Source organism: Mycobacterium hippophais (assembly GCF_027529605.1).
In the GTDB taxonomy this organism is placed as follows: Bacteria; Actinomycetota; Actinomycetes; order Mycobacteriales; family Mycobacteriaceae; genus Mycobacterium; species Mycobacterium arseniciresistens.
Genome location: NZ_JAPZPY010000001.1, coordinates 1,072,844 through 1,129,171, shown reverse-complemented (window position 1 = coordinate 1,129,171; position 56,328 = coordinate 1,072,844). Strand labels below are relative to the sequence as shown.

Sequence of the window (56,328 nt, the reverse complement as noted above, 5' to 3'; positions counted from 1 at the left end):
CAACGCCCACAGCAGCACCCCGACGAGGTAGCCGGCCAGCACCACGATCACGTCGATGATCGCCGCCAGGACACGCACCGGCAGTTGCGCGAGTTGCACGTCGAGGACGACCGCATCCCCGGTCACCACCGGCTCGGGCTGGGAGACCATGTCGCCACGCTACTAGGCTTGCCCGGGTGGATGTCGACGCGTTCGTGCTGGCCCACCGGCGCACGTGGGACCGGCTCGATGAGCTGATCAAGCGCCGCCGCAAGCTCACCGGAGCCGAGATCGACGAGCTGGTCGACCTGTATCAGCGGGTGTCGACACACCTGTCGATGGTGCGCAGCGCGTCGGCCGACTCCATGCTGGTGGGCCGGCTGTCGGGGCTGGTGGCCCGGGCCCGGTCGGCGGTCACCGCGGCCCACGCACCGCTGTGGTCGGAGTTCGTCCGGTTCTGGACCGTGTCGTTCCCGGTGGTGGCCTACCGGTCGTGGCGGTGGTGGCTGGGTTCGGCGGTGGCGTTCTTCGCCGTCGCGGCGGTGATCGCGCTGTGGGTGGCGGGCAACCCGGAGGTGCAGGCCACGATCGGCACGCCGGACGAGATCGCCAAGCTCGTCAACGAGGAGTTCGCGGCCTACTACAGCGAGAACCCGGCGGGGTCGTTCGCGCTGCGGGTGTGGGTGAACAACGCGTGGGTGGCCGCCCAGTGCATCGTCTTCGCGATCCTGCTCGGCCTGCCGATCCCGTACATCCTGTTCCAGAACGCGGCCAATCTCGGCGTCTCGGCGGGGCTGATGTTCGACGCGGGGAAGGGCGACGTGTTCCTGGGTCTGCTGGCGCCGCACGGCCTGCTGGAGCTCACGGCGGTGTTCCTCGCGGCGGCGGCCGGGATGCGGCTGGGCTGGACCGTGGTGTCGCCGGGCGACCGGCCCCGCGGGCAGGTGCTCGCCGAGCAGGGCCGGGCGGTGATGTCGGTGGCCATCGGACTGGTCGCGGTGCTGCTGGTGTCGGGTCTGATCGAGGCGCTCGTGACGCCCGCGCCGTTCCCCACCTTCGTGCGCATCGCGATCGGGGTGGCCGCCGAGCTCGCGTTCCTCGCCTACATCGTGCATTTCGGCCGCAAGGCCGTGCGGGCGGGTGAGACCGGCGACGTCGACGACGCCCCCGACGTGGTGCCCACCCGCTAGTTCTCTGGCGAGCAGACACAAATTCGCACTCTCGGGCGCCCACGGGTGCGAATTTGTGTCTGCTCGGCGTCAGCTGGCGAGGCGAGATCGCGATAAGTGGTTTGTGAGGCGCTCGGCCAGGCGCCATGGGTGCCGTCGAACGTCCTCTGCGACGATCGGCACGACTGTCCAGCCGAGATCCTGGATGCCGGCAACTCGCATCCTGTCGCGCTTCATCTCGGCAGGGCCGCTGTGCCACTCGACTCCCTCGTACTCGGCCGCCACCCTCGCCTCCGGCCAGGCGAAGTCGACACGCCAGACTTGACCGTCTGCGCTGTGGATCTCGTATTGGAGCTCGGGTTTCGGAACCTCGTAATCGATCATCACGAGCCGTACCTCGCTCTCCATCGCCGATTCCGCTCGACCGTCGGCGTGGGGCAACAGGTCCCGCGCGGCGATGATTCCGCGTCGACCGCGCTGTTCAGTCACGGCCGCTGCGAGGTCCTCGGGCATGCACCACCCGGTGTGCAACGCCGCATCGAGGGTGGCCAACGCCCGCGGCCGTGACACCTGTCTGGCCACCTCGACGGCCGTCCACGCGGGTGCGGTCGCGAGCCGCCCGTGCACTCGTCGTAGGGGCGCGCCGAGGCGCTGATGCACTGTGAGTCCGACGGTGGACCGCAGCCGCACGCCCGGATCGAGCACGTGTATCGCCGTGGTGTTCTCCACGTCGAAGCCGTACAGCTGTGCGGCGGTCCCCATGCACGCGACGGCCTCCTGGCCGAGATGGAGATCGAGTGCCGCGAGTCGACCGGGCACGCCTGGTCGAGCCGTCGCGTACACGCCGAACCACACCCGGACGACCTCCCCCTTCGAAACGAGCACGTCGAGTTGCTGGCGAGTCATGGTGGTTCGTAGTTGCGCCGCGGTGGCCAGTCCATTGCCTGCCTCGAATAGCGCTTTCGCCGCATCGTGCACCGACTCAGGATGGAAGCCGGGCCCGCGTTGATAGCGGCGCAACGACTCGATTGGGGATGAAGCCGCAACTGTGGATGCACCACCCCTGCCGAGCAGACACAAATTCGCACCAGAAGGCACTGGTGAGTGCGAATTTGTGTCTGCTCGCCGACAACAGCTAGAGGCGGCCGGTGGCCTTCATCGCCAGGTAGTGGTCGGCCAGCGCGGGCGCGAGGTCGTCGGGCGGCGCGTCGACCACGTCGACGCCGTGCCGCCGCAGCCGCGATGCGATCGCGCGCCGGTCGTTGCGGGACCGCTCGGCCGCCGCGGCGTCGTACACCGCGGCGGCATCGGTGCGCCCGGCGGCCAGCGTGTCCACCCGGGGATCGGCCACCGCCGCGAGCAGCACCTGATGCCGGGCGGCCAGCTGCGGCAGCACCGCCATCAGGCCCTCGTCGAGTGCCGAGGCGTTCAGGTCGGTCAGCAGCACCACCAGCGCGCGGCGGCGCACCCGGCGCTGGACCGCGGCCACCATCGCGGCGGCGTCGGATTCGACGAGTGCGGGCTCCAGCGGCGCCATCGCCGTCACCAGCTGCGCCAGCACCTCGGTGCGTGAGGCGCTGAACACCCCCGCCCGGCTCACCCTGTCGTGGGCGAGGAAGTCGACGTGGTCACCGGCCCGCGCGGCCAGCGCCGCCAGCAGCAGCGCCGCGTCCATCGACCAGTCCAGCCGTGGCCACCCGGAGGGCTCGCTCGACGTGGGGTCGACGCCGACGCGACCCGCCGACGTCCGTCCGGTGTCGAGCACGATCACCACCCGGCGGTCGCGCTCGGGGCGCCAGGTGCGCACCACCACGTCACCGCGCCGCGCCGTCGCGCGCCAGTCGATCGACCGGACGTCGTCGCCGACGACATACTCACGCAGCGAGTCGAATTCGGTGCCCTGGCCGCGGATCAGCACCGGCACCATGCCGTCGAGTTCGCGCAACCTGGCCAGGCGGGACGGCAGGTGCTTGCGGGACAGGAACGGCGGCAGGATGCGTATCGCCGCGGCCACCCGGTGGCTGCTCTGCCGCCCGGCCAGACCGAACGGACCGATCGACCGCGCGGTGACGAACTCCGAGCGCAGGTCGCCGCGACGGCTCGGACGCAGCAGGGTGACCACCCGAACGGACTGTCCGGCAGCGATCTCCAGTTGGTGGGCGCGCGGTTCGCCGCGTGCGCTCGGCGGCCAGGCGTCACGGACCCGGCCACGGAATCTCCGCCGGCCGGGGTGCTCGACCGTGAGCACCGCGTCGACCGGCTGACCCAGCCGCGCCGACGTCTCCCCGGAGCGGTGCAGCCGCAGCCCGCGGGTGCTCGCCGCCAGTGCGACGTCCAGCGCGATCACGACCACCAGCGCGCCGAACAGCACCACGAAAGCCGTTGCCGGCCAGGGTGAGACCGCGATCGGTAACACGCACGCCAGTGCTACCAGGCCGGCGCGCCCGGTGAGGACCACTACCGCGGGACCGGAACGGCCGCCAGGATGCCGTCGAGTACACCGTCGGGATCGGCGCCCTCGAGTTCGGCCTCCGGGCGCATCGCCACGCGGTGCCGCAGCGTCGGTCGCGCCATCGCCTTGACGTCGTCGGGGGTGACGTAGTTGCGCCCGGACAGCCAGGCCCACGAGCGGGCCGTCGCGAGCAGCGCCGTCGCCCCGCGCGGCGAGACACCGAGCTGCAGCGAGGGCGAATGCCGGGTGGCGCCGGCGATGTCGACGATGTAGCCCAGCACCTCGTCGCCCACCAGCACCTGACGCACCGCCTCCCGGGCGGCCGCCAGGTCGGCGGGTCCTGCCACCGGTCTGACGGCCGACAGGTCCCGCGGGTCGAAGCCGCGGGCGTGGCGGGCCAGGATGGCGATCTCCTGATCACGCGGCGGCAGCGGGACATTGAGCTTGAGCAGGAACCGGTCGAGCTGGGCCTCCGGCAGCTGATAGGTGCCCTCGTACTCGATCGGGTTCTGGGTGGCCGCGACGATGAACGGATCGGGCAGCGGCCGCGGATGACCCTCGACGCTGACCTGGCGCTCCTCCATCGCCTCCAGCAGTGCGGCCTGGGTCTTGGGCGGCGTCCGGTTGATCTCGTCGGCCAGAAGGAGATTGGTGAACACGGGGCCGGAGTGGAACTCGAACTCCGCGCTGCGGGCGTCGTAGACCAGAGATCCGGTGACGTCGCCGGGCATCAGGTCGGGCGTGAACTGCACCCGCTTGAACTCCAGCTGCAGCGCCGCCGCCAGGGTGCGCACCAGCAGGGTCTTGGCCACGCCGGGCACACCCTCGAGCAGCACGTGGCCGCGGCACAGCAGGGCCACCACCAGCCCGCTGACCACCGCGTCCTGCCCGACGACCGCCTTGGAGATCTCGGTGCGCAACGCCAGCAACGCGTTACGGGCGGAGTCCGACGACGCCGATGCGGCGGCCTGGTCTGTGGTGTGTGCTGCCGGCTGAGTCACGACTGGGCGACCTGCCTTTCGGTGTCGTCGAGTTGGTGGGCGAGGTGTAGCAGGTCGTCGTCGGTCTCGGGCGGCGGACCGAACAGCGTGTGACCGACCCGTTGCGGGTCGGATCCCGTGCGCGCCGCGACGGCGGCCACGATGGTGGGCGGCGCCGCTCCGTGCGACAGCCCCAGCCGGGGGAGCAGGCGTCCCACGGTGGCGGTGCGCAGCGCCTCGGCGGCGCGGTCGCGGGCGCGGCGCGACCGGTACAGCCGGCCGCGGCCCTCGACGGTCTCCGACGCCCGCACCACGACGGGCATCCGCTCGGCGACGAGCGGTCCGATGCGGCGCCCCCGCCACACCGCGACCAGTGCGACCGCCAGGCACAGTTGCAGCACGATCCAGGTGACGTGGTCGGGAATCAGCTCGAAGATCGTTGCGGCACCCGATGATTCACCCTCGGGCTGCTGCGGGGCGTACCAAGTGACCTGTGGCCGGGAGCCGGCGAGGTTCATCGCCAGCGCGGCGTTGCCGCGGTCGCTCAGTGTTCCGTTGGTCATGAAATCGGCGGCGCCGACCACCGTGACGACGCGCCCGCCGTCCCGGTACCGCACGACGGCGCCGTCGTAGCAGCGGGTCAACGAGACGCCGTCGGCGGCGTCGTAGGTTTCGCTCACCCCGAGCCGCACGTCTCCGGCCGCCACCGCCTCGCGCAGGTCGCAGTCGGGCTCGCCACCGAACGACGTGTCTTCTCCCGGTTCGACGCCGGGCGCGAGGGCATCCCGCGCCCGCGAGCCGGGCTCGAGCAGCAACCGGTCACCGGGCAGCGCGGCGAGTCGGTCCATCAGTTCGTCGCCGACCTGAAAGGTCTGTGCCATGACGAGCAGGGTGTCGGGTGTGGCGGCGCGCTCCACGTCGGCCACGGTGTCGGCGACGGTGACGTCGACGCCCTGCTCACGCAGCAGCGTGACGAGCGCGCGGGCGCCGTCGGGTGACGTCGACCCGGCGTCCAGCCGGCCGCCGGGCCGGGGCGCGGTGAGATAGGTCCCGATCGCGGCGACCGCGACGATGACCACCAGGGCGAGCAGCACCCAGCGGCCGGTGCTCCAGCGCTGCCGGAGGGTCGGTTCCGTCGGGGTGGACGTCATCGCACCCCGGCCCAGCCGCCGGCCGGCGCGGAATCGCCACCGGTGGACGAGGTGGCAGGTGTGCGCGAGCGCAGATGGTCGTCGAGGCCGGCGATCAGGCGGTAGGCGGATTCGGTTCCGGGCCGTTCGCCGTAGGTGACGTCATTGAAAGCGGTTGCGGCCGAGCCGAGTTCGGCGGCGAGGCCGGGCAGCGCGGCGCCGGCGTCCCTGGCGAGCTCGGTGGCCGTGCGGCCCGGCACCGGTGCGAGGACGCCGGTCTGCTCGAGGTGGCGCGCGACGGCGCGCAGCCGGTGCCTAGTCGCCGAGGCCCAGTCACCGGCGGCGGCGAACTGTTCGGCGGTCGTCCGGTGTTCGACGGCGCTGAGTTCCTGGCCGACGAACAGCGGGTGCACGCCGCGATTCGTGCGCAGCGTGCGCCGGGCGACCCGGAGTGCGACGAAGAGCGCCACGAGGAGCATCAGGATCAGCACCGAGATGGTGAACCAGCCGCCGGGCACCGTGGAACCCTCGGCGGCGATGCGGTACAGCAGCTCGTCGAACCACTCGCTGAGCCGTTCGGTGAGCGACGGCCGGGGGTAGATCGGCTTGCCCAGTTCACGCTCGGCGGCGTCGTGCGCGGCGTCGCGGCCGATGTCTAACGCAGGCACGTCACCGTTGCCGGGTCAGCCACAGGTGGTCCGTCGAGTCCTGCGGGGTGCCGGGCACAGGGGCCGCGCCGGTCTGCAGCACGAGGTCGAAGGCCTCGCCGCGGATGCGCCGGTCGGTGTAGAGCAGGACGGTGACGCCCGCGGCGAACGGTGCGGTGAGGATCTGCCCGAAGATGCTGCCGATCGACACCAGGACCAGTCCGAGGATCGCGCTCGACGAACTGTCGGCCGTCGTCGTCAGCACCTGGCCGATCAGGCTGAACGGCACCGACACCGCGCCTGCGACCAGGGCGGTGACGATCGTGGCGAGCAGCCAGATTCCGAGCACCCGCCAGAAGTCCTTCCTGACCAGGTCGTAGGACCGTGCGATGGCGGTGAAGACGGGCAGCCGCTCCAGCACGATCAGCGGCGGCGCGAAGATCAGCACGGTGGCCGCGTAGATCAGGCCGACGACGAGAATCAGCACCAGCGGCGCGCCGACCAGGAACCCGGCGACGGCGCCCCCGGCGCTGGCCGCGAGGGCGATGACGATCCCGATCACCACGGCCGCGACCAGGAAGGCCGCGATCTCGAGCAGGGTGAACCCGATCAGGGCGAGCAGCCTGTGGCGCACTCGCTCCCAGGCTTCGCCGATGGTGATGCCGGCGCCGAACACCGCCCGGCCGATCACCACCGTGAGCATGCCGCTCAGCACGATCGAGGCCAGCATGGTGGTGACGCCGCCCACCAGCGACGAACCGGTGAGGGCCACCACGTCGCCGAACGTCGTCGGCTCGCCCTGCACCGTCGAGAGCAGTCCGCCGCTGGCGGCAAGCGGACCGATCTGCAGGACCAGCGCCACGAGCTGAGAGATGACCACCACGATCGTGGTGAGGCCGAGGGTCGCCTTCGGGTTGCGCCGGATATAGGCGACCGCGCCGTTGAAGATGTCGGACAGGGTCAGCGGTCGCAGCGGGATCACCCCCGGCTGCAGCGCCTGGGCGGGACCGCCGTACGGGTAGCCCGGTGGCGGCCCGTATCCGGGAGGTGCGTAGCCCGGCGGCGGATACCCGGGAGGTGCGTAGCCGGGCGGCGGGTAACCCGGCGGTGCATAGCCCGGCGGCGGGTAACCCGGCGGCGGGTAACCGGGCGGCGGATAGCCAGGCTGTTGGTACCCCGGCTGTTGGTACCCCGGCGGCGGCGGGCCGGCCGGACCGAACCCGTCGGCGTCGTTGCTCATGCCCACCATCCTGTCGAGCGGCGCAGGAATCGGCAACGTGTCCGCCCCGCCCGGCGCGGCACACCCCAGGGGTGGGCCCCGTCGACGCATCGAAGACGTTCGCGCACAACGTGTCCCGCTGGCGAACGCCGAACCTGTCGAACGGGACGGGCTGCGGGCGTAGGTTGGCGGCATGGCGGAACTCAAGCAGCGCCTGCGCGCGGATCTCACCTCGGCGATGAAGTCGCAGGACAAGCTGCGCACGGGGACATTGCGAATGCTGTTGGCGGCCGTCCAGAACGAGGAGGTCTCCGGCAAGCAGGCGCGGGAGTTGTCCGACGACGAGGTGCTCAAGGTGCTGGCGCGGGAGGCACGTAAACGCGCCGAGGCGGCCGAGGTCTACACGCAGAACGGACGCGGTGAACTCGCCGCCAACGAGCATGCCGAGGCGCGCGTCATCGACGAGTACCTACCCACTCCGCTGACGGAGGCCGAGTTGGCCGACGTCGCCGACACCGCGATCGCCCAGGTCGCCGAGGAGATCGGGGAGCGGCCCGGGATGCGTCAAATGGGTCAGGTGATGAAGGCCGCCACCGCGATCGCGGCGGGCAAGGCCGACGGCTCGCGGTTGTCGGCCGCGGTCAAGGCCCGCCTGTAGCGGCGGAGCCGGCGGCCGTTTGCCGGGGTCTGCGACGGGCTACCCGGTGCGCATGACGCGCTTCGGCTACACCCTGATGACTGAACAGAGCGGCCCTAAAGACCTTGTCCGTTACGCCGTTTCGGCCGAACAGGTCGGTTTCGACTTCGAGGTGTCCAGCGACCACTACTCGCCGTGGCTCTCCGCCCAGGGGCATGCGCCGAACGCGTGGACGGTACTCGGCGCGGTCGCGCACGCCACCGAGCGCGTCGAACTGTTCACCTACGTCACCTGCCCGACGATGCGCTACCACCCCGCGATCGTCGCCCAGCAGGCGGCGACGCTGCAGATCCTCGCCGACGGGCGGTTCACCCTCGGTCTGGGCAGCGGCGAGAACCTCAACGAGCACGTGGTGGGTCATGGCTGGCCGACGATCACCCGCAGGCACGACATGCTGCGCGAGGCCATCCAGATCATCCGCGAATTGTTCACCGGCGACGTCGTCGACTGGAAGGGCGAGTACTTCGAGGTCGACTCGGCCCGCCTGTGGGACCTGCCGGACGTCCCGGTGGCCATCGCTGCTGCGGTGTCCGGGGAGCGGTCGGTGGACACGTTCGCCCCGCTGGCCGACCACCTCATCGCGGTGCAGCCCGACGGCGAGGCCGTCGACGCCTGGCACCACGCGCGACGCGGGACCGGACTGTCGGGTGACGTGCGGGTGATCGGGCAGATCCCGATCTGCTGGGACCCCGACCGGGACGCGGCGGTCAGGCGGGCCCACGACCAGTTTCGCTGGTTCGCCGGCGGCTGGGCGGTGAACGCCGATCTACCCACCACTGCAGGCTTCGCCGGGGCGACGCAGTTCGTCCGCCCCGAGGACACCGCCGACGCCATCGCGTGTGGGCCCGACCTCGACGCGATCGTCGAGGCGGTCAGCGAGTACTGGAAGGCCGGCTTCACCGACATCGCGCTGGTGCAGGTGGGCGATGAGGGGCAGGAACGGTTCCTCGACGAGGCGGCGGGGCCGCTGCTGGAGAAGCTGCGCAGCGCGGCCGGCTGAGTTCAGACCCCGGCGAGTGCGAACGAGCGGTCGGGCTGCCCGGCTGCGACCCTGGCCAGCTCGTCGTTGACCCTGCGCTCGACGAGCAGCGGAATGAAGTCGCGGATCACGCTGTCCTCGAACCGGCGGTAGGCATCGTCGACGGTGGTGGCCACCAGGCCGGCTGGAACGTCCGAGAACCTCGCGACGAGCCGGTGCTCGACGTCGTCGATCAGGTCGCGCTCACTCTTCTTTGACACGGCATTCATCCTCAGTCAACTTATGTAGACCGTCAACGTTTGCTGCGTCACATGACTTGACACCCGTCAAGTGAGTGTATGGCCGGGACGCCCTGGTTGGGCCTGCACCGCGACGGGTAGCCGGTGCGCGACGAGAAAGGGGCAGCCATGCCACGCGGACAGGGGATCTACGACGACGAACTCGCCGACGAGCCCAAGGGCGGCCGGCCGGGCCCGACCGACGAGGGCAAGGAGGGCGGAATGGCGACCCGGGAGGTGGCTCCCGAGGTCACCACGCCCGAGGACGCCCCGGAGTCGTCGGACTAGACCTATTCGGCGTCGCGTCCCTCGCGGCTGCGCCGGTAGGCGGCCTCCCGGAAGTCGGTGAGCCAGCCGGGGAACAGGCGCACGCCCGGCGCGCTGTTGTGGGTCGGGTCGAACGAGACGTCCTCGCCCTTCGGGGCGCGGGCCCGCAGCGTCAACGTGGCCAACGGGTGGAACTCGCCGGTGCCCGCGGCCTGCTCGATGTCGAACTCGAGCTCGCCGTCGCCGGCGATCCGGTCTTCCGCCGCCGACAGGGGGAGGCCCGCGACATCTAGCACCGTCGTCATGCGGGCACGGACCCACCACAGGCCGTCGCCGTACCGCAGCGGCATCAGGCTGGTGAACGACACGTCGGACCAGCTGGCCACCGGCCGCAGCAGCAGCCGGCCGATCCCCTCGCCGAAGGTCGAGGCGAGCAGCACGTCCCAGGGCCTCCCGGACTCCGGATCTGTCATCCGCCAGGCGAGCCCGACGATGTCCGGCCAGGAGTCGGGCAGGCCGACGGCCTTGGATACTCGGCCCACAACGTCGCCGGACGGCACCGGCAGTCCCTCGTTCGGCGGGGCGACCCGTTCGATCGTCCCAGTGGCCAGCACACCGGAGGGATGGAACAGCCGAGCGTGCCGTAGCGCGGCGCCGGCCTGGACGGGAAGTGCGGCGATGTCCGAGATCTTCATCGGTTCTGGGTGCCCCGACGGGTCCCGTGCAAACCCGGCCGGGGTTTAGCGAATCGCACGGCGGGCATTAATCATCGCAGTGCTGTGACACCACAGCGAAGCTCGTCGAAAGGCCGAAGTGACCACCGCATACACCGACGAACGCGACACCGTTGTCGTGCCGGAGGGCGTGTACGCCCCGCAGGAGGATTCTCAGCTTCTGGTCGACGTGATGGAGAAGACAGGGCTGGCGGTCGGCAACCGGGTCGCCGACCTGTGTACGGGCAGCGGCTTCGTCGCCATCGGCGCGGCGCTGCAGGGTGCATCCGCCGTTGCGGCCTTCGACATCTGTCCGCGCGCGGTGCGCACCGCGCGCGTCAACGCGGCCGCGGCCGGCGCCGCCGTGGATGTGCACCTCGGTTCGTGGGCGAGGGCCGTCGAGTTCGGCCCGTTCGACCTGATCGTCAGCAACCCGCCGTACGTGCCGCACGACCCGGAGCTCGCGGACGACGCGACGATCCCGGCCCATGCCGGCCCGCCGCGGGCCTGGAACGCCGGACCCGACGGCCGGCTGGTGCTCGACCCGCTCTGCGCCGCGGCGCCCAGCCTGCTCGCCGACGGCGGGTCCATGCTGATCGTGCACTCCGAGTTCTCCGGGCCCAGGCAGACCCTGGCCGGTCTGGCCGCGGCCGGCCTCGACGCGGAGATCATCGCCTACCAGTGGATCCCGTTCGGCCCGGTGCTTACGGCGCGAGCCGCGTGGCTCGAGGAGGCCGGGCTGCTCGAGTCGGGCCGCCGCGAGGAGGAACTCGTCGTGATCAGAGCCGACAAGCCGTGAGTGAGGAACCCCGCCTCGTGCGGGTGGTGCCGAACGGGCCCGTGATGGTGCAGGGCCCGGTCCGCATCGAGATGCCCGACGGCAGCGTCGTGGAGTCCGACCGCTTCATGGTCGCGCTGTGCGTGTGCAAACGCTCGAAGAACTACCCGCTGTGCGACACCAGTCACCGGCGCCGCCGCAGGAGCGGCGCCGGGGAGAAGGCCGACAAGCTAGACCAGCGGCCGGCGTAGCGAGCTCTCGCCGTCGGCCCAGCTGCGCATCACGTGGTCGGCCAGGCGGTCCTCGACGAGCGCGTGTGCCCTGATCCCGAAGACGACGTCGGCGTCGAGCTGCGGTTCCCGCGCCACCAGGTCGCCCACCACGTCGGTGCGCACCACCTGCTCGTGCACCGCGTCGGCCTCCACGTGCTCGCGGTAGAAAGCCACACACGCCTCCGGGGCGGCCATCCGCTCGAGTGCGTCGACCAGCCTGCGCGATCCGGGTGAGGACGTGATCTCGGTGGACGCGAAGTGTCCGACGGCCGCACCCCGCAGCGCTCGGTGCAGACCGAACATCGACATCAGGTTCACCGCGGCCAGTGCCTCTGCGGGCACGTGGTCGATGTAGCCGAGATAGGTGTTGTCCAGGCCCGCCGCCTCCAACAGATCGGCGAACAGCTGCTGATGCAGCCGCGGGCCCCGGCCGCCGCCGAATTCGTCGAACTCGACGGCGACGAACGACGCCTTGGCCTGACCGGTGAGCCGCGGGATCGCGAAGGCGTGCGGATCGCCCTCCTTGAGGTGGTAGAGCGAGCGGTGCACGAAGTACTCCTGCATCTGCTCCCAGGTGCCCTCGTCGCGAAGGTAGTAGGACGGGCCGGAGCCGTCGGCCGGTTCGATGGCCAGCGCGTCCATCTCGGCCGCAGCCGTCTCGTCGTCAGAGATGTCACCGACGTCGTTGCGCACAGCGGTGAGGAACGCCTGCTCCAGCTGGCCGCGCAGATGCAGCAGGCCGGCATTCCACTCCCAGGCCGGATCGACGCCCGCGAAGCCGCGATAGTGCAGCTCATAGCAGGTGTACAGCGCCAGGTGCAGGTCCAGACCGTACGGATCGGAGTCGCCGACGGACGCCTCGACGCGGGAGAGGTGATTGCGCGGAGCGCGCTCCGACAGCAGGTTCACCACCGCGAGGGACAGCGGGCCGCGGGCCTCGGGGAGCGTCGGTTCGGTCAACAGGGGCGCAAGTGTCACGCGTGTCTTTTACCCCGTCACGACGTGGGCAAACACCCGGCGCGACGAGTTCAGAAGCGCCAGAGGGCTTCTTGGGTCGTGCTGGCGACCAGAGCGCCGGACGTGTCGTACAGCGAGCCGATGGCCAGCCCCCTGGCGTCGCTGTTGTTGACGCCGTTCACCTCGTAGCGGTGCCAGTGATGCGGGACGAACGGACGGTGGAACCACACCGAGTGGTCGAGGCTGGCCGCCATGCCGGCGCCGGGGACCGCGGGCGCGCCGGGCGGGCGCGCGGACGGCACGGGCCCGAAGTCGGACATGTAGGTCAGTGCGCAGGCCCGGACCAGGGGATCGTCCTCGATGTGCTCGACGGTGCGGATCCAGAACGGCGGCACCGCGAAGGGGGAGTCGTCGTCGGGGTGCGTGCGGATCTCGAAGTGCTCTACCGACTCCAGGTCCGGCGACTTGGGCACCGCGTCGGCGAATGCGATGCCGGGCGTGCGCCGCGGGTGCCAGTCGGTGCCCGCCTCGGGCCGGTGGAACGAGGCGATCATCTCGAGGATCGCGGTGCCCTGCTGGACGGCGGTGACGCGGCGGGTGTCGAACGATCTGCCGTCACGGGTGCGCTCGACGTGCAGTTCGACGTCGACGCCGTAGCGGCCGCCGCGCACGAAGTAGGCGTGAAGGGACTGCGGCAGCTTGTCGGGCTCGACGGTTGCGCCCGCGGCGCCGAGGGCCTGGGCAGCGACCAGCCCGCCGAACAATCGGTGCTCGGGACCGTGGCTGACCTGGGGCGCGACGAACGTGTCACCGTCGCGTCGGTACTGCAGCAGCGCAGCGATCCAGCTGAGCCCGGCGGCAGCGGCGGCGTCGGTCTTGTCGTCGTCGAGAGCGGTCATCACCGGTGAGCCTATCCACCGCTTGGTTGGGCGGCAGGCCGGGGAGGGTGGTTGCTATCGTCGCGGCATCGCTGCCACACGCTGCTCGCGGTCCGTCGCGGCGGTCGTGACCGCGCTCGTCCTCGCCGGCTGTTCGGAGCCGCCCGCTCCCGAATCGGTGACCTCTGCGCCGGTCCCGTCATCGGCGCCCGTGGCTGAGCCGGCGCCGGCGCCGCCCCAACCGGCGCAGCCGCGACTGGCCGCTGAGCCCGCGCAAATCACGGACGACCTGGTTGCCGACGAGCGCGCGCTGCGCGACCCGTCGTCGCCGGAGGCCGTGCTGCGGGCGGCGGCGCGGCGTCAGCAGGCGGCCTACCGCGCGATCGGCAGGCATCCCGAATGGGACGCGGTCACCCGTCCCCGTGTCCCGCAGTCGCTGCTGACGGTCTTCGACTTCAACGTCTCCGCGCGCCGCGCGCTCGACGCGCTGCTGCAGGGCGAGGCGAAGGACACGTTGCCCGCCTGGCGGATCGACCCGCCGCGGCCGGCGCAGGAACTGCTGAGCCACTACCGGGAGGCCGAGGCGGCGTCCGGGGTGGGCTGGAACTATCTGGCCGCGATCAACCTGGTCGAGACCCGGCTCGGCAGCATCGTGGGCACCAGCACGGCCGGCGCACAGGGTCCGATGCAGTTCCTGCCCTCGACGTTCGCCGCGTACGGCGACGGGGGTGACATCTACGCCCCGCGGGACAGCATCCTGGCCGCCGGGCGCCACCTGGCCGCCAACGGCTTCGCCGCCGATCCCGGACGTGCGCTGTTCCGGTACAACAACTCCGACGATTACGTGCAGGGCATCACGGACTACGCGGCGGTGCTCGCGGCCGACCCCGCGGCGTTCACCGGGTACCACCGGTGGGAGGTCTACTACCGCACGACGGCCGGTGACGTGCTGCTGCCCGTCGGATACTCCGCGACATCGCCGGTCCCCGTCGTGGACTACCTGGCGACACACCCGCAGTAGACATCGCCGCGCTCAAGCGACACGAGCGGCGCGCGGGCGGATCGGCAGAACGGCTTCGGGCACTCACTGACTGTGCGGCGCGGGGTAGGGCTCGAGAAGTTGGTCGACCGGTGCGTAGTCATCGGTAAGCACCTGTGCGTTGCCGATCCAAGCGGACAAGTGGGCGTCGGCGATAAGGGTCCATCGCGTTTCACGGGTGTCGAGCGCTGTTTGGAGCCTGCCCTGATCAACTCGGCGGTCGGAGGCCACCACGACGAGATTGCCGCCGTCCGGCGGGGTTGTCGGATCGAGGCCGAGATCGTTGGATTCGCCCGCGAGAATGACTCGATCGAAGGTGCGCCTCAAGGTCGCGACCTCCGCGCGCGCGAATGCCTGATCCCCATGGTCGATGAGGTTGGCGACGTACATGCCGTCGGGTTTCAGGACTCTGCGCACGTCGGCCATCGCCTCGACGGTGGTGAGGTGCCACGGCACACTCACACCGCCGAAGGCGTCGCCGACAATGAGATCGCGGCTGCCGGCTTCGAGTCGGCGCAGGCCGAGTCTGCCGTCTTCGACGCGAAGGTCGATCCCGGTTTCTGATGCGCCGAGTACGTCGCGGTCGATGCGCACCACTCCGCCGTCGATCTCGGAGACAACGTTGTCCGTGCCGGGCCGGCGGGCGGCGAGATAGCGGGGAAACGTCAGCCCTCCTGCGCCGAGGTGATAGGCCGTCAGGGGTTCGGAGCCGGGAAACGACGCATCGACGATCGAGGCGACGGCACGGATGTAGGTGAATTGCAGGTAAGTCGGATCATCGACGTCGACGTACGAGTGCCGCACACCGTCGAGTTCTAGGGTGCGGCCGCTGCTGCGGTCGGGGTCTGCGATCAGCCGGGCGCAGTGGTATTGCGTTTCCGCGTCGCACCCGCCGGGTGCGACGTAGCCGGCGACACCACCCGCCACGGTCACGAGCGCCAATGCTGCCGCACGAGCACCGCTCCACCTGCGGCTTCGCCACTGGAACAAGCCGGCGCCTGCAACCAACAACACTCCGAGGCTGACCAGGATGGCGGTAACCGGTAGCCGCGAGATCAGGACGAAGCCGGTCAACACCGTTCCGGCGATCGCGCCCGCGGTGCCCACTCCAGACAGTTGCCCCACCACCGTGCCGGTCTCGGCGAGCCTGCTCAGCCGCAGCTTCGTCACCATCGGCGTCACCGCGGACAGCAGCGCACCCGGCACCAGGATGGTCACAGATGCCATCGACATCAGAGCAGGTGGCGCCCACTCGGCCACACTTCGCAGCAGCGCCGGCGTGAACGCCACGACAGCCCCGGACACGCCCAGCGCGGGCCCGATGAGATGACGCGGATCCCTCCGGTCGGCGACACGCCCTCCCATCCAGGATCCGAAAGCGATTGCGCAAAGCGCGATTCCGATGACCATCGTGCTGGTTTCGAGTGTCAGTCCCAGATACGGAGCCAGCAGTCTCAGCGCGGTGATCTCGACCACCAGCACCGCAGCCGACGACAAGAACACCAGCGTTGATGCCGTACGGGAATCCATCATCGTGACTTCTGGGGTCTCGGGCTGCCCGGGCAGGCGATTCGCTTCAGCCACGTAGTCCATCCTCGCAGGCCACTGAGCGACGGCTGCCCATCTCTCGACACCTACGCAACAAGGCCCTGACCGGACCTACCGGATCAGGGCCTCCACCTGCACTGAGTCGGGGTGGCGGGATTCGAACCCACGACCTCTTCGTCCCGAACGAAGCACGCTACCAAGCTGCGCCACACCCCGCGTGAAGCTTTGACAGGGTATCGCACCGGCGGGCCGATAAGCCAAACGGATACCGCGACCGGTCAAGCGGCGCAGATCACTTCCGCACACGGGAAGGAAGTGGGTACCCCAGACGTTAACCACGGTGACGGCAGAGCGCCGACCGAGAGGCAGAATCGAGGCACGACATGACCGGGTTGGGAGCGTCCATCTATCTGGGGTTCTTCGTCCTGGCGGCAGTCTGGCTGTTCCTGACCTCCGACGGCCCGCTCATCAAGGGCTCCGACGATCAGGACCAGCGGCAGGACCGCTCGAACTCCACGAGTGACTCGGCGGACTCCGAGGGGTCGATGCCCTGGCTGGTCAGCCACTCGTCGCAGAAGTAGGTGTCGGCGTAGCGGTCGCCGCTGTCGGCGATCAACGTCACCACCGAACCGCTGCGCCCCGCCGAGGTCATCTCCGCGAGCAACCCGAACGCGCCCCACAGATTCGTCCCCGTCGACGGGCCCACCCGCCGCCCGAGTACGGCGCTGACGTGGCGGGCTGCCGCGACCGACGCCGCATCCGGCACCACCACCATCCGGTCGACCACACCCGGCAGGAACGACGGTTCGACGCGCGGCCGCCCGATCCCTTCGATGCGTGACGACGAGCCCGTCGCATCGTCGCGCCCCTGCGCGTAGGCCGGGAAGAAGGCCGAGTTCTCCGGATCGACCACACACAGGCGGGTGGCGTGCCTGCGGTAGCGGATGTAGCGGCCGATCGTCGCACTGGTGCCGCCGGTGCCCGCGCCCACCACGATCCACTCCGGGATGGGGTGCGCCTCGTCGCGCATCTGCTCGTAGATCGACTCGGCGATGTTGTTGTTGCCCCGCCAGTCGGTGGCCCGTTCGGCGTTGGTGAACTGGTCGAGATAGTGCCCGCCGGTCTCCTCGGCGAGCCGCTCGGCCTCCGCGTACACCTGTGACGACTCCGCCACGAAATGGCAACGCCCACCCTGTGATTCGATGAGCGCGATCTTCGACGGGCTGGTCGTCGACGGCATCACGGCGATGAACGGCAGGTTCAGCAGCGCCGCGAAGTACGCCTCGGACACCGCCGTGGAGCCCGACGACGCCTCGATGACGGTGGTGTTCTCGCCGATCCAGCCGTTGCACAGCGCATAGAGGAACAGCGAGCGCGCCAGCCGGTGTTTGAGGCTGCCGGTGATGTGGGTCGACTCGTCCTTCAGGTAGAGCGCCACATCGGCGTCGGCGCACCATGCGGACGGCAGCGGATAGCGCAGCAGGTGGGTGTCCGCACTCCGGCGGGCGTCGGCCTCGATCAGCCGGATGGCGTTGTCCAGCCACTCGCGCGGCTGACTGCGGGCTGCGGTGGCGGCCCGGTCGATCACCGCGCCGACACGGCCGGGTGCGACTGGCCGGCGCGGCTGCCCACGTCCTTGCCGCCGATCGGCGCGGCCACCAAGGTCAGCATCGTGGCCTCGGGCCTGCAGCAGAACCGCAGCGGGGCGAACGGCGATGTGCCGATACCCGCCGAGACGTGCAACTGCATGCGGGCGCCCCAGCGCGAGGCGCCCTTGGCCCGCGACCGGTCGAGTTCGCAGTTGGTCACGATGGCGCCGTAGAACGGCAGGCACAGCTGGCCGCCGTGCGTGTGCCCGGCCAGCACCAGCTGGTATCCGTCGGCGGCGAAGCGGTCCAGCACGCGCGGCTCAGGCGAGTGCGTCACCCCGAGGGTGAGGTTCGCCGTCGAGTCGGCGGCGCCGGCGATCGCGTCGTAGCGGTCCCGCTTGAGGTGCGGGTCGTCGACTCCGCCGATGGCGATCTTCAGGCCGGACACCTCGAGCTCGCGGCGGACGTGCGTCATGTCGACCCAGCCGCGCTCGGTGAAGGCGGCGCGCAGGTCCTGCCAGGGCAGTGGCTGACCATGCACCCGGTGGCTGGGATTGGTGATGTAGTTCAGCGGGTTCTTCAGCCGCGGCGCGAAGTAGTCATTGCTGCCGAACACGAACACGCCGGGCACCGACAGCAGGTCGCCGAGTGCCTGGACCACCGCGGGCACCGCCCGGGGATGCGCGAGGTTGTCGCCGGTGTTCACCACGAAGTCCGGCTGCAGCCGCGCCAGGTCCCGCAGCCACGCCTGCTTGCGGCGCTGACCGGGGCGCATGTGCAGATCGGACAGGTGCAGCACCCGTAGCGGCGACGAACCCGGCGTCAGCACCGGCATGGTGACCTCGCGCATCACGAACGCGTTGCGCTCGATCAACGACGCGTAGCCGATGCCGGCGGCCAGGCTGCCGACGGACACGGCGGCGGCGTTCTTCAGAACCGTCGAAGGGTCGGGCATGACTCGCAGCCTACTGCGAGTCGTGCCCGCTCACCCCCTCGCGCCCCGCAGCCGTAAGCAATCGCACAGGTCGATCACGGTGGCGGCGGCGCCGGTGGTGGCGGCGGCCCGAGCACCGGCACGGTGATCGGCGGGAGCCCGGGGATCTGCACGACGGTCTGGCCGACCGGCGCAGGCGGGCCGCCGGGCAGACCAGGGATGCTGACCGGCGGCGGAGGCGCCGGTGCGATGCCGTTGCTGACCTGGATCGTGACGATCGATCCCGGGATGGTCTGCCCGCTCGGCGAGGTGCCCACCACGGTGCCCGCCCGCGAGCCGCTGTTCACCGAACTGATCTGGTCGGCGACCTGGAATCCGGCGTCCCTGATCCGCTGCCGGGCGCCGTCGGTGGTCAGGCCGACCACACTGGGCACCTGCGACCCGGGGCCGCCGTCGAGGTAGCGCGGATCGGTCGGCGGCAGCACCACGTCACCGAAATTGGTGGCGATCGGCTTCATCGCCGCGAACCACGTGCGCGCCGGTTCGTTGCCGCCGAACAGACCGCCCGAACCGCACTGGCGCAGCGGGAACGAGCACAGCTCGCTGGGCTCGGTCGAGTCGTCGTAGATGTAATTGGCCGCCGCGTACTGGTTGGTGAATCCGAGGAACGCCGAGGACCGGTTGGATTCGGTGGTGCCGGTCTTGCCCGACATCGGCAGGTTCCAGCCGACCGAACCGGCGGCGCCGGCCGCGGTGCCCGAACCGGTGTCGTCCTTGCTCAACGCGTTGGCCAGCGTGTTGGCCAGGCCTTCAGGCACCGCCTGCTCACAGGTCTCGGTGGTGACCGAGACCTCGTTGCCCGTGCGGTCGAGGACCTGGGCGATCGGGTTGGGCGGGCACCACACGCCGCCGGAGGCGATGGTCGCGCCGACGTTGGACAGTTCCAGGCCGTTCACCTCGATGGGGCCGAGGGTGAACGAACCGATGTTCTGCCGCTTGACGAAGTCGGCGAGGCTCTCGTTGCTCTCCGGGTCGTAGTCGCGGGCGGTGCCCGGCAGCGCGTAGGACCGCAGGCCCAACCGCACGGACATGTCGACCGCCCGCTGCACGCCGACCTGGGAGATCAGCTTGGCGAACGCGGTGTTCGGCGACGTGGCCAGCGCGTCGGTCACGTTCATCGTGCCGCGGTACCCGCCGGCGTTGCTGACGCACCAGGTCGCCGCGGGGCAGCCCGGCCGGTCGCTGCTGCCAAGGCCCTTGGCCTGGAACTGCCCCGGGACGGACAACTGGGTGTTGATGCCCATGCCCATGTCCATCGCGGCGGCGACGGTGAAGATCTTGAACACGGACCCCGCGCCGTTGCCGGCCAGCGAGAACGGCTGGGGCTGCATGGTCTCGCCGGCCTCGGTGTTGAGGCCGTAGGTGCGGTTGGACGCCATCGCCAGCACCGGGTGCGACTCCTTGCCCGGCTTGATCACGCTCATCACGCTGGCCACGCCCTCGAGGTCGGGGCTGGCGAACTGGTTGATCGCCGACTTCACCGGCCCCTGCACGTCGGGGTCGAGCGTCGTCCTGATCAGGTAGCCGCCACGGGCCACCTGCTCCTTGCTGATCCCGGCGCGCGCCAGGTACTCCAGCGCGTAGTCGCAGAAGAATGCCCGGTCACCGGCGGCGATGCAGCCGCGCGGGAGTTCGTTGGGTACCGGCAGGATGCCCAGCGGCTGCTCCTTGGCCGCCCGCAGCGCTTCTGCCTCGGCCGGGATGTTGTCGATCATCGTGTCCAGCACCAGGTTCCGCCGCGCCAGTGCGCCGTCGGGATTGGTGTAGGGGTTCAGCGTGCTGGTGGACTGCACCATGCCCGCCAGCAGCGCGGACTGCTGCCAGTTCAGTTCCGACGCGTTCACCCCGAAATAGGTCTGCGCGGCGTTCTGGATGCCGAACGCGCCGTTGCCGAAGGACACCAGGTTGAGGTAGCGGGTGAGGATCTCCGGCTTGGTGAACGTCTTGTCCAGCGTGAGCGCCATCCGGATCTCACGCAGCTTGCGGGCGGGTGTGGTCTCGATCGCCGCGCGCCGCTCGGAGTCGGTCTGAGCGATCACCAGCAGCTGATAGTTCTTGACGTACTGCTGTTCGAGGGTCGATCCGCCGCGGGTGTCGGCGTCGCCGCGCATGTATCCGGCGAGGCCGGTCAGGGTGCCCTGCCAGTCCACGCCGTTGTGCTCGGCAAACCTCTTGTCCTCGATGGAGACGATCGCCAGCTTCATCGTGTTGGCGATCTGCTCGCTGGGCACCTCGAAGCGGCGTTGCGAATACAGCCAGGCGATCGTGTTGCCCTTGGCGTCGACCATCGTCGACACCTGCGGGATCTCGCCCTCGACCAGTGCCGCCGAGCCGTTGGCAACCACGTCCGACGCCCGGTTGGACATCAGTCCGATGCCGCCGACCACGGGAAACAGCAATGCCGCCGTCAGCACACTGGCCAGCAGGCAGCACCAGGCGAGCTTGATGAGCGTGACGGCTCTGGGAGGGCGCTCCGGCATGGGTACAGAGTAACGAGGCCGCCGGAGGACATCCCCTGACCGGCGTGATTGCCCGTTCAGACCCCGCCGCGGGGATCCGCGTGACCCGGCAAAGTGGGCGTGTCGGCACGGCAGTGCCAAAAAAGTGCCCGAGAAACTGTTGCGTAAATGCCCGCTGACCACCTAGCTTGGACACACAGTGCGATCCAGGACACACTTTCTGGCGCAGTGTGGCGTAGATCGCAGCAGTGATCTACTCGGGTGGACTCGCCGACCGGGGCGGCGGCAGAACGAAGGGATCGCTGGTGTCAAAAAATGGGCTCGCGGCGCAGCGTACGACGACTATTCTTCCCTCCCCGACACCGTTACCGGGCGCCGAGGCCGAGGCGCGAATCGCCTGGGTGTCCCAGGCGCGCTGTCGTCAGGCTGATCCCGATGAGCTCTTCGTCCGCGGTGCGGCCCAGCGCAAAGCCGCCGTCATCTGCAGGCACTGCCCGGTGATCCTCGAGTGCGGCGCCGATGCACTCGACAACCGCGTTGAGTTCGGCGTGTGGGGCGGGTTGACCGAACGGCAGCGCCGCGCCCTGCTCAAGCAGCATCCCGAGGTGAACTCCTGGGCCGAATTCTTCTCCGCCCAGCGCAAACACCGCAGCGCCGTCTGACGCCTGGCCTCAGGCCGGTTCGGCCTGCTGGTTCACCGGGCCCGTGATCTGATCGGCGATTGCGCGCAGCGCATCGAGATCGGACACGTCGAACGGTAGGGACGGGACGCCGACGATCGCCACGTGCGGGTTGGCGCCGGTGAACCGGGACAGCAGCCGGACCTCCCGCTTCGCGGTCGACGCCCTGGCGGCGTGCACCTGCAGCACGGCCGCGGGCAGCGAACTCGGGTCCTTTGCCAGCAGCTCCTCGGCAGCCTCGGACGCCTTGTCGGCGTGCAGGTCGCACAGCATCGGATGGGTGCGGTTGAGGATCAGGCCGGCGAGCGGCATCTTTTCCTGGGACAGCCGGTCGACGAAGAACGACGCCTCACGCAGCGCGTCCGGTTCGGCCGCCGACACCACCACGAACTGAGTGCCCCGCCTCTTGAGCAGAGCGTAGGTGCGATCGGCCTTCTCCCGGAAGCCGCCGAACGTGGTGTCGAGCATCTGCACGAAACCCGCTGCGTCCGAGAGCATCTGCGAGCCGAGGATCGTCGACATCGCCTTCATCGCCAGGCCGACGGCGCCGGTGACCAGCTTGCCGATGCCGCGGCCAGGTGCCAGCAGCATCCGCCACAGCCGGCTGTCCATGAAGCTGCCCAGCCGCTTCGGGGCGTCCAGGAAGTCCAGGGCGTTGCGTGACGGTGGGGTGTCGACGACCACCAGATCCCACTTGTCCTCGCCGAGGAGCTGGCCCAGCTTCTCCATGGCCATGTACTCCTGCGTGCCCGCCAGCGACGTGGCCACCGTCTGATAGAACTGGTTGTCCAGAATCGCTTCTCCCCGTTCGGGTCCCGAGTACTGGATCACCATCTCGTCGAACGTGCGGCGCATGTCGAGCATCATCGCGTGCAGTTCGCCGGTCACCTCGGGCGCCAGCGGCACCCGCTGCGGGGTGTTGCCGAGGTCCTTGATGCCCAGCGCCTGAGCCAGCCGCTTGGCCGGGTCGATGGTCAGCACCACGACGGTGCGGCCGTACTCGGCGGCCCGCAACGCCATCGCGGCGGCGGTGGTGGTCTTGCCGACACCTCCTGCGCCGCAACACACCACGACGCGGTTCGCCCGGTCGGACAGGATGGCCCCCAGATCGAGGACGGGCGGGGTGGTGCTCATCACCTGACTCCTTGCTGCGCGAGCTCTTCGGCCAGTTCGTAGAGGCTGCCGAGGTCGACGCCGTCGGGCAGTGCGGGCAGTTCGAGACGCGGGATGTCGAGCCCGTCGAGCTGCTCGGCGCTCTCCGCGCGCGCGGCGATGCGGGTGGCGTGCTGGATGGTCTCGGTGAGCAGGCCGGCGAATTCATTGTCCGACAGCGTGATTCCTGCACCGGCGAGTTCGGAGCGGAGGGCCTCGGCGTCGAGGTTTCCTTCGGCGGCCCCGGTCAGGTCATCGGCGTCGAGGTACGTCGGGATGTTGCGGTTGACGATGACGCTGCCGATCGGCAGGTCGATGGCCTTCAGCTCGTCGATGGCCTCGAGCGTCTCCTGAATCGGCAGCGCCTCCAGCAGGGTGACGAGGTGGATCGCGGTGAGCTCGGAGTGCAGCACCTTGACCACGCTCTCGGCCTGTGAGTGCACCGGGCCGCCCTTGGCCAGATCGGACACCGCCTTGGTGACGTCGAGGAAGCGGGCGATGCGGCCGGTCGGCGGTGAGTCGACCACCACCGCGTCGTACACCGGCTGCTTGCCCTTCTCGGCCCGGGTGACGATCTCGCGGATCTTGCCGGTCAACAGCACGTCGCGCAGGCCGGGGGCGATCGTGGTGGCGAACTCGACGGCGCCGATCCGGCGCATCGCCCGCCCGGCCAGCCCGAGGTTGTAGAACATGTCGAGGTATTCGAGGAACGCGGCCTCGGTGTCGATGGCCAGCGCGTTGACCTGCCCGCCGCCGTCGGCAGTGGCGATCTTGACCTCTTTGTAGGGTAGCGGCGGCACGTCGAACAGCTGCGCGATGCCTTGTCGCCCTTCGACTTCGACGAGCAGCACCTTGCGCCCGCCCGCCGCGAGGGCCAACGCCAGCGACGCCGCGATGGTCGATTTGCCGGTGCCGCCCTTGCCGGTCACGAAATGCAGCCGCGCCTTGGTCAGCCGCGAGGGCCAGCCGACGGGTCTACCGCCGTTGGTAGTGGATGCCACCACTGCATGCTAGCCAAGCGGGCATCCCGGACCGAGGGCACGGACCGATAAGCTCGGCGCATGAGCGAACCGACCCGCTGGGAATACGCCACGGTGCCGTTGCTGACGCACGCCACCAAACAGATCCTCGACCAGTGGGGAGAAGACGGCTGGGAGCTGGTGTCGGTGCTGCCCGGCCCGACCGGCGAGCAGCACGTCGCGTATCTGAAACGGCCCAAGTGACCTGGTCCGAGAGGCTCACCGAACTCGGGATCGAGCTGCCCGGGGTGGTGACGCCGCTGGCGGCGTACGTGCCCGCGGTGCGGACCGGCGATCTCGTCTACACGGCCGGCCAGTTGCCCATCGTGGCCGGTGAGCTGACCGCGACCGGCAAGGTCGGCGCCGAGGTGAATCCCGAGCAGGCCAAGGCGCTGGCCCGGTTGTGCGGGCTCAACGCGCTGGCCGCGGTGCACGCACTGGTCGGGATCGACGCCGTGGTGCGGATCGTCAAGGTGGTCGGCTTCGTCGCGTCGGCCCCGGGCTTCCACGGCCAGCCCGGTGTGATCAACGGCGCGTCGGAATTGTTCGGCGAGGTCTTCGGTGAGGCCGGTGCGCACGCCCGATCCGCGGTCGGCGTCTCCGAACTGCCGCGCAATGCACCGGTGGAGGTCGAGATCGTCGTCGAGGTCGCGTGAGCGACGGGGCCGCCGCGCTCCAGCATCCGGCATACGGGCAGCTGCGCCCGGTGACGGCGACGGCGTCGGTCCTGCTCTGCGACAACCCCGGCATCATGACGCTCGACGGCACCAACACCTGGGTGCTGCGCGGGCCGGGCAGTGCCGAGATGGTGATCGTCGACCCCGGCCCCGACGACGACGAACACGTCGCCCGGCTGGCCGAACTCGGCAGCATCCCGTTGGTGCTCATCAGCCACAAACACGGCGACCACACCGACGCGATCGACAAGATCGTCGAGCGCACCGGCGCGGTGGTGCGGGCGGTGGGCAGCGGATTCCTACGCGGACTGGGCGGACCGCTGACCGACGGTGAGGTGATCGACGCCGCGGGCCTGCGCATCAAGGTGATGGCGACACCCGGGCACACCGCCGACTCGCTGTCGTTCGTCCTCGACGACGCCGTGCTGACCGCCGACACGGTGCTCGGTCGCGGCACCACCGTCATCGATCACGAGGACGGCAGCTTGCGCGACTACCTGGAGTCGCTGCGCCGCCTGCAGGGGCTCGGCGGGCGCACGGTGCTCCCTGGTCACGGGCCGGATCTCGCGGACCTCGAGGCGGTGACCGCGATGTATCTCGCCCACCGCGAGGACCGGCTCAACCAGGTCCGAGACGCGCTGCGCACCCTCGGCGACGACGCCACCGCGCGGCAGGTTGTCGAACACGTCTACACCGACGTCGACGAGGAGCTGTGGGAAGCCGCGGAGTGGAGCGTCCAGGCGCAGCTGGACTATCTACGCGGGTGATTTGTGGATTCTCACCCGCGCTCACCGCGGCTGCGGCTCCACAAATCCCTGGCTACCTCGCTCGGCGGGCCAACCGCTCGGAGTCGCTGATCAGCACGCTCTTGCCCTCGAGGCGGATCCAGCCGCGGTGCGCGAAGTCGGCGAGCGCCTTATTGACGGTCTCGCGGGAGGCGCCGACGAGCTGGGCGATCTCCTCCTGCGTGAGGTCGTGGGTGACGCGCAGGGCGCCGCCCTCCTGGGTGCCGAAGCGCTGCGCCAGCTGCAGCAGCTGCTTGGCCACCCGGCCCGGGACGTCGGTGAAGATGAGGTCGGCCAGGTTGTTGTTGGTGCGCCGCAGGCGGCGGGCCAGCACGCGCAGCAGCTGCTCGGCGATCTCGGGGCGGTCGGCGATCCAGGCGCGCAGTGCGTCACGGTCCATCGAGACGGCGCGCACCTCGGTGATGGTGGTGGCGCTCGACGTCCGCGGACCGGGGTCGAAGATGGACAACTCACCGAACATGTCCGACGGGCCCATGATCGTCAGCAGATTCTCCCGGCCGTCCGGGGAGCGACGGCCGATCTTCACCTTGCCCGTGATGATGATGTACAGCCGGTCGCCGGGCTCACCCTCGGCGAACACGGTGTGCCCGCGCGGGAAGTCGACGGGCTGAAGCTGCTTGGTCAGCGCGGATACGGCGCTGGGCTCGACTCCCTGGAAGATTCCGGCCCTGGCCAGGATCTCGTCCACGTTGCCCCTTAAGCTGTTCGGTGATATGACATGCGCTATCCGCCCCTGACTGGTTAGCGAAGCCAGTGTAGAGGTACGCGCTCTCGCAACGTGCCAACGCTACACAGGATTGGCGTGGCGAGTCGGCTGAAATTGCGGATTGGGCCGATGCGTCAGATGAAGTCGTGTGGGCAAACCCGTCGGGGCGAGTCGGGTCGGCAGGGTCTCCACCGTTGCCTCGCGGTCGTGCCGTCGCCGCTGCTGGCCGACGATCGCCTCACTCATCCCGTCGCGCGCCAGCGTGTCGACGTCGGCTGCCTTGGCCTGAGCCAGGAATTCGGCGACGTCGGTGGCCGACACCGTATCTCGGGTGAGTCCGGACTCCAGCCGCTCGAGCCCGAACGTCGCCAACATCAGCAACACGGGGATGAAGGCCACGAGCAACCAGGACACACGGGGAAGTAAACACGCCGAAGGTCTCAGCAGGATCACGGTTTGTCACCGGTACGCACCACCCCGAAACAGCCTCCGAGCAGGCCGGGAACCGCTTCGGAGCAGCCGTGTCGGTGACGGTCAGTAGGCTTGCCGTCGTGACTACTGGTGCGTCGTCGGCCGAGAAGTCGACGCGGTCCGTGCCGGCGCGGCGCTCGTCGGCCAAGAAGTGGGACAACGAGACCCGCCTCGGCCTGGTGCGGCGTGCCCGCCGGATGAATCGCGAACTCGCCGTTGCCTTTCCGCATGTGTACTGCGAACTGGACTTCACCAATCCGCTCGAGCTGACGGTCGCGACCATCCTGTCGGCGCAGAGCACCGACAAAGGGGTCAACCTCGCCACGCCGGCACTGTTCGCGAAGTACCGCACCGCGCAGGACTACGCGCAGGCCGACCGCACCGAACTCGAAGAGCTGGTCCGCACCACCGGCTTCTACCGCAACAAGGCCAACTCGCTGATGCGGCTGGGCCAGGAACTGGTCGAGCGGTTCGACGGTGAGGTGCCCGCCACGCTCGAGGAGCTGGTTACGTTGCCGGGGGTGGGCCGCAAGACCGCCAACGTCATCCTGGGCAACGCGTTCGACGTCCCCGGCATCACGGTCGACACCCACTTCGGCCGGCTGGTGCGCCGCTGGCGGTGGACCGCCGAGGAGGACCCGGTCAAGGTCGAGCACGCGGTCGGCGAACTCATCGACCGCAGCGAGTGGACCCTGCTGAGCCACCGGGTGATCTTCCACGGGCGCCGCGTCTGCCATGCCCGCAAGCCGGCCTGCGGCATCTGCGTGCTGGCCAAGGACTGCCCGTCCTACGGCACCGGCCCCACCGATCCGCCGACGGCCGCCGCGCTGGTCCGTGGCCCGGAGACCGAGCACCTGCTGGCACTGGCCGGCCTCTAGCGATCCGCCGATTCCTCGTGAGCACCTCGACCCGCTGGACCGTCGTGGTGCTCGCCGTCGTCGTGGCGCTCATCGGCGCGCTGTGGCTGCAGCTGCAGGACGACGACGCCGCGCCCGGCGGCGGTACCGCGGCGGCCCGGGACCGCAGGGACGCCGACACCGCCCAAGCCCTCGCCGGTCCGCGGGCCAGGGCCGACCTGCGGCCCTGTCCGGCGGCGTCCGGGTCGGCCGGTCCGGCGCCGTTGCGCGACGTCACGCTCGAATGCGCGGGCGACGGCGTCCCGGTCGACGTCGCCGCCGCGCTCGCCGGTCGCACAGTGGTGCTCAACCTCTGGGCCTACTGGTGCGGCCCGTGCGCCGACGAGCTGCCCGCCATGGCCGAGTATCAGCGCCGCGCCGGCGACCGGGTGACGGTCCTGACGGTGCACCAGGACGAGAACGAGACCGCGGCGTTGTTGCGCCTCGCCGAGCTCGGCGTGCACCTGCCGACCCTGCAGGACGGCCGCCGACTCGTCGCGGCGGCCCTCCGGGTGCCCAACGTCATGCCCGCAACGGTGGTGCTGCGCGCGGACGGTACCGTTGCCGAAATCCTGCCCAGATCCTTCGCCGACGCCGACGAGATCGCGGCGGCGGTGGACCCGGTGATCGGCCGGGAGACAGGAGGAGGGCCGGGGTGAGCACCGCGCGCGACCAGGGTGAACTGCGCCCTGACGCCGCGCCCGGCTGGCTCCGCCCGCTCGTCGACAACGTTGGCCGGGTGCCGAGTGCGTACCGCAGGCGGGTCCCGCCCGACGTCCTCGCCACCATCACCGCGGCGAACGCCGCCGCGACGCTGACGGGGTCCAAGCGCGACGCCGCCGTGCTGGTGCTGTTCTCCGGCCCGCACGACCACCCGGCCGGCGGACTGCCCGACGATGCCGATTTACTGCTGACCGTCCGGGCGTCCACGCTGCGTCACCACGCCGGCCAGGCCGCGTTCCCGGGCGGCGCCACCGACCCCGGCGACGACGGCCCGGTCGGCACCGCGTTCCGGGAGGCCACCGAGGAGACGGGCATCGACACCGCCCGGATCACCCCGCTGGTCACCCTCGACAAGATGTTCATCCCGCCGTCGGGCTTCCACGTCGTCCCGGTGCTCGCCTACTCCCAGGATCCCGGGCCGGTGGCCGTCGTCGACGAGTCGGAGACCGCGGTGGTGGCCCGGGTCCCGCTGCGCGCGTTCGTGAATCCGCGGAACCGCCTGATGGTGTACCGCCAGGCCAACACCCGGCGGTTCTCCGGGCCGGCGTTCCTGCTGAACGAGATGCTGGTGTGGGGGTTCACCGGGCAGGTCGTCTCGGCGATCCTCGACGTCGCCGGGTGGGCCCAACCGTGGAACACCGACGACGTCCGCGAACTCGACGAAGCGATGGCGCTTGTCGGAGACCACGATGCCGCTGCCGGCGGCTACGGTGAAGGCCAATCATGACATCGTCACAGTGGCTCGACCTCGCCATCCTGGGCATCGCGTTCGTCGCCGCCGTCTCCGGCTGGCGCTCCGGTGCACTCGGGTCGCTGATGGCGTTGCTCGGGGTGGTGCTCGGCGCGGTGGCCGGTGTGCTGCTCGCCCCCCACCTGGTCGAGGCGTTTCCGGGCCCGCGCCAGAAACTGTTCGTCACGCTGTTTCTGATCCTCGCGCTGGTGGTGATCGGTGAGATCGCCGGCGTCGTGCTCGGCCGGGCGGTGCGCAGCGCGATCCGCAACCGCCCGATGCGCCTGTTCGACTCCGTGGTCGGCTCCAGCCTCCAGCTGGTCGCGGTGCTGCTGGCCGCCTGGATGCTCGGCTTCCTCGTGCAGTCCTCGGATCAGCCCAGGCTGGTGGCGGCGGTCAGCGGCTCCAAGGTGTGGAGCGAAGTCGACCAGGTGGTGCCCGAGCAGCTGCGCACGGTGCCGGGGCGGCTCAAGGCGCTGCTGAACACCTCCGGCCTGCCGAATGTGTGGCAGCCGTTCGGCCGCACGCCGATCGCCGAGGTCGAGGCCCCCGACGTCGGGTTGATCACCGATCCGGTGGTGGAGCGGGTCAGGCCCAGTGTCGTGAAGATCCGCGGTTTCGCGCCGGGCTGCCAGAAGGTGCTCGAGGGCAGCGGATTCGTGATCTCACCCGGCCGGGTGATGTCGAACGCCCACGTGGTCGCCGGCTCCGAGACGGTCACCGTCGACGCGGGCGGGCAGGAGTACGAGGCGTTCGTGGTGTCCTACGACCCGGCCGCCGACATCTCCATCCTCGACGTGCCCGACCTGCCTGCACCCGCGCTCGAGTTCGTCACCGAGGACGCCCCGGACGGCACGGACGCGGTGGTGCTGGGCTATCCCGGTGGCGGCGACTTCACCCCGACGGCTGCCCGGGTGCGCGAGCGGATCGAGCTGAACGGGCCCGACATCTACCAGAAGTCGACCGTGTCGCGGCACGTGTACACGATCAGAGGGCAAGTGCGGCAGGGCAACTCGGGTGGCCCGATGATCGACCGCGAGGGCAGGGTGCTCGGTGTGGTGTTCGGTGCCGCCGTCGACGATCCCGACACCGGATTCGTGCTGCGCTACAGCGAGATCGCGCGTCAGCTGATGAACGTGAACAACACCGCACCGGTGGCCACCGGGGCCTGCGTCGGCTGACCCGTCACGTCCCGTAGACCTGCACCAGGAAGCGCGACAGCTGTTCGTTGACCTCCTGCGGCGCCTCCTCATGGGCGAAATGCCCTGCGCCGGCGATCGATACGTAGCGGCCGTGCGGCGCGTACCGCTGCGTGCGGTACACCGGGTCCGCCAGCACGTAGGGATCGGCGTCGCCGCGCAGGTGCAGCACGGGCACGGCGATCGGCCGCTTCATCGAACGCATGAACCGCCTGCCCTCGCCTCGCAGCTGGCTGCGCACCGCCCAGCGCTGGTACTCCAGCGCCGAATGGGCGGCCGACGGGATCTGGATGGCGCGACGCAGGTGCCCGACGGTCTCGGTGAAATCGTCCGACGCCTGCCAGGGTGCCGCGGCCCGGCGGCGCACCAGCGCTTCGAGTTCCTCGGCGTCGTGGCGGGTCAGTGAGCGTTCCGGCCACACCGGCACCTGGTAGCTCAGCATCGACGGCAACAGCGCACGGCCCTGGTCGCGCCGCCGGATCGCCGAACTGCGCAGCGCCACCGGGTGCGGCGAGCTGACCACCGCGATCGCCCGCACCGCCCGGGGATGCAGCACGGCCGTCGCCCAGCACACCAGTCCGCCGTCGGCGTGACCGACGAGCGTCGCGGTCTTGTGGCCGAGCGCGCGCACCAGGCCGGCGGTGTCGCCGGCCAGGGTCCAGCCGTCGTAGCCGCGCGGGGGCTTGTCGCTGCCGCCGTACCCGCGCAGGTCCACCGCGACGACGCGGGCGCCGTTCAGTCCCCGGAGTTGGTGGCGCCACGACCACCAGAAGCAGCCGAAGCCGTGCAGCAGGATCACCAGCGGCCGCTCGCTCGTCGGCACCGGCGACGGTTCCCCGTCGTCGGCCTCAACGACGTGGAACCGGATGCCGTTGGCGTGCACCTCGAGATGCCGCCAGGGACCGTCGATCCTGGTGACCGACGGATCGGGCGGGGGCCGGACGTCGCCGCCGCGGCGGCGGGGCACTACCAGCCCGACGGGTCGGTGGTCGACTGACCGTTGGGAGATGTGAGCGCCTTGCCGGGGTTCTTGTCGTGCCCGGGGGTGAGCGCTTCGCGGGTCTCCTTGACCGACTCGATGGTCTTCTGCGGTCCGCGGATGCGGCGCACCTTGAGGTAGCCGAACAACGCCAGAACACCGGTGACCAGCACCATGATCCCGAAGACGATCAGGAATGCCGCCCAGCGCCAGATCCAGGTGTCGAGCAGTTCGGCGACGAAGAAGAAGAAGAAGAACGTGGAGTAGAACAGCACGACCAGCGCCAGGATGAAGAAGACGCTGCCGGTGAGCCCCTTCTTCACGTCGCGGGTGATCTCGGCCTTGGCCAGTTCGACCTCGGCGCGCACCAACGTCGATACCTGCGAGGTGGCGTCCTTGACCAGGTCGCCGATGGACGGGTCGGGCTTCGGCGCGTGCGGATCCACCAGTGGGATCGAGGCGACGGTGGTCGGCACGCCGTTCTTGCGGTCGCTCACGGGCACATCCTCTGCGCTTTGATATTCGGTCGCGCTTCATGTTGCCATGCTGTGACCGGCTAAACGATCCCGGCCGCCATAGACTGGGTTCAGTCAGCAGCGTTGGCGGGTCGGGCCGCATCGACAGGGGATTGGTTTGCACACCAGACACCGCCGCCACGTTCTCGTCGCGGTGATCACCGCCGTGCTCGCGCTGGCGGCACCGGCGGCACCGGCGCAGGCTCAGGGGCCGGTGGTGCTCGGGGGCGGTTCGGGCATCGTGGTCAACGGTGAATCGCTGTGCACGCTCACCGCGATCGGCAACGACAACCGCGGCGCCCTGGTCGGGTTCACCTCCGCGCACTGCGGTGGGCCGGGCGCCACCGTGGGCGTCGAGGGAGCCGAGGCCGCAGGCGTGGTGGGCACCATGGTCGCCGGCAACGAGGCGCTCGACTACGCCGTCATCGAGTTCGATCCGGCCAAGGTGACGCCGACCAACAACGTCAACGGCTTCCAGATCGACGGCATAGGGCCCGACCCGGCGTTCGGCGAGATCGCGTGCAAGCTGGGCCGCACCACCGGCCAGTCGTGCGGGGTGACGTGGGGCCCGGGGGAGGACCCGGGCACCATCGTCAACCAGGTGTGCGGTCAGCCCGGTGACTCCGGCGCACCGGTCACGGTGAACAACAAGCTGGTCGGCATGATCCACGGCGCCTTCACCGAAGGCCTGCCGACCTGCGTCGTCCAATACATCCCGCTGCACACCCCGGCCGTCACGATGTCGATCAACGCCCAGCTGGCCGACATCGTCAGCAAGAACCGGCCGGGCTCCGGCTTCGTCCCCGTCGGCGCCCGCGCGGCCTGACGCTTCTACTTGCCGGCGCGGATCGCCTCGAAGACGCTGGGGTCCACCAGCGTCGAGGTGTCGCCGAGCTCGCGGCCCTCGGCGACGTCGCGCAGCAGCCGGCGCATGATCTTGCCGCTTCGGGTCTTCGGCAGCTCGGGCACGACGTGGATCTCGCGCGGCCGGGCGATCGGCGAGATCTCCTTGGCGACCTCGGCGCGCAGCTCGTCGACCATGTCCTCGGCGCCACCCTTGGCGCTGGCCTTGAGGATGACGAACGCGCAGATCGCCTGCCCGGTCTGATCGTCGGTGGCGCCGACGACAGCCGCCTCCGCGACACCTGCGTGCCCGACGAGCGCGCTCTCCACCTCGGCGGTGGAGATGCGGTGCCCGGAGATGTTCATGACGTCGTCGATGCGGCCTAGCACCCAGATCTCGCCGTCCTTGCCGTACCGCGCGCCGTCACCGGCGAAGTACCAGCCCTTCTCGGCGAACCGCGACCAGTAGGTCTCCCGGTACCGCTCCGGGTCGCCCCAGATGCCGCGCAGCATCGCCGGCCACGGCTGGTCGAGCACGAGGTAGCCGCTGGCCTGTTCGCCGTGATCGGTGCCGGGCTCGAGCTGGTTGCCGTCGTCGTCGACGATCTTGGCCGAGATGCCGGGCAGCGGCCTCATCGCCGAGCCGGGCTTAGTGTGGGTGACGCCGGGCAGCGGGGAGATCATGATGGCGCCGGTCTCGGTCTGCCACCAGGTGTCGACGATCGGGGTCTTGTCGCCGCCGAACACCGTGCGGTACCAGCGCCACGCCTCGGGGTTGATCGGCTCGCCGACGCTGCCGAGCAGCCGCAGGCTGGACAGATCGTGTTCGGCGGCGATCTGGCGGCCGAGCTTCATGAACGTGCGGATCAGCGTCGGCGCGGTGTAATAGGTTGTCACACCGTACTTTTCGATCACCTCGAAGTGACGGTGCTCCGTCGGGGAAGTCGGCGTGCCCTCGTAGACCACCTGTGTGACGCCGTTGGACAGCGGCCCGTAGACGATGTAGGTGTGGCCGGTCACCCAGCCGATGTCGGCGGTGCACCAGTAGACGTCGGTGTCGGCCTTGATGTCGAAGACGTGGTGGTGGGTGTAGCTGCTCTGGGTGAGGTAGCCGCCGGTGGTGTGCATGATGCCCTTGGGCTTACCGGTGGTTCCCGAGGTGTAGAGCAGGAACAGCGGGTGCTCGGAGTCGAAGGCCTCGGGGGTGTGGTCGGCCGACGCGCCGTCCACGGTCTCGTGCCACCACAGGTCGCGGCCGTCGGTCCACTCGACGTCGATCCCGGTGCGGCGCACCACCAGAACGTTCTGCACCGACGGCTGGCCCTCGACTGCTTCATCCACGGCCTCCTTCAGCGACGCCGCCTTGCCGCGGCGGTACTGCCCGTCGGTGGTGATGACGAGCTTCGCCTCGGCGTCCTCGATGCGCGCCTTGAGCGCCGACGCCGAGAACCCGGCGAAGACGACGGAGTGCATGACGCCCAGCCGGGCGCACGCCAGCATCGCGACGATCGCCTCGGGCACCATCGGCATGTAGATCGCCACCCGGTCGCCGGCGGACAAGCCGAGATCGGTCAGCGCGTTGGCTGCCTTGCACACTTCGTCCTTGAGTTCGGCGTAGGTGATGGTCCGCTGATCGCCGACGGGCTCACCCTCCCAATGGATCGCGACCCGGTCACCGTTGCCCGCCTCGACGTGGCGGTCCACGCAGTTGTAGGCGACGTTGAGCTTGCCGCCGACGAACCACTTCGCGACCGGGGCCTCCGACCAGTCCAGCACCTCGTCGAACGGGGTCTCCCACGCGAGCCGCTCGGCCTGCGTCGCCCAGAACGCCAGCCGGTCGGCTTCGGCGTCGCTGTACAGCTCTTCGGTCGCATTGGCCTGCGCGGCGAACTCGTCGGGCGGCGGGTAGGCGGACGGAATGTCGGTGTGCGTCTCGGACATAGGTGTGAGCGTAGTCACCACGCGCGCCGCTGAAGGGCTGACCTCACAACCTCGGCTGCGGGCGGCGGATCCGGCGCGCCGAGCGTCGCGGAACGGTAGGTCAACGGTCGGCTAGCGTGTGCTGCCATGACAGGGGCACGCGATCCGCTGGCGCCGCTGGCCGAACTGCCGGGTGTCGCCGCCGCCGCCGAGGAGGCCCGCGAGGCGCTCGGGAAGGCGCATCGGCACCGCACCAATCTGCGCGGCTGGCCGGCCACCGCCGCCGAGGCCGCCGTGCGGGCCGCCCGCGCCTCGGCGGTGCTCGACGGCGGTGCGCTGCAGATCACCGAGGACGGCGAACCCGACCCGGTGCTCGCGGGTGCACTGCGCGTGTCCGAAGCGCTGGAGGGCGGCGCCACCACGCTGGTCGGGGTGTGGCAGCGCGCGCCGCTGCAGGCGCTCGCCCGATTGCATTCGCTGGCCGCGGCGGACCTCACCGACGACGAGCACCTCGGCCGTCCACGAGCGGACCCGGACGTCGGCCTCCGGCTGGAATTGCTGGCCGGCCTGCTCACCGGCGGCTCCAGGGTGCCCGCGCCCGTGCTCGCCGCCGTCGCGCACGGCGAGTTGCTCACCCTGGCGCCGTTCGGCTCGGCCGACGGGGTGGTTGCGCGGGGGGTGGCGCGACTGGTCACCATCGCCACCGGCCTCGACCCGCACGGTCTCGGCGTCCCCGAGGTGTACTGGATGCGCCGGTCCGGCGATTACCGGGCGGCCGCGCGCGGCTTCGCCTCGGGCACGCCCGACGGTCTCGCGGCGTGGCTCGTGTTGCACTGCACGGGATTGCACGCGGGCGCCCGGGAAGCCCTGCAGATCGCCGCCGGGGCTTCCGGGTAGCGGCGGGCGCTGAGGGCCGCCAGCAAAATGAAGCGGGCGACGCTCCGAACTGAGTTCGGCTCGCCGCCCGCTAGCACGGAGACCGGTTACCAAGCGTGCTCGGTATGGCTGCGTGGGTTGGCCTCGGCGTCCTGGCGATGCGCTTCGCCTGCAACCCCACCCAAGGGGCCGTCGTGGCGTCCGCTCTTCGCTATTACGCAGGCCCGCAACACTTCTGCCTATTTCGCGGCATGTGCTCCGCGTGGGTGCCGGGATCCGTGCTGGGTAGCCCGATTCGGGAGATCCAGCCTTCTCTTCCGACTGGGTCTTGGCCTCACCGGGCTTCCGTGCTTTCCTTTGTACTCCGTGACCAGCGTCACATCAAGGGCTGAATCCCGGCGATTCCCGATCGTTACGGCCGCCGGCCAGCTACTACACCGCGTAGCTTCCACGGTCAGAATTTGCGGTGCGTACTCAGAGTGCGAAGCGGCGCAGCAGCGAGTACGTCAGTGCGCCTGCCGCCAGCGCGCTCATCCCCACCACGGCGGTGGTGGCGACCGCGGCGCCCGACGGCGCGGGCAGCCGGTCGCGCAGGGACACCGGCCGGGTGAACGTCAGCACCGGCCAGCTGCGGCCGGCGGCCTCCCGGCGCAGCGCACGGTCGGGGTTGACCACCGCCGGGTGGCCGACCGCCTCCAGCATCGGCACGTCGGTCGCCGAGTCGGAGTAGGCATAGCAGTGCTCGAGCGCGTACCCCTCGCGGGCGGCGAGCGCCTTGATCGCCTCGACCTTGCCCTCGCCGTAGCAGTAGAAGGCGATTTCGCCGGTGTAGCGGCCGTCCTCGACCACCATCCGGGTGGCCATCGCGTGGGTCGCGCCGAGCGCCCGCGCGATGGGCGCGACGATCTCCTCCCCGGACGCGGACACCACGACCACGTCGCGGCCACACAGTTTGTGGTCGGCGATGAGGTCGGCGGCCTCGGCGAAGACCAGCGGGTCGACGATGTCGTGCAATGTCTCGCCGACGATCGTCTTGATCTGCTCGACGTCCCAGCCGGCGCACATGGTGGTGAGGAACGAGCGCATCCGGTCCATCTGCTCGTGGTCCGCACCGGACATCATGAACAGGAACTGGGCGTAGGTGGACTTGAGCGCGGCGCGCCGGTTGATCAGACCTTGATCGAAGAAAGGTTTGCTGAACGCGAGCGTCGAGGACTTCGCGATCACGGTCTTGTCCAGATCGAAGAAGGCTGCGGTGCGCACCGGCCGGTCGCTTTCGGGCTCGGCCCGCGCTGCCGTCGCCGGCGCTGCGGACCGCTCGGATGCGGTCACGTCGCCAGCATAAAGGGCCGACCGCGTCACTATTCGGATGAGTATGTGAATTGGCAGCTCAAGACAGCTGACTGTGACTGCAAATTTTCCTCCTAACTGGTTGTTTCCCCGGCAAGCACTACTTGCCATCCTCGGCAGATCCGTGTGTATAGTGAGGATTACTCGGCTTATGCCGGGTGTGTATCAGCCCGACCCCCCGGGGCTGATACACGACGACCTCCGCCTCCTCCCCCCCTGGCGGGGGTCGTCCCTTTTTCCGGTCCTTTCGCATTCAGGACAACTCCATTTTCGCCCCGCGGCGTACCGCGCGTGGATATCCGTGCCGCGCCGCGACAGGTGCCCGGCGTTGTCCACAGTTGCCAGTTCATCCACATTCGGTGCAACAGCAATGGCTGCGCCGTCGGCACGCGCCCGATGCTGGGAACCGTGACGACGACCACCGGGGTACTTGCGCTGCTGAGCGACCCGTCTCTGCGCGACGACGTCGACCGCGTCGCCGCCGCGGCCGGGGTGACGGTCGTGCACGCAGGCGAGCCGTCGGGCCGCAAGGCCTGGACCGCCGCGGCCGCCGTCCTGCTCGACACGCCGAGCGCCCTCCGCTGCGCGCAGCGCGCACTGCCACGCCGAGGCCGGGTCGTCCTGGTCGGGCGCGCCGAACCGCAGGCCGGCGACTGGCAGGCCGCCATCTCCGTCGGAGCGCAGCACGTGCTCACGCTGCCGGGGCAGGATCGGGCGCTGATCGCCGAACTCGCCGACGCCGCAGAATCGCGGCGCGGCGATGCCCGGCGCGGAACGGCGATCGCGGTGATGGCAGGCCGCGGCGGAGCCGGTGCGACGCTGTTCGCGGCGGCGCTGGCGCACGTCGCTCCGGACGCACTGCTCGTGGACGCCGATCCGTGGAGCGGCGGCATCGACATGGTGCTGGGCGGCGAGGCCGAACCGGGACTGCGGTGGTCGGACCTGTCACTCGAAGGCGGCAGGCTCAACTTCCAGGCGCTGCGCGAGGCGCTGCCGCACTCGAGCGGTGTCACCGTGCTGTCGAGCGGCCGCGCCGGCACCGAGATCGACGCCGCGGCGCTCGCGGCCGTGGTCGACGCGGGCTGCCGCGGTGGTGCGACCGTGATCTGCGACGTGCCACGCCGGCCCACCGCCGCCGTCGAGGCGGCGCTCGACGCCGCGGACCTGGTGGTGCTGATGGTCACCGCCGATGTGCGTGCCTGCGCTGCGGCGGCGGCCGTCGTGCCGTGGCTGACGGGCTTGAACCCGAACGTCGGCGCGGTGGTCCGCGGCCCGTCACCCGGCGGGCTGGCGCCGCGGGAGGTCGCGCGGGCCGCCGGCCTGCCGCTGCTCGCGGCGATGCGACCGCAGCCCGGTGTCGCCGAGCGCCTCGAACAGGGTGCGCTGCGGCTGTCCCGCCGGTCACCGCTGGCCGTCGCCGCGGGCCGGGTTCTCGCTGTGCTGCACCACCATCCGGCGGCGGAGGCGGCATGACGGCCTCCCTGCTCGACCGGGTCCGCGAGCGGCTCGCGACGGAGTCGGCCCCGCTGCACCCGAACGTGGTGGCCGCCGCCATTCGGGCGGAATCCGGCGGCGTGCTCGGCGACACCGAGGTGCTGCGGAACCTGCGGCTGCTGCAGACGGAGTTGACCGGTGCGGGCATCCTGGAGCCGCTGCTGTCCGCAGCGGGCACCACCGACGTGCTCGTCACCGCACCCGACGCGGTGTGGGTGGACGACGGGGAAGGGTTGCGGCGCAGCGCCGTCCACTTCCCCGACGACGCGGCGGTGCGCCGGCTCGCGCAGCGGCTGGCACTGGCCGCGGGCCGACGGCTCGACGAGGCGCAGCCGTGGGTCGACGGTCAGCTGTCGGGGGTGGGCGCAGGCCGGTTCACCGTCCGGTTGCATGCCGTGCTGCCTCCGATCGCCGCCGGACGAACCTGCCTTTCGCTGCGGGTGCTGCGCCCGGCGACACAGGATCTCGCGGCGTTGACGGCTACCGGCACCATCGCAGCACCCGCCGCGGCACTGCTGCGCGACATCATCGACGCCCGGTTGGCGTTCCTGGTCTCCGGCGGCACCGGTGCCGGCAAGACCACGCTGCTGGCGGCGATGCTCGGCGCGGTCGCCGCGGGCGAGCGGATCGTCTGTGTCGAGGACGCCGCCGAACTCGCCCCGCGCCACCCGCATCTGGTGAACCTGGTGGCCCGGTGCGCGAACGTGGAGGGCATCGGCGAGGTCACGCTGCGCGACCTGGTCCGGCAGGCGCTGCGGATGCGGCCGGACCGGATCGTGGTCGGCGAGGTGCGCGGGGCGGAGGTCGTCGACCTGCTCGCGGCGCTGAACACCGGCCACGACGGCGGTGCGGGCACCGTGCACGCGAACAACCCGGCCGAGGTCCCGGCCCGGCTGGAGGCGCTCGGCGCACTCGGCGGGCTCGACCGGGCCGCGCTGCACAGTCAGCTGGCGGCGGCCGTGCAGGTGTTGTTGCACGTCGGACGTGACCGCTCCGGCGCCCGCCGGCTGACCGAGATCGCGGTCCTGCGATCCGCGGACGACGGCCGGGTCCGGGCGGAGACGGCGTGGCGGGCCGACTCCGGATTCGGTTGCGGCGTCGAGCGGTTGCGTCAGCTGATCGACGATCGCGGGCGATCGTGACGGCCGCCGCACTGGCGCTGGCGATGGCCGTGCTGATCGCCCCGGTGTCGCCGCGGCGCCGGATGGCGGCGCTGCGCGGGAGGCCGGGCGGGCCGCGGCGGCTTCGGCCGGTGTGGGGCCTCGCGTCGGCGGCGGTCGCCATGGCGCTGCTGGCCCCGGCTGCCGTGGCGGTCGCGGGTGTGATCGTGGGAGGCACTGTGGCGATCCGGCGTCGCGGGCGCGGTGCCCGGCGCCGGCGGTCCGCCGAATCGGCTGCGCTGCAGGCGGCGCTCGACGTGCTCGCCGGTGAACTGCGGGCCGGTGCCCACCCCGTCGCCGCATTCGGCGTCGCGGCCGCCGAGGCCGACGAGGCAGTGGCGCCGGCGCTCCGGGCGGTGGCGGCCCGGGCCCGCCTCGGCGCCGACGTGGCGGCGGGACTGCACAGCGTCGCAGCCCGGTCGTCGCTGCCGGGGCACTGGGACCGCGTCGCGGTGAGCTGGCGCCTGGCGCAGACACACGGTCTGGCCATCGCCACCCTGATGCGGGCGGCGCAGCGTGATGTCGCTGAGCGGCAGCGGTTCTCGGCACGCGTGAACGCGGGGATGGCGGGCGCGCGCACCACCGCGACGATGCTGGCCTGTCTGCCCGTGCTCGGCATCGGCCTCGGCCAGCTGATCGGCGCCGAGCCCATTCGCTTCCTGCTGTCCGGTGGGCCGGGTGGCTGGCTGCTGGTGGTCGGGGTGTCGCTGGGCTGCGCGGGTCTGCTGTGGTCGGACCGCATCACCGCGGGGGTCGTCGCGTGAGCTGGGCGGCGATACTGCTGGCGGTCGCCGTGTTGATCGCCGCCGATCCGCTGCGGGTGCGCGCCCGCGCGGGCGTGGCGGCGCCGCCGATGACACGGCGCCGCTGCGCGCCGGCCGCCGAGTCCGATCCCCTGGCCGCGGCCTCGAGCTTCGACGTGCTCGCGGCGTGCCTGTCGTCGGGCATGGCGGTGTCCACCGCGGCGGCGGCCACCGCGCCGACCGCGCCACCCGCCCTGGCGGCTGTCCTCTCCCGCGCGTCGGATCTGCTGGCGCTCGGCGCCGATCCCGCGACGGCGTGGTCGCACACCGGTCCGGAGCCCGACCCGCACACCAAGGCGCTGTTGCGACTGGCGCGACGGTCGGCGTCGTCGGGCGCCGCGCTGGCGCAGGGCGTCGCCGAGCTGGCCGTCGAGTCCCGCAGCGCCGCGGCCGACGCCGCGGGCGCGGCGGCCGAGCGCGCCGCCGTGCTCATCGCGGCGCCGCTCGGGCTGTGTTACCTGCCGGCCTTCCTGTGCTTGGGCATCGTGCCCGTCGTCGCCGGACTGGCCGGCGACGTCCTGCAGACAGGCGTGCTGTGACGACGGCGGTGCGTGGACCGGCCACGGATGCCGATGATGATCGAAGAAGGGAAACCGATGCTGGACAACATGATCCGCGACCTAAGGCTACGGCTGACGCTGTTGGTGGTCGACGACGACGGGATGTCGACGGTCGAGTACGCCATCGGCACGATCGCCGCCGCGGCGTTCGGGGCGATCCTCTACACGGTGGTCACCGGCGACTCCATCGTCAGCGCGCTGACCAACATCATCAGCCGTGCCCTGAACACGAACGTGTAGCCGGCCGGTGCCGTGGCGAGGGGGGTGCGGTCACCGTGGAGGCGGCGTTCGCCGTCGCGGCAGTGGTCACGGTCCTGGTGTTGTGTGCGGCGGGAGTGTCCGCGGTGGCGATGCAGGTGCGCTGCCTCGACGCCGCACGCGAGGCGGCGCGGCTGGTGGCCCGCGGTGACGACCGGTCGGCGTCGGAGATCGCCCGCCGCATCGGGCCCGACGGGGCCGGCGTCGAGGTGCGCCGCGACGGCGACCTGGTGGTCGCGCGGGTCACCGCGCGGCCGGCGCTGCTGCCGGGCATCACGATCGCTGCCGAGGCGGTCTCTGCGGTCGAACCCGGCGGGGTCTGACGACGGGTCGGCGAGTCTGGTGGCGGCCGTCGCGATCGCGGTGCTGATCGCCGCCACCTGCGCGGCGCTGTACGTCGGCGCGGCGGTGATCGCGCGCCACCGCGCCCAGGCCGCCGCGGACCTCGCCGCGCTCGCGGCCGCGGGCAGGATGCCTGCGGGCACCGACGCGGCGTGCGTCACCGCGTCGCACATCGCGGCGGCGATGGACACGACGGTGACGGACTGCGCGGTGCACGGCCTCGACGTGCTGGTCACCGTCGACGCCGCGGTGGCGCTGGGCGCATGGCGGGTCGGACCGGCGCGGGCGGTCGCGCGCGCCGGCGCCGTCGATCAGTCGGGAGGCGGCTGAGCCGCCGTTTCCTCGGAGTCGGCCCGCCGCAACGCAATCAGACCGGCGAACGTCCCCGGTTCGAGTTCGATCCGGTTGATGGTCATCTGCACCGGCGCCCACTCGCCGTCGGCGGCCTTCAGTCGCAGCACCGCGACGGTGGTGCCGGTGCTGAACTCCCGCGTCATCCGCTCCATGTGCGCCGCATCGTCGGGATGCACCTCGCTGGTGCGCCAGTCGTAGAAGTCTGCGGGCTCGTCGAGCCACTTGAGCAGCTTCCACGAGTCCAGGTCGACCAGCGCCCGGTGCACGCCGGGTTGGGCCAGGCCGTCGAGGATCCGCTGCGCCAGATAGTCCGGCGGGGTCACCGCGCTGTCTCGCTCGCCGCGCCAGTTCATCGCCCTGCAGATCAGCCGCTCCTTGCCGTCCTCGCCGTCCTCGAGCACCGCGCGCGCGGCGAAGCCGACCGTGATCTGTTCGCCGCGGAAGTCGGTGACGTCCCATGTGCTGCACAGCGTCCGGCCGGGCTCGGGTTTGATCGCCAGCGAGAGCACCTTCGTCTCGTCGGCGTTGAGGTCGCGCATCGGAAGGTCCTCGGCGAACGCGCGGTTGTGGAGGTCCTCGTTGTCGGCGTCGCGGCCACTGTTGATCAGCGACTGCCGGGTGTCCGTGGCGACCCCGCTGGACAGGTCCCACGTCAACGGCCCGGGCAGCGGCCGCTCCGGGGGTTCCTCGTCGGGCGGTCCGATCCACACGTGCACACCGTGGATCCGTCCGTCGGACATCTGCACCACCTCGGTGCGGATCACGCGGTCGTGTTTGGGAGTGATGCTGCTCAAGCCCTTGCCGACCCGGACCGTCTCACCGATGGCGCTCTGCACCGCCATCAGGTGCGGATTCCGTCGTAGAAACGCGCTGATCGGCACCAGATTCTTCGTCTGGCGGCCACGAGCGACCACAACGGGCTCGTTGCCCAGGGTCTCCACGAGCAGCCAGTCGTGGCTCATGGCTGTGATTTTAGCCAGGGGCGCCCGCCGGCCGGCGCGCAGCAACCTTCGACGGAATCCGTCGTCAGTCGACAGCTGTCAGCTTGCGGACGCCGTCAGACCGCGCCGAATGAGTTGCACGCATATACGGGGACAAGGTATTTTTCGTCTGCGCCCGGCTTCCGGGGCTTGGAACGGATCGCGTTGTCCGACCGTTCATCGCAGCGTCTGTGTGACCGGCACGCCCGGGACACCGCCATTCGCCTTGACCCGTGGAGTCGACCGTCGAGGGGTCGGTCGTCACCACGCCGTCAGCGATCAGAGCGCCTCGCGGATTCCCCCCGACCGGCTGCCAACTCCTCGAGCACCAGACGCAGCACGCGCACCGCCCCCGACTTGTCCAGCGGATCGTTGCCGTTTCCGCACTTCGGCGACTGCACGCACGACGGACAACCCTGCGGACACTCACACGCCTCGATCGCCGACGCCGTCGCACCCCACCACGTCGCGAGCCGGCGGAACCCGCGGTCGGCGAAGCCCGCGCCACCGGGATAGCCGTCGTAGACGAAGATCGCAGGCAGCCCGTCGACCGGTCCCACCGCCGTCGACACCCCGCCGATGTCGCCGCGGTCGCAGCTGGCCACCAGCGGCAGCAGCCCGATCGCCGCGTGTTCGGCCGCGTGCAGTGAACCAGGCATCCGGAGCATCTCGATCCCGCTGCGCTGCAACGCTTCCGGGGTGATGGTGCACATCACTGCCATGGTGTCCAGCGACCGTGTCGGCATGTCGAGCTCGACGAAGTCGATCACCTCACCGGTGAGCCGCCGCCGCAGATACCCGACGACGGTGTTGCTCACGCACACCGGAACCAGGCCGACGGTCACGGGGCCGAACGACTGCCGCTCACCGGCGCCGGTGACCGTGATGTCGGTCAATTCCCGGGCGAAGGTGGTGTATCCGGGGTCCTCGGCGTGCACGAACGCCACACCGTCCTCGAAGTCCAGCGAGTCGACGACGAAACTCTCGCCCTGGTGCAGGTACACCGCGCCCGGATGCACCGTCGCCGGCGCCCGTCCCGCGTCCGCACTGCCCAGCATCCGGCCCGTGCCGGCCTCCAGGATCGCGATCTGGCCGCCGGAGGACCCGCGGATGTCGACCGCCGGGTGCGGGTCGATGCCGGGCACGGGGAAGTAGCCCGCGGGCCGGCGGCGCAGCAGCCCGTCGTCGACGAGCTCGGCCGCCACCGCCTCGGCGTTCCACATCCGCACCTCGGCGTCGGTCAGCGGCAGTTCGGTCGCCGCGCACAACAGCTGCGGACCGAGCACGAACGGGTTGGCCGGGTCGATCACCACCCGCTCGATCGGCTTGTCTAGCAACGCCTCCGGGTGGTGGACCAGATAGGTGTCCAGCGGGTCGTCGCGCGCGACCAGCACGATCAGCGCACCCTGACCGCGCCGCCCGGACCGCCCGGCCTGCTGCCAGAACGACGTGACGGTGCCGGGGAAACCCGCGAGCACCACCGCGTCGAGGCCGGCGATGTCGACGCCGAGTTCGAGGGCGTTGGTGGTGGCCATGCCGCGCAGTTCGCCCTCGGCCAGTTGCCGCTCCAGTTCGCGCCGGTCCTCCGACAGGTAGCCCGCGCGGTACGAGGCCACCAGCCCGGCCAGCTCGGGTGCGACATCCTCCAGCCGGGCGCGGGCGGCGAGTGCGGTGAGTTCCGCGCCGCGCCGCGACCGTACGAAGGTCAGCGTGCGAGCGCCCTCGGCGATCAGGTCGGCCATCACCCTGGCCGCCTCGGCGCCTGCGGCACGCCGCACCGGGGCGCCGTTCTCCCCGACGAGGTCGGTGCGCAGCGCGGGCTCCCACAGCGCCACCGTGCGGGCGCCGTGCGGTGAGCCGTCGTCGGTCACCTCGGTGACCGTCTCCCCGATGAGCTCGGCGGCGGTGGCGGCCGGGGCGGCGGTGGTGGCGCTGGCGAAGATGACGGTCGGGCTGGCGTGGTACCGGGTGCACAGCCGGAGCAGCCTGCGCAGCACCATCGCCACGTTGGAGCCGAAGATGCCGCGGTAGTAGTGGCATTCGTCGACCACGATGAACCGCAGGTGACGCAGGAACACCGCCCAGCGGGCATGGTTGCGCAGCAGCGAGAGATGGATCATGTCGGGATTGGAGAAGATCCACCGCGAGCGTTCCCGCGCGAAGCGGCGCACCTCGGTCGGGCTGTCCCCGTCGTAGGACGACGGCGCCACGTCCCGCAGGGCGGGCACTGCGTCGGTGAGCGCCTGCGCGGTGCGCAACTGGTCGTGGCCCAGCGCCTTGGTCGGCGACAGGTACAGCGCCCTGGCCCGGCGGTCCACGGCCATCGTCGACAGGATCGGCAATTGGTAGGCCAGCGACTTGCCCGACGCGGTGCCGGTGCTGAGCACGACGTGCCGCCCGCCGTGGGCGAGATCGGCGGCCGCCGCCTGATGCGACCACGGCGCGGTGATGCCGCGGTCGACGAACGCCTTGACGACGTCCGGCTCGGCCCACGACGGCCAGGCCTCGGGCCTGCCCCGGCGCGGCGGCAGATCCGCGACATGGCGCAGCGGGTGCTCGTCGGGATCGGTGCCCGCCACCGCGCAGGCGAGCAGTTCGCGGCCGAAGTCCGACCCCCGATCCGCCACTGCCGACCCTCCTCGGACACCCCTGTGACAACCCGTCTGATACCGGCCGTCAGCCATCAGTTGAATTGTTCCCCACGGAACTGCGCCGGGACTGTTGCGGCTGGCCAGAAACGTGATTGACTGATGGCGGTCGCAGCTTCTGTGTTCGTGTTCCAACACTCGCAGGATCGACGTTGCGATCGCGGTTCCTGCGAGGTTGTGAGTCGGGTCAAGTTCCGACGACTCCACGAGGTATGGCGGTCGGAACGGGCCCGGTGCGCCGGAAGTCGGCGGGCCGCACCCGGTAGAAGAGAAGGAAAGTACGAGAGATGCCACAGGGAACTGTGAAGTGGTTCAACGCGGAGAAGGGCTTCGGCTTTATCGCTCCCGAGGACGGCTCCGCCGATGTCTTTGTCCACTACACGGAGATCCAGGGTTCGGGCTTCCGCACGCTGGAAGAGAACCAGAAGGTCGAGTTCGAGGTCGGCCAGAGCCCCAAGGGGCCTCAGGCGACCGGCGTTCGCGCAGTCTGATCACCATTTGAGAAACACCCCTCGGTGCGTCCGTCAGCGGACTGCCGGGGGGTTTTCTCGTCCTGGCGGCCCGGCGCGCGCATCGGCGGCACCCGACTGCCTTACTGTCGATGCGTGAGCCAGCTGTCGTTCTTCTCGGCAGAGTCGGTGCCGCCGGCCGTCGCCGACCTGACCGGCTTGCTGGCCGCGCCGGGGCAGGTCGTGCTGTCCGGTGCCGCAGGCAGCCAGGCTGCGCGGCTGTCGATCGTCGTGGACCGGCCGTGGCGGGCCGAGGCGCTGGCCGCCATGATCGACGACGTCGGGCTGACCTCCGAGATCGCCCGCACCGACGAGGACAACCCGCTGGTGCGCACGGCGCGCGACGCCCGGCTGGTCGCCATTGCCGCCGAATGGACCCGTGGCGCCGTCAAGACGGTCCCGCCGCAGTGGCTGCCCGGCCCACGGGAGCTTCGGGCCTGGACACTGGCCTCAGGCACCCCGGAGGACGACCGCTATCTGCTCGGCCTCGATCCGCACGCGCCGGACACCCACACGGCGCTGGCGGCGGCCATGATGCGCGTCGGCATCGCACCCACTCTGATCGGCACGCGCGGTGCCCGGCCGGCCCTGCGAATCAGTGGCCGCCGGAGGCTGTCGCGCCTGGTAGAGAACGTGGGGGAACCTCCGGACGACGCCGAGGCGTTGTCACAATGGCCTCACCTCTGACGGCTTGCGACAAGTAGGTCAGTTTGCGTCGGCAGGCCCGGGGTGCGAAATTGTCAGTTGCCTGGCAAGCCGGTGAGCGGTTTCGGCGTGGTCAGGCAACTCAAGAAGTGGAGCGTGCGCACAGTTGGCTGACCGGGACCGCGGCAGCGGAGGCAACGGATCGATTCGACGACTCGTCATCGTCGAGTCGCCGACCAAGGCGCGCAAGATAGCCGGGTATCTCGGCTCCAATTACATCGTCGAATCATCCCGCGGGCACATCCGTGACCTGCCCCGGGCGGCCGCTGACGTGCCCGCCAAGTACAAGTCGGAGCCATGGGCACGCCTCGGGGTCAACGTCGACGCGGACTTCGAACCGCTCTACATCGTCAGCCCGGACAAGAAGGGCACGGTCACCGAGCTCAAGGGCCTGCTGAAGGACGTCGACGAGCTTTATCTCGCGACGGACGGCGACCGCGAGGGCGAGGCCATCGCCTGGCACCTGCTCGAGACGCTCAAGCCGCGCATCCCGGTCAAGCGGATGGTGTTCCACGAGATCACCGAACCGGCGATCCGCGCGGCTGCCGAAAGCCCACGTGACCTGGACATCGACCTGGTCGACGCGCAGGAGACCCGGCGCATCCTCGACCGCCTCTACGGCTACGAGGTCAGCCCCGTGCTGTGGAAGAAGGTGGCCCCGAAGCTGTCCGCCGGGCGGGTGCAGTCGGTGGCGACGCGCATCATCGTCCAGCGCGAACGCGAGCGGATGGCCTTCCGCAGCGCCGGCTACTGGGACGTCACCGCCGAACTGGACGCCAGCGTGTCCGACCCGCAGGCGTCCCCGCCGCGGTTCACCGCGAAGCTCAATTCGGTCGACGGCCGCCGGGTGGCCACCGGCCGCGATTTCGACTCATTGGGCCAGGTCCGCAAGCCCGACGAGGTGCGGGTGCTCGATCAGGCCGCGGCAGGCGCACTGGCGACCGGCCTACGGGGCGCCCAGATGGCCGTCACGTCGGTGGAGCAGAAGCCGTACACCCGCAAGCCGTATCCGCCGTTCATGACCTCCACGTTGCAGCAGGAGGCCGGCCGCAAGCTCCGGTTCTCCTCGGAACGCACGATGAGCATCGCGCAGCGGTTGTACGAGAACGGCTACATCACCTACATGCGCACCGACTCGACGACGCTGTCGGCCAGCGCTGTGGAAGCCGCGCGCAACCAGGCCCGCCAGCTCTACGGCGAGGAGTACGTCCACCCGACCCCGCGGCAGTACACCCGCAAGGTGAAGAACGCGCAGGAGGCCCACGAGGCGATCCGGCCGGCCGGCGACGTGTTCCAGACGCCGGGTCAGCTGCACGCCGCGCTCGACACCGACGAGTTCCGGCTCTATGAACTGATCTGGCAGCGCACGGTCGCCTCGCAGATGGCCGACGCCCGCGGCACCACGCTGAGCCTGCGCATCGGTGGCCAGGCGTCCTCCGGCGAGCAGGTCGTGTTCAGCGCCAGCGGTCGCACCATCACGTTCGCCGGCTTCCTGAAGGCCTACGTCGAGAGCCTCGACGAGCAGGCCGGCGGCGAGGCCGACGACGCCGAGAGCAGGCTTCCGAACCTGACCCAGGGCCAGCGGGTCGACGCCGCGGACCTCACCGCCGACGGACACCAGACCAGCCCGCCGGCCCGGTACACCGAGGCGTCGCTGATCAAGGCGCTCGAGGACCTCGGCATCGGCAGGCCCTCGACGTACTCGTCGATCATCAAGACCATCCAGGACCGCGGCTACGTCCACAAGAAGGGCAGCGCGCTGGTGCCGTCCTGGGTGGCGTTCGCGGTGATCGGCCTGCTGGAGCAGCATTTCGGCCGCCTCGTCGACTACGGCTTCACCGCGGCGATGGAGGACGAACTCGACGAGATCGCCGCGGGCCATGAGCGGCGCACCAACTGGCTGAGCAACTTCTACTTCGGTGGCGACCACGGCGTCGAGGACTCGATCGCGCGCTCCGGTGGCCTGAAGAAGCTCGTCGGCGGCAACCTCGAGGAGATCGACGCCCGAGTCGTCAACTCCATCAAGCTGTTCGACGACGATCAAGGAATCCCGATCAACGTCCGGGTCGGCCGCAACGGGCCGTACTTGGAGCGAATGATCCCCGATCCGGACAACCCGGGCGAGCTCAAGCCGCAGCGGGCCAACCTGAAGGACGAGCTCACCCCCGACGAGCTGACGCTGGAGCTCGCCGAGAAGCTGTTCTCCACACCGCAGGAGGGCCGCTCGCTGGGCATCGACCCGGAGACCGGTCACGAGATCGTCGCCAAGGACGGGCGCTACGGCCCGTATGTCACCGAGGTGCTGCCCGAACCGCCCGAGGAGCCCGACGCGGGGTCGACGGCGAAGAAGGGCAAGAAGCCGACCGGGCCCAAGCCGCGGACGGGTTCGCTGTTGCGCACCATGGACATCGAGACGGTCACCCTCGAGGATGCGCTGCGACTGCTGTCGCTGCCCCGCGTCGTCGGTGTCGACCCGGCGACCAACGAGGAGATCACCGCGCAGAACGGCCGATACGGGCCATACCTGAAGCGCGGCACCGACTCCCGCTCGCTGGCCAACGAAGAGCAGATGTTCACCATCACCCTCGACGAGGCGCTCAAGATCTACGCCGAGCCGAAACGCCGGGGCAGGCAGGCCGCCGCCGCGCCACCGCTGCGCGAACTCGGCAACGACGCGGCGTCGGGTAATCCGATGGTGATCAAGGACGGCCGGTTCGGCCCCTACGTCACCGACGGCGAGACCAACGCGAGCCTGCGCAAGGGTGACGACGTGCTGTCGATCACCGACGAGCGGGCATCCGAACTGCTCGCCGACCGACGGGCCCGCGGCCCGGTGAAGAAGGTCGCGAAGAAGACCGCCAAGAAGGCGCCCGCGAAGAAGAAGGCTCCGGCAAAGAAGGCCGCCAAGCGCAGCTGAGGTGTCCGGCTATTCGAACGGGGTCAGCCGGCCCAGCTCGGCGCGCGACCGGATGCCGAGCTTGCGGTAGATCCGGGCGAGGTTGGCCTCTACCGTCTTCGGGCTGATGAACAACGCCGCGGCGACCTCACGGTTGGTCATGCCGGTGGCGGCAAGTTCGGCCACTCGGCGCTCGGACGGCGTCAGACCGCCCGTGCGCTGCGGCGCCACGTTGGCGCGACCCAGCTCCGCCCGGGCGCGGTCCGCCCACAGCGGGACCCCGAGCTGCTCGAAGGCGGCCAGCGCCTCCTTGATGGTGGCGGCCGCGGCGTCCTTGTGGCGGCGCCTGCGGTGCAGCTGGCCGAGCAGCAGCTGGGTGCGGGCACGTTCGAACGGCATGGCGACGCGATCGTGGTGGGCCATCGCGACTTCGGCGCTGCGGGCCGCCTCGTCGACGTCTCCGCGGGCGGCCAGCAGCATGGCGCGGCACCGGGCGCCAACCGCCGACATCCACGGCCGGTCGAGCCGACTCCCGTTGTGCTCCAACAGGGTTGTCAGCCGCTGCGCGTGGTCGAGTTCGCCGAGGCCGATCATCGCCTCGACCGCGTCGGGGATGAACGTGGCGCCGATGACCTCGGTGGCGTTCGGCGCCATCTCCGGCATGACGAGCAGCGGCGTGACGGCGTCGAGCGCGGCCCGGTGGTTGCCGAGCGACACCTCGAGGAAGCCGACGGCCGTGACCGGCCACTCCATCAGCCGGGTCGACCCGCACCGCCGGCCCGCGGCCAGCGCCTCACGGGCGTCGGCCCGCGCGTCGTCGGCGCGGCCCGCATAGGCGGCGAGCAACGCCCGGGTGGTCAACGCCACCGACAGTGGCAGGTCGGTGCCCAGCTGCAGCGCCCGCTCCATGAAGTCCTCCGCGATCAGCGCCGCCGTCGAGAGGTCACCGGCCCAGACCTCGGCCATCACCTGATGGAAGGCGACGAAGATCAGCTCGCTCTCCTCGCCACGCTCGAGGCACTGCCTGCGGATGGCGGCGAGCTCCCTGCGTGACTCGTCGAGATGGCCGATCCAGGCCTGCAGCAGTGCGTACTGGGCGCGCGGACGGAACGCGACCGGTGTGTGCGCCTCGCTGTCCTCGAGATCGAGCGCGCGGGCCATGGCCTGCTCGTCGTAGCCGTCGCCCCGCATGAATCCCAGCACGACGTTCATGCTCAGTGCCTGGCTCAGCAGGTGGTCGTCGCCGAGCAGGGTCGCTTCGTCGATCGCCGACCTGGCGCGGCCGATGGCGTCGTCCATCCGGCCGGAGTTGACCAGCGCGAAGCTCAGCGTGATGAGCATCGGCACCCTCGCGGCCAGGTTGTCGCGCGCTTCGGCGACGGCCCGCTCGAGCAGCGCGGCCGACTCGACGAAGCTGTCGGCGAACAGCAGCACGATGCCGAGCATGCGCAGTGCCTCGGCGCGCACCTCGCCCGGTGCGGTCTGCGCGACGGCCTGCTCGAGGGCGGCGCGGGCCCTCACGTTGTCACCGGCACTGAAATGCATTGTCGCCGAGCGCACGCGGCGCGTCGGGGTGTCGCCGCCCAGGCCGATGGCGAGGTCGGTGAACTCCGCGGCGGCCGCGGGTGCGCCGCGATTGCGAGCTGACTCGGCGGCTTCGTCGAGCGCCTGCAGGGTGTGCTCGTCGACCACGGTGGCGCCCAATGCGAGATGACGGGCGCGCAGTTCGGTCTGGTCGACGATGCCGGCCAACCGCCGGTGCATCGCACGTCGCCGGCCGGGCGCGGCCTCGGTGTAGACGCCGTGCGACAGCAGGGGATGAGCGAACCGCAGTGTCAGTCCGTCGATCTCGATCAGTCCCTTGCTCTCCGCCTCCTGCATCAGGTCCACGACGGCGGCCGGACCGCAGCCGACGGCGCGCGCCACCGTCTCGACGGTGGGGGAGGCCAGACACGCTGCGGCGAGCAGACATTCGTGCAGAGTCGGGTCGAGATCGCCGAGCCGGCCACGGACCAATTCCGACAGGGTGGTGGGCAGATGGGCGCCGGCGCCCGCGCCGCCGCTCATGGCACGGGCGAGTTCGATGGCGAAGAACGGGTTACCGCCCGAGATGTCCCTGATCCGGGCCATCATCGGCCTGGGGAACGACCGGCCGAGGCGGTCGGACAACACGGCGTGTAGACCGCCGAGGCTCAACGGCCGGACGGCGACGCGCCGCACCGCGTCGGGGGTGGGCAGCGCAAGCCAGTCGATGGCGGCGCTGCCATCGGGGCCGGTGCGGACGGTGAGCAGCATGCGGGTCCGGGCGGGCAGCCTGCGCGCCACGAATCCCACGACATGCGCGCTGGACGGATCGAGCCACTGCGCGTCGTCGATGACCAGCAGCAGCGGCCCGCGGTCGGCGAGGACCTCGACGAGGGTGAGGAAGCCGGCGGCCACCGCTCGCTGATCGGTGGCCGGACCCACGGCGTCGTCCCAGAGCATCACTCGGTCCACCGCGTGCCGCTGCGCCGGCGGCAGCTGATCCCACGCCGACGGGTCCACGTCACCCAGCAGGTCGGTCAGCGCGGCATAGGCGAGCACCGACTCCGCCTGAGCCGGATGAGCCACCAGCACTTGATAACCCAGACCGCGGGCCTGCTCCACCGCCGCGATCAGCAGGGTGCTCTTGCCGATCCCGGCGTCGCCCTCGAGCACCAGGGCGCCGGCATCGCGTCGCGTCGAGTTCAGGAACTCGTCGACGGCGGCGGTCTCAGCGATCCGCGATGCCATCCCGGTGGGCACCGACTGAGAATCGCAGCAAACCGGACCGCTGTCCACCTAGAGCGGCGTGGTCAGCGGGAGATCTCCGAGCGCGCCTCGCTCGGTGACACCAGGTTCACCGGCCGGGCCAGCTGGGTGGGCGCCGAACGCCCACGGAGTTCGACGATCTCGCCGACGTCCCAGCACAGCGCCTCGGCGTCGAGGGCGCCGCTGACGGCGATCGAGGACGCCAGCACGTGACCCCGCTCGAGCTTGGCCAGCTCGGTCAGCCGGGCCGCCTCGTTGACCGGATCGCCGATGACGGTGTACTCGAAGCGGGCCTGCGCGCCGATGTGGCCGGCGATCGCCCGTCCGGCCGACACCCCGATGCCGAATTCGGTCTGGCCGAGCACCTGGATGAGCTCGTCGTGCAGTTCGCGCGACGCCGCGAGCGCCGCGCCGCAGGCGTCGGGATGTTCGATCGGCGCGCCGAAAATGGCCAGGGCGGCGTCACCCTGGAACTTGTTGACGAAGCCGCCGTGCCGGTTGACGGCGTCCACCACGACGCGGAAGAAGTCGTTGAGCAGGTTCACCACCTCGGAGGCGGGGATGGTCGACGCCAGCTGTGTCGATCCGACGAGGTCGACGAACAGCACCGCGACATCGCGTTCCTGCCCGCCGAGTTCGGTGCCGCGTTCCAGGGCGCGGCGCGCCACGTCCTCGCCGACGTAGCGGCCGAACAGGTCACGCAGGCGTTGCCGTTCGGACAGGTCGCGGACCATGTCGTTGAAGCCGGCCTGCAGCAGGCCCAGCTCGCTGGCGTCGTAGATCTGCATGTGGGCGTTGTAGTTTCCGCGCTGCACCTCGCCGAGCGCCCACCGGAGCTGGCGCAGCGGGTCGGCGATCGACATGGCCACCAGCACCGTGCCGGCCAGGCCGATCAGCAGGGCGGCAATGGCCATCAGCAGCAGCGGCATGGTGAGTCGATCGGCGGGCGCCGTCAGCACCTGGAACTGGCTGGCCACCAGCGCCAGCACGATGGCCAGCAGCGGCACGCCGGTGGACAGCACCCAGGTGAGCACCTGGCGCAGGATGACGCCGGGGGCCCGGAAGTTGGCCGGGACGCCGCCGCGCAGTGCCGCGACCGCGACCGGCCGCAGCACCCGTTCGGACTGCAGGTAGCCGATGATCGCGGTGGCGGTGGCGCCGAGGCCGGAGGCGACGGCCACCACCGGTGCGGCGTGGCTGGCGACCGGCCAGCTGGCGACGATGAAGACGATCGAGCCCAGGCACCAGTTGGTGACGCTGATGAGCGAGCGGTAGAACGGCATCCGCAGGGCGCGGGTGCGGGCCAGCGCGGTGATCGTCGGGTCGCCGTCGGCGAGCAGGGTGTCGCGGCGCTGCCAGCGGATGACGGGCAGCAGCAGCCGCAGGCTGAGGTAGGCGCCGACGGTGAAGGCGACGAACAGGTAGCCCAGGAAGATCGCCAAATTGAAGGCGGGCAGGTCCTGCAGCTGGACCCGGTCCTCCGGCGGCAGGCCGAACCGCAGGAAGCCCAGCACGAACAGCGCGCCGATGATGTCGGACTGCAGCATGCCCAGGGAGAACACCGGCCACGGAGTGCGCGCCACCCACTGGACGAATGCGGTGATTCGCCCGATCGGTAGCGCGCCTGCAGTCACGTGATTACCGTATCGGGCCGCGGCGACGCCGTGCGCCGGTGTGAGCGACCCGTGTCGGCCTGACCACTACTGTTGGCCGCGATGAGCGGTGTTTTCTCCCGATTGGTGGGCCAGCACGCCGTGGAGGCGGAGCTGGTGGCGGCGGCGCGGGCCGCTCGCGGTGACGCGGCTCACTCGGCGGCCGCGATCGGGACCATGACACATGCGTGGCTGATGACGGGCCCACCGGGTTCGGGCCGGTCGGTGGCGGCACTGTGCTTCGCTGCGGCGCTGCAGTGCACGTCAGACGGTGTTCCGGGCTGCGGCGAGTGCCGGGCCTGCTCGACGACGATGGCCGGCACGCACGCCGACGTGCGGCGCATCATCCCCGAGGGCCTGTCGATCGGCGTGGACGAGATGCGCAACATCGTGCAGATCGCTTCGCGGCGGCCCGGGACGGGGCGCTGGCAGATCGTGGTGATCGAGGACGCCGACCGGCTGACCGAGGGTGCGGCGAATGCGCTGCTCAAGGTGGTCGAGGAGCCGCCGCCGTCGACGGTGTTCCTGCTGTGCGCGCCGTCGGTGGATCCGGAGGACATCGCGGTGACGTTGCGGTCGCGGTGCCGGCATGTCGCGCTGGTGACCCCGCCGGTGGAGGCGATCGCGCAGGTCCTGGTGGACCGCGACGGGTTGTCGGAGGCCGACGCGCAGTGGGCGGCGTCGGTGAGCGGCGGTCATGTCGGGCGGGCGCGGCGGCTGGCCACCGACACCGATGCGCGCGAGCGCAGGCAGCGGGCGTTGGGGTTGGCGCGGGACGCGGCGACACCGTCGCGGGCGTACGCGGCGGCCGAGGAGCTGGTGGCGACGGCCGAGGCCGAGGCGCGGGCGATGACCGAGGGACGCAACGAGGCCGAGACCGAGGAGCTGCGGACGGCGCTGGGCGCGGGCGGCACCGGCAAGGGCACCGCGGGCGCTTTGAGGGGCGCCACGGGGGCGATCCGCGACCTGGAGAAACGGCAGAAGTCGCGGCAGACGCGGGCGTCGCGGGATGCGCTGGACCGGGCGCTGATCGACCTGGCCACCTACTTCCGGGACGCGCTGCTGGTGTCCTCAGGGGTCAGCGGCGTGGCACCGAATCACCCCGACATGGCCGACAAGGTGGCGTCGATGGCCGAGCACGTGCCGCCCGACCGGCTGCTGCGGTGCATCGAGGCGGTGCTCGAGTGCCGCGAGGCGCTGGCGATCAACGTGAAGCCGAAATTCGCGGTCGACGCGATGGTGGCCACCGTCGGCCAGGCGCTGCGCGGCTGACCCGGGCGCTTTTGGCGGCCGGTGGTGGCTGCCGCTAGACTCGTCCCGCTTGGTTCGCCGGGCACGCCGCCTTAGCTCAGTCGGTAGAGCGATTCACTCGTAATGAATAGGTCAGGAGTTCGATTCTCCTAGGCGGCTCTCTCTTTGGTCACGTGGTTCACGCCGAGTGCACGCTTGTTTGCAGGTGCTCTCGGCGTTTGCGTTCAACTTCCGTACGTTCGCGCCAGGAAATCCCGGACCAGAGGCACGACCTCGTCGAGGTGGGTCTCGAGTAGCCAGTGACCGCCGCCGAGCAGGTGCAGCGGGGCGTCGGGCAGGTCGCGGTGATAGGCGCGGGCGGACTTCTCGGGCATGTAGCCGTCGTGCGGCCCCCAGACGATGAGTGTCGGCGGCTGGTGCTCGCGCAGGTAGGCCTGTTCGTCGGGGAACCACTGCAGGGTGTTGGGCTGGTCTTCGAGTAGGCGGATGAGGTTGGCGATGCGCTCGGGGGTGTTCATCAGCGACCAGTGCAGGGTCCACAGGTCGGGGCTGATACGGCCGGCGACGTCGTCGGGCAGCTCGCCGCGGAACTCGGACTCGAAACCTCTGAGCGTCACGTGGTCGGCGATCTTGCGGCGGGACTGCGGGCCGGGGTTGTTCCAGGACTCCTTGAGGAAGTCGTACTTGGGCCCGAAGGCGTCCTCGTAGATGTCGCCGTTCTGGATGATCAGGCCTGCGACGTTGTCGGGTTTGGCCAGCGCGAGCTGGAAGCCGAACTGCGAGCCGTAGTCGTGCAGCCAGATGACGTAGCGGTCGAGTTCGAGTGTCTCGACGAAGCGCTGCAGGAACTGCGCGTAGGCGGCGAAGGTGTAGCCGAAGTCGTCGGCCGAAGGTGTTGCGCTGTAGCCGAAGCCGGGAAGGTCGGGCGCGACGAGGCGGTAGGTGTCGCCCAGGGCGGCCATCAGGTTGCGGTAGACGTACGACGACGCGGGATAGCCGTGGGGGAGCAGCACGACGGGCGCGTCGGCGGGCCCGGCCTGGCGGTAGAAGGTGTCGATGCCGTCGACGGCCGTGCGGTGGTGGGTGATTGGTGACGTCACTTTTCTGCAACACCTCGGGGGCGAGTGTTATTGCGGGGATGGTTTCGACCTACCTCAGGATAGGAGCGTTTCGTTCCCGGAGAAAATCGGTGCATCGGGTCCCCTCCTCTAGCCGATAAGCTGCTGGTCAGATTCGAGAGGAAGTCGCGGTGGGCGCTCTGGACGCATTTGAGTCGACGTGGTCGAAGGCTCGGCAGAATTTCGGCGAAGGTACTCCTACGGACGGTAGTCAGTTCGACCAGAGCAACGCGTTGCGGGAG

General features: G+C 70.5%; 57 protein-coding genes and 2 tRNA genes (2 of these 59 only partly in view). 30 read left to right on the top strand and 29 right to left on the bottom strand.

The window, feature by feature from the left end:
- Window positions 1-150: the 5' portion of an RDD family protein gene (locus tag O6P37_RS05660; RefSeq protein ID WP_269893097.1), read on the bottom strand. It extends 759 nt beyond the left edge of the window; only the first 150 of its 909 coding nucleotides appear in the window; it begins with the start codon at window positions 148-150; its stop codon lies off the left edge, out of view.
- A gap of 26 nt (window positions 151-176) precedes the next feature.
- Here O6P37_RS05660 and O6P37_RS05655 point away from each other — a divergent pair, with 26 nt between their 5' ends.
- Window positions 177-1,169: a stage II sporulation protein M gene (locus O6P37_RS05655; RefSeq protein ID WP_269893096.1), complete on the top strand. Its 993-nt coding sequence runs from the start codon at window positions 177-179 to the stop codon at window positions 1,167-1,169.
- A 69-nt stretch (window positions 1,170-1,238) separates the two neighbouring features.
- Here the strand turns inward: O6P37_RS05655 and O6P37_RS05650 are convergent, their stop codons facing one another.
- The 6 genes from O6P37_RS05650 to O6P37_RS05625 form a co-directional block, all read right to left on the bottom strand.
- Entirely contained in the window at window positions 1,239-2,054 is an 816-nt protein-coding gene (locus tag O6P37_RS05650) for a hypothetical protein (protein WP_269893095.1), read from the bottom strand.
- A gap of 229 nt (window positions 2,055-2,283) precedes the next feature.
- Complete coding sequence (locus O6P37_RS05645; protein ID WP_269893094.1) at window positions 2,284-3,606, bottom strand: DUF58 domain-containing protein; 1,323 nt, start codon at window positions 3,604-3,606, stop codon at window positions 2,284-2,286.
- Complete coding sequence (locus O6P37_RS05640; RefSeq protein ID WP_264012298.1) at window positions 3,606-4,601, bottom strand: AAA family ATPase; 996 nt, start codon at window positions 4,599-4,601, stop codon at window positions 3,606-3,608. The genes O6P37_RS05645 and O6P37_RS05640 overlap by 1 nt, the downstream gene beginning before the upstream one ends.
- Window positions 4,598-5,731 (bottom strand): DUF4350 domain-containing protein, encoded by a 1,134-nt coding sequence (locus O6P37_RS05635; protein ID WP_269893093.1) that lies wholly within the window; start codon window positions 5,729-5,731, stop codon window positions 4,598-4,600. The genes O6P37_RS05640 and O6P37_RS05635 overlap by 4 nt, the downstream gene beginning before the upstream one ends.
- Window positions 5,728-6,378: a DUF4129 domain-containing protein gene (locus O6P37_RS05630; RefSeq protein WP_269893092.1), complete on the bottom strand. Its 651-nt coding sequence runs from the start codon at window positions 6,376-6,378 to the stop codon at window positions 5,728-5,730. The genes O6P37_RS05635 and O6P37_RS05630 overlap by 4 nt, the downstream gene beginning before the upstream one ends.
- A 1-nt stretch (window position 6,379) precedes the next feature.
- Window positions 6,380-7,606 (bottom strand): glycerophosphoryl diester phosphodiesterase membrane domain-containing protein, encoded by a 1,227-nt coding sequence (locus O6P37_RS05625; protein ID WP_456299324.1) that lies wholly within the window; start codon window positions 7,604-7,606, stop codon window positions 6,380-6,382.
- 163 nt (window positions 7,607-7,769) lie between these two features.
- Here O6P37_RS05625 and O6P37_RS05620 point away from each other — a divergent pair, with 163 nt between their 5' ends.
- Together O6P37_RS05620 and O6P37_RS05615 are read left to right on the top strand one after the other, a co-directional pair.
- Window positions 7,770-8,234, top strand: a complete 465-nt coding sequence (locus O6P37_RS05620) for a GatB/YqeY domain-containing protein (protein WP_269893090.1) — start codon at window positions 7,770-7,772, stop codon at window positions 8,232-8,234.
- A gap of 52 nt (window positions 8,235-8,286) precedes the next feature.
- On the top strand, window positions 8,287-9,273 hold the full coding sequence (locus O6P37_RS05615) for an LLM class F420-dependent oxidoreductase (protein WP_269893089.1): 987 nt from the start codon (window positions 8,287-8,289) through the stop codon (window positions 9,271-9,273).
- Window positions 9,274-9,275: 2 nt separating this feature from the next.
- On the opposite strand, the gene O6P37_RS05610 is transcribed toward O6P37_RS05615, so the two are convergent.
- Window positions 9,276-9,512 carry a three-helix bundle dimerization domain-containing protein gene (locus O6P37_RS05610; RefSeq protein ID WP_269893088.1) on the bottom strand — a complete coding sequence of 79 codons (237 nt, stop codon included), beginning with the start codon at window positions 9,510-9,512 and terminating at the stop codon, window positions 9,276-9,278.
- Window positions 9,513-9,659: 147 nt separating this feature from the next.
- Between O6P37_RS05610 and O6P37_RS05605 the strand changes: the two genes are divergently transcribed.
- Window positions 9,660-9,818 (top strand): hypothetical protein, encoded by a 159-nt coding sequence (locus O6P37_RS05605; protein WP_264015798.1) that lies wholly within the window; start codon window positions 9,660-9,662, stop codon window positions 9,816-9,818.
- A 2-nt stretch (window positions 9,819-9,820) separates the two neighbouring features.
- Here the strand turns inward: O6P37_RS05605 and O6P37_RS05600 are convergent, their stop codons facing one another.
- Window positions 9,821-10,492 carry a phosphodiesterase gene (locus tag O6P37_RS05600; protein ID WP_269893087.1) on the bottom strand — a complete coding sequence of 224 codons (672 nt, stop codon included), beginning with the start codon at window positions 10,490-10,492 and terminating at the stop codon, window positions 9,821-9,823.
- Between the two features lie 118 nt (window positions 10,493-10,610).
- On the opposite strand from O6P37_RS05600, the gene O6P37_RS05595 reads away from it, so the two are divergent.
- Complete coding sequence (locus tag O6P37_RS05595) at window positions 10,611-11,309, top strand: HemK2/MTQ2 family protein methyltransferase (protein WP_269893086.1); 699 nt, start codon at window positions 10,611-10,613, stop codon at window positions 11,307-11,309.
- Window positions 11,310-11,353: 44 nt separating this feature from the next.
- Window positions 11,354-11,539: a CDGSH iron-sulfur domain-containing protein gene (locus O6P37_RS05590; protein WP_264015812.1), complete on the top strand. Its 186-nt coding sequence runs from the start codon at window positions 11,354-11,356 to the stop codon at window positions 11,537-11,539.
- Here O6P37_RS05590 and O6P37_RS05585 read toward each other — a convergent pair.
- Complete coding sequence (locus O6P37_RS05585) at window positions 11,519-12,538, bottom strand: iron-containing redox enzyme family protein (RefSeq protein WP_269893085.1); 1,020 nt, start codon at window positions 12,536-12,538, stop codon at window positions 11,519-11,521. The genes O6P37_RS05590 and O6P37_RS05585 overlap by 21 nt on opposite strands.
- Before the next feature lie 50 nt (window positions 12,539-12,588).
- Window positions 12,589-13,416, bottom strand: a complete 828-nt coding sequence (locus O6P37_RS05580; protein ID WP_269893084.1) for an acyl-CoA thioesterase — start codon at window positions 13,414-13,416, stop codon at window positions 12,589-12,591.
- Between the two features lie 67 nt (window positions 13,417-13,483).
- Here O6P37_RS05580 and O6P37_RS05575 point away from each other — a divergent pair, with 67 nt between their 5' ends.
- Entirely contained in the window at window positions 13,484-14,416 is a 933-nt protein-coding gene (locus O6P37_RS05575) for a lytic transglycosylase domain-containing protein (protein WP_408633115.1), read from the top strand.
- Between the two features lie 63 nt (window positions 14,417-14,479).
- On the opposite strand, the gene O6P37_RS05570 is transcribed toward O6P37_RS05575, so the two are convergent.
- From O6P37_RS05570 to ponA2, 5 genes are all read right to left on the bottom strand, one after another.
- Window positions 14,480-15,964, bottom strand: a complete 1,485-nt coding sequence (locus O6P37_RS05570) for a fused MFS/spermidine synthase (RefSeq protein ID WP_269893182.1) — start codon at window positions 15,962-15,964, stop codon at window positions 14,480-14,482.
- 160 nt (window positions 15,965-16,124) lie between these two features.
- A tRNA-Pro gene (locus O6P37_RS05565) sits at window positions 16,125-16,198 on the bottom strand.
- A gap of 268 nt (window positions 16,199-16,466) precedes the next feature.
- Complete coding sequence (gene cds1 / locus O6P37_RS05560; RefSeq protein WP_269893082.1) at window positions 16,467-17,570, bottom strand: L-cysteine desulfhydrase Cds1; 1,104 nt, start codon at window positions 17,568-17,570, stop codon at window positions 16,467-16,469.
- Window positions 17,567-18,526 carry a metallophosphoesterase gene (locus O6P37_RS05555; protein ID WP_269893081.1) on the bottom strand — a complete coding sequence of 320 codons (960 nt, stop codon included), beginning with the start codon at window positions 18,524-18,526 and terminating at the stop codon, window positions 17,567-17,569. Before O6P37_RS05555 ends, cds1 begins: the two co-directional genes overlap by 4 nt.
- 74 nt (window positions 18,527-18,600) lie before the next feature.
- On the bottom strand, window positions 18,601-21,045 hold the full coding sequence (ponA2, locus tag O6P37_RS05550; protein WP_269893080.1) for a transglycosylase/D,D-transpeptidase PonA2: 2,445 nt from the start codon (window positions 21,043-21,045) through the stop codon (window positions 18,601-18,603).
- 323 nt (window positions 21,046-21,368) lie between these two features.
- On the opposite strand from ponA2, the gene O6P37_RS05545 reads away from it, so the two are divergent.
- Window positions 21,369-21,686: a WhiB family transcriptional regulator gene (locus O6P37_RS05545; RefSeq protein ID WP_264015813.1), complete on the top strand. Its 318-nt coding sequence runs from the start codon at window positions 21,369-21,371 to the stop codon at window positions 21,684-21,686.
- Between the two features lie 9 nt (window positions 21,687-21,695).
- On the opposite strand, the gene O6P37_RS05540 is transcribed toward O6P37_RS05545, so the two are convergent.
- Window positions 21,696-22,838: an ArsA family ATPase gene (locus O6P37_RS05540; RefSeq protein WP_269893079.1), complete on the bottom strand. Its 1,143-nt coding sequence runs from the start codon at window positions 22,836-22,838 to the stop codon at window positions 21,696-21,698.
- A complete protein-coding gene (locus O6P37_RS05535; protein ID WP_269893078.1) occupies window positions 22,838-23,860 on the bottom strand; it encodes an ArsA family ATPase in 1,023 nt (340 codons plus the stop codon). The genes O6P37_RS05540 and O6P37_RS05535 overlap by 1 nt, the downstream gene beginning before the upstream one ends.
- Before the next feature lie 57 nt (window positions 23,861-23,917).
- Between O6P37_RS05535 and O6P37_RS05530 the strand changes: the two genes are divergently transcribed.
- The 3 genes from O6P37_RS05530 to O6P37_RS05520 are packed head-to-tail and all read left to right on the top strand — an operon-like array spanning window position 23,918 to window position 25,319.
- Complete coding sequence (locus O6P37_RS05530) at window positions 23,918-24,079, top strand: DUF4177 domain-containing protein (protein ID WP_014817956.1); 162 nt, start codon at window positions 23,918-23,920, stop codon at window positions 24,077-24,079.
- The gene (locus tag O6P37_RS05525) at window positions 24,076-24,531 is read left to right on the top strand and encodes a RidA family protein (protein WP_269893077.1); all 456 of its coding nucleotides are present in this window, start codon (window positions 24,076-24,078) and stop codon (window positions 24,529-24,531) included. Before O6P37_RS05530 ends, O6P37_RS05525 begins: the two co-directional genes overlap by 4 nt.
- Entirely contained in the window at window positions 24,528-25,319 is a 792-nt protein-coding gene (locus tag O6P37_RS05520; protein ID WP_269893076.1) for an MBL fold metallo-hydrolase, read from the top strand. The genes O6P37_RS05525 and O6P37_RS05520 overlap by 4 nt, the downstream gene beginning before the upstream one ends.
- A gap of 52 nt (window positions 25,320-25,371) precedes the next feature.
- Here the strand turns inward: O6P37_RS05520 and crp are convergent, their stop codons facing one another.
- A complete protein-coding gene (gene crp / locus O6P37_RS05515; RefSeq protein ID WP_005063269.1) occupies window positions 25,372-26,046 on the bottom strand; it encodes a cAMP-activated global transcriptional regulator CRP in 675 nt (224 codons plus the stop codon).
- A 99-nt stretch (window positions 26,047-26,145) separates the two neighbouring features.
- Window positions 26,146-26,439: a hypothetical protein gene (locus O6P37_RS05510; protein WP_264015814.1), complete on the bottom strand. Its 294-nt coding sequence runs from the start codon at window positions 26,437-26,439 to the stop codon at window positions 26,146-26,148.
- A gap of 293 nt (window positions 26,440-26,732) precedes the next feature.
- Here O6P37_RS05510 and nth point away from each other — a divergent pair, with 293 nt between their 5' ends.
- From nth to marP, 4 genes are read left to right on the top strand one after another with little or no spacing between them, the layout of a single operon-like run.
- On the top strand, window positions 26,733-27,413 hold the full coding sequence (gene nth, locus O6P37_RS05505) for an endonuclease III (RefSeq protein ID WP_269893181.1): 681 nt from the start codon (window positions 26,733-26,735) through the stop codon (window positions 27,411-27,413).
- Window positions 27,414-27,430: 17 nt separating this feature from the next.
- A complete protein-coding gene (locus tag O6P37_RS05500) occupies window positions 27,431-28,090 on the top strand; it encodes a TlpA family protein disulfide reductase (RefSeq protein ID WP_269893075.1) in 660 nt (219 codons plus the stop codon).
- Complete coding sequence (locus O6P37_RS05495; protein ID WP_269893074.1) at window positions 28,087-28,881, top strand: NUDIX hydrolase; 795 nt, start codon at window positions 28,087-28,089, stop codon at window positions 28,879-28,881. Before O6P37_RS05500 ends, O6P37_RS05495 begins: the two co-directional genes overlap by 4 nt.
- The gene (marP, locus tag O6P37_RS05490; protein ID WP_264014818.1) at window positions 28,878-30,065 is read left to right on the top strand and encodes an acid resistance serine protease MarP; all 1,188 of its coding nucleotides are present in this window, start codon (window positions 28,878-28,880) and stop codon (window positions 30,063-30,065) included. Before O6P37_RS05495 ends, marP begins: the two co-directional genes overlap by 4 nt.
- Before the next feature lie 4 nt (window positions 30,066-30,069).
- On the opposite strand, the gene O6P37_RS05485 is transcribed toward marP, so the two are convergent.
- Entirely contained in the window at window positions 30,070-31,050 is a 981-nt protein-coding gene (locus O6P37_RS05485) for an alpha/beta fold hydrolase (RefSeq protein ID WP_269893073.1), read from the bottom strand.
- Entirely contained in the window at window positions 31,050-31,565 is a 516-nt protein-coding gene (locus tag O6P37_RS05480; protein ID WP_264014820.1) for a phage holin family protein, read from the bottom strand. The genes O6P37_RS05485 and O6P37_RS05480 overlap by 1 nt, the downstream gene beginning before the upstream one ends.
- Before the next feature lie 130 nt (window positions 31,566-31,695).
- Here O6P37_RS05480 and O6P37_RS05475 point away from each other — a divergent pair, with 130 nt between their 5' ends.
- Entirely contained in the window at window positions 31,696-32,403 is a 708-nt protein-coding gene (locus O6P37_RS05475) for a chymotrypsin family serine protease (RefSeq protein ID WP_407667726.1), read from the top strand.
- A gap of 5 nt (window positions 32,404-32,408) precedes the next feature.
- Here O6P37_RS05475 and acs read toward each other — a convergent pair whose 3' ends face one another.
- On the bottom strand, window positions 32,409-34,361 hold the full coding sequence (acs, locus tag O6P37_RS05470) for an acetate--CoA ligase (RefSeq protein WP_269893072.1): 1,953 nt from the start codon (window positions 34,359-34,361) through the stop codon (window positions 32,409-32,411).
- A gap of 126 nt (window positions 34,362-34,487) precedes the next feature.
- Between acs and O6P37_RS05465 the strand changes: the two genes are divergently transcribed.
- Window positions 34,488-35,237: an oxidoreductase gene (locus O6P37_RS05465; protein WP_269893071.1), complete on the top strand. Its 750-nt coding sequence runs from the start codon at window positions 34,488-34,490 to the stop codon at window positions 35,235-35,237.
- 453 nt (window positions 35,238-35,690) lie between these two features.
- Here the strand turns inward: O6P37_RS05465 and O6P37_RS05460 are convergent, their stop codons facing one another.
- Window positions 35,691-36,479 carry an HAD-IB family hydrolase gene (locus O6P37_RS05460; protein WP_408633114.1) on the bottom strand — a complete coding sequence of 263 codons (789 nt, stop codon included), beginning with the start codon at window positions 36,477-36,479 and terminating at the stop codon, window positions 35,691-35,693.
- 495 nt (window positions 36,480-36,974) lie between these two features.
- On the opposite strand from O6P37_RS05460, the gene ssd reads away from it, so the two are divergent.
- From ssd to O6P37_RS05425, 7 genes are read left to right on the top strand one after another with little or no spacing between them, the layout of a single operon-like run.
- On the top strand, window positions 36,975-38,039 hold the full coding sequence (gene ssd / locus O6P37_RS05455; RefSeq protein WP_269893069.1) for a septum site-determining protein Ssd: 1,065 nt from the start codon (window positions 36,975-36,977) through the stop codon (window positions 38,037-38,039).
- Window positions 38,036-39,202 carry a TadA family conjugal transfer-associated ATPase gene (locus O6P37_RS05450; RefSeq protein ID WP_269893068.1) on the top strand — a complete coding sequence of 389 codons (1,167 nt, stop codon included), beginning with the start codon at window positions 38,036-38,038 and terminating at the stop codon, window positions 39,200-39,202. Before ssd ends, O6P37_RS05450 begins: the two co-directional genes overlap by 4 nt.
- A 23-nt stretch (window positions 39,203-39,225) precedes the next feature.
- Window positions 39,226-39,984, top strand: coding sequence for a type II secretion system F family protein (locus O6P37_RS05445; protein WP_269893179.1), 759 nt, complete (start codon window positions 39,226-39,228; stop codon window positions 39,982-39,984).
- On the top strand, window positions 39,981-40,562 hold the full coding sequence (locus tag O6P37_RS05440) for a type II secretion system F family protein (RefSeq protein WP_269893067.1): 582 nt from the start codon (window positions 39,981-39,983) through the stop codon (window positions 40,560-40,562). The genes O6P37_RS05445 and O6P37_RS05440 overlap by 4 nt, the downstream gene beginning before the upstream one ends.
- 57 nt (window positions 40,563-40,619) lie before the next feature.
- Window positions 40,620-40,823, top strand: a complete 204-nt coding sequence (locus O6P37_RS05435; protein WP_269893066.1) for a DUF4244 domain-containing protein — start codon at window positions 40,620-40,622, stop codon at window positions 40,821-40,823.
- 35 nt (window positions 40,824-40,858) lie between these two features.
- Window positions 40,859-41,164: a TadE family type IV pilus minor pilin gene (locus O6P37_RS05430; RefSeq protein WP_269893065.1), complete on the top strand. Its 306-nt coding sequence runs from the start codon at window positions 40,859-40,861 to the stop codon at window positions 41,162-41,164.
- Between the two features lie 19 nt (window positions 41,165-41,183).
- Window positions 41,184-41,513 (top strand): Rv3654c family TadE-like protein, encoded by a 330-nt coding sequence (locus O6P37_RS05425; RefSeq protein ID WP_269893064.1) that lies wholly within the window; start codon window positions 41,184-41,186, stop codon window positions 41,511-41,513.
- Here O6P37_RS05425 and O6P37_RS05420 read toward each other — a convergent pair.
- Both O6P37_RS05420 and O6P37_RS05415 read right to left on the bottom strand, forming a co-directional pair.
- On the bottom strand, window positions 41,495-42,499 hold the full coding sequence (locus O6P37_RS05420) for a PAS domain-containing protein (protein WP_269893063.1): 1,005 nt from the start codon (window positions 42,497-42,499) through the stop codon (window positions 41,495-41,497). The genes O6P37_RS05425 and O6P37_RS05420 overlap by 19 nt on opposite strands.
- 290 nt (window positions 42,500-42,789) lie before the next feature.
- Window positions 42,790-45,144 (bottom strand): DEAD/DEAH box helicase, encoded by a 2,355-nt coding sequence (locus O6P37_RS05415; protein ID WP_269893062.1) that lies wholly within the window; start codon window positions 45,142-45,144, stop codon window positions 42,790-42,792.
- Window positions 45,145-45,452: 308 nt separating this feature from the next.
- Here O6P37_RS05415 and O6P37_RS05410 point away from each other — a divergent pair, with 308 nt between their 5' ends.
- The 3 genes from O6P37_RS05410 to topA all read left to right on the top strand — a co-directional run bounded on the left by O6P37_RS05410 (window position 45,453) and on the right by topA (window position 49,296).
- Complete coding sequence (locus O6P37_RS05410; RefSeq protein WP_006243848.1) at window positions 45,453-45,656, top strand: cold-shock protein; 204 nt, start codon at window positions 45,453-45,455, stop codon at window positions 45,654-45,656.
- A gap of 114 nt (window positions 45,657-45,770) precedes the next feature.
- The gene (locus O6P37_RS05405; RefSeq protein WP_269893061.1) at window positions 45,771-46,361 is read left to right on the top strand and encodes a hypothetical protein; all 591 of its coding nucleotides are present in this window, start codon (window positions 45,771-45,773) and stop codon (window positions 46,359-46,361) included.
- 124 nt (window positions 46,362-46,485) lie between these two features.
- Window positions 46,486-49,296 carry a type I DNA topoisomerase gene (gene topA, locus O6P37_RS05400; RefSeq protein ID WP_269893060.1) on the top strand — a complete coding sequence of 937 codons (2,811 nt, stop codon included), beginning with the start codon at window positions 46,486-46,488 and terminating at the stop codon, window positions 49,294-49,296.
- Window positions 49,297-49,305: 9 nt separating this feature from the next.
- On the opposite strand, the gene O6P37_RS05395 is transcribed toward topA, so the two are convergent.
- Window positions 49,306-52,059 (bottom strand): helix-turn-helix transcriptional regulator, encoded by a 2,754-nt coding sequence (locus tag O6P37_RS05395; protein WP_269893059.1) that lies wholly within the window; start codon window positions 52,057-52,059, stop codon window positions 49,306-49,308.
- A gap of 50 nt (window positions 52,060-52,109) precedes the next feature.
- The gene (locus O6P37_RS05390) at window positions 52,110-53,699 is read right to left on the bottom strand and encodes an adenylate/guanylate cyclase domain-containing protein (protein WP_264014976.1); all 1,590 of its coding nucleotides are present in this window, start codon (window positions 53,697-53,699) and stop codon (window positions 52,110-52,112) included.
- 81 nt (window positions 53,700-53,780) lie between these two features.
- On the opposite strand from O6P37_RS05390, the gene O6P37_RS05385 reads away from it, so the two are divergent.
- Together O6P37_RS05385 and O6P37_RS05380 are read left to right on the top strand one after the other, a co-directional pair.
- Window positions 53,781-54,989: a DNA polymerase III subunit delta' gene (locus tag O6P37_RS05385; protein WP_269893058.1), complete on the top strand. Its 1,209-nt coding sequence runs from the start codon at window positions 53,781-53,783 to the stop codon at window positions 54,987-54,989.
- A 65-nt stretch (window positions 54,990-55,054) separates the two neighbouring features.
- A tRNA-Thr gene (locus tag O6P37_RS05380) sits at window positions 55,055-55,127 on the top strand.
- 65 nt (window positions 55,128-55,192) lie between these two features.
- On the opposite strand, the gene O6P37_RS05375 is transcribed toward O6P37_RS05380, so the two are convergent.
- Window positions 55,193-56,068 carry an alpha/beta fold hydrolase gene (locus O6P37_RS05375; RefSeq protein WP_269893057.1) on the bottom strand — a complete coding sequence of 292 codons (876 nt, stop codon included), beginning with the start codon at window positions 56,066-56,068 and terminating at the stop codon, window positions 55,193-55,195.
- A 149-nt stretch (window positions 56,069-56,217) separates the two neighbouring features.
- Between O6P37_RS05375 and O6P37_RS05370 the strand changes: the two genes are divergently transcribed.
- A protein-coding gene (locus O6P37_RS05370; protein WP_269893056.1) for a TPR repeat region-containing protein crosses the window boundary here: on the top strand, window positions 56,218-56,328 show its 5' portion. It continues 2,166 nt past the right edge of the window; 111 of the gene's 2,277 nt are visible here — the first part of the coding sequence; the start codon lies at window positions 56,218-56,220; its stop codon lies beyond the right edge, outside the window.

Coding starts and splice junctions, on each gene's coding strand:
- O6P37_RS05650 (WP_269893095.1), bottom strand. CDS start 2,054: ATGACTCGCCAGCAACTCGACGTGCTCGTTTCGAAGGGGGAGGTCGTC.
- O6P37_RS05635 (WP_269893093.1), bottom strand. CDS start 5,731: ATGACGTCCACCCCGACGGAACCGACCCTCCGGCAGCGCTGGAGCACC.
- O6P37_RS05625 (WP_456299324.1), bottom strand. CDS start 7,606: ATGGTGGGCATGAGCAACGACGCCGACGGGTTCGGTCCGGCCGGCCCG.
- O6P37_RS05620 (WP_269893090.1), top strand. CDS start 7,770: ATGGCGGAACTCAAGCAGCGCCTGCGCGCGGATCTCACCTCGGCGATG.
- O6P37_RS05615 (WP_269893089.1), top strand. CDS start 8,287: ATGACGCGCTTCGGCTACACCCTGATGACTGAACAGAGCGGCCCTAAA.
- O6P37_RS05605 (WP_264015798.1), top strand. CDS start 9,660: ATGCCACGCGGACAGGGGATCTACGACGACGAACTCGCCGACGAGCCC.
- O6P37_RS05600 (WP_269893087.1), bottom strand. CDS start 10,492: ATGAAGATCTCGGACATCGCCGCACTTCCCGTCCAGGCCGGCGCCGCG.
- O6P37_RS05590 (WP_264015812.1), top strand. CDS start 11,354: ATGGTGCAGGGCCCGGTCCGCATCGAGATGCCCGACGGCAGCGTCGTG.
- O6P37_RS05580 (WP_269893084.1), bottom strand. CDS start 13,416: ATGACCGCTCTCGACGACGACAAGACCGACGCCGCCGCTGCCGCCGGG.
- O6P37_RS05570 (WP_269893182.1), bottom strand. CDS start 15,964: ATGGATTCCCGTACGGCATCAACGCTGGTGTTCTTGTCGTCGGCTGCG.
- O6P37_RS05555 (WP_269893081.1), bottom strand. CDS start 18,526: ATGCCCGACCCTTCGACGGTTCTGAAGAACGCCGCCGCCGTGTCCGTC.
- ponA2 (WP_269893080.1), bottom strand. CDS start 21,045: ATGCCGGAGCGCCCTCCCAGAGCCGTCACGCTCATCAAGCTCGCCTGG.
- O6P37_RS05540 (WP_269893079.1), bottom strand. CDS start 22,838: ATGAGCACCACCCCGCCCGTCCTCGATCTGGGGGCCATCCTGTCCGAC.
- O6P37_RS05530 (WP_014817956.1), top strand. CDS start 23,918: ATGAGCGAACCGACCCGCTGGGAATACGCCACGGTGCCGTTGCTGACG.
- O6P37_RS05510 (WP_264015814.1), bottom strand. CDS start 26,439: ATGTTGGCGACGTTCGGGCTCGAGCGGCTGGAGTCCGGACTCACCCGA.
- nth (WP_269893181.1), top strand. CDS start 26,733: ATGAATCGCGAACTCGCCGTTGCCTTTCCGCATGTGTACTGCGAACTG.
- marP (WP_264014818.1), top strand. CDS start 28,878: ATGACATCGTCACAGTGGCTCGACCTCGCCATCCTGGGCATCGCGTTC.
- acs (WP_269893072.1), bottom strand. CDS start 34,361: ATGTCCGAGACGCACACCGACATTCCGTCCGCCTACCCGCCGCCCGAC.
- O6P37_RS05465 (WP_269893071.1), top strand. CDS start 34,488: ATGACAGGGGCACGCGATCCGCTGGCGCCGCTGGCCGAACTGCCGGGT.
- O6P37_RS05450 (WP_269893068.1), top strand. CDS start 38,036: ATGACGGCCTCCCTGCTCGACCGGGTCCGCGAGCGGCTCGCGACGGAG.
- O6P37_RS05445 (WP_269893179.1), top strand. CDS start 39,226: ATGGCCGTGCTGATCGCCCCGGTGTCGCCGCGGCGCCGGATGGCGGCG.
- O6P37_RS05435 (WP_269893066.1), top strand. CDS start 40,620: ATGCTGGACAACATGATCCGCGACCTAAGGCTACGGCTGACGCTGTTG.
- O6P37_RS05420 (WP_269893063.1), bottom strand. CDS start 42,499: ATGAGCCACGACTGGCTGCTCGTGGAGACCCTGGGCAACGAGCCCGTT.
- O6P37_RS05410 (WP_006243848.1), top strand. CDS start 45,453: ATGCCACAGGGAACTGTGAAGTGGTTCAACGCGGAGAAGGGCTTCGGC.
- O6P37_RS05385 (WP_269893058.1), top strand. CDS start 53,781: ATGAGCGGTGTTTTCTCCCGATTGGTGGGCCAGCACGCCGTGGAGGCG.